The organism is Pseudomonas sp. LAMO17WK12:I1, from assembly GCF_900177315.1.
GTDB lineage: Bacteria > Pseudomonadota > Gammaproteobacteria > Pseudomonadales > Pseudomonadaceae > Aquipseudomonas > Aquipseudomonas marginalis.
In genome coordinates this window covers 1-55,645 of the sequence record NZ_FWZV01000005.1, presented here as the reverse complement: position 1 = coordinate 55,645, position 55,645 = coordinate 1, and the positions used below count along the sequence as shown (strand labels likewise).

Genomic DNA, 55,645 nt, shown 5'->3' with positions numbered 1-55,645 from the left:
CGGTTGTTGTGCCCGTTCAACCAGCCATTCCTGGTCAGCCTGCTCCACCGCCGCCGCCACCTCCTCAATGGAAGCTATTCGAACTGCGTTACACCTCCGGGCTTACCCCACTGGACTCTTTATCCGGTGCACCCAGTCAAGGCCTACGGCTGCGTGAAATCAAAACCCAATATCAGGCTGGCCACCTTGTCTGGTCAGTAATAGGTGACCTCTATGCGGAATAATACAATGCGTTTGTGGTGTTCAATCCTTATCTTCGGGCCCCCGCTTTGTTGGGCAAACGAAAACACACCATCCGGAGTAGACGTCGGCGAGCTGGCCATCATTCAAAGCCAGACGATTCTGTTAAACGCAAAGGCCGAGAAGGCCAAAGCCGAAAGATCCATCAACGGCGAAGACCAAACTGCGACGGCGCAGCCTTCGCCAATGATTTTTTCTCAAGGCAACCTCACGCCTCCGACTTCTGCCTCGGTCCGCAGCGCTGACTCACAGCCTGAGTTGCCTGTTGTAAAAGCCGTCTTCGGCTCAGCAAAGCGTCTACGCGCCACCCTTCTCTACAGCGGTGGGGTTGAGATTGACGCTGATGCCTCATCCAGGGAATTGCCTGGGGGTTATCGAGTGGCAATCCTCAACTTCGACAACGTGACGCTTGAGCGAAGCGGCAAGCGCTATCCCCTCGGTTTTTCAAATACTCCTCCAGTCGTCCCAGGCAACGCCAATAACCCCGCAGTCAGCAACACCGCGTCGGCCACTGTGCTGCCCGGCTTAATCCCTGGCCAACGCTGAGAGACCAATGCTATGACGATCCCGACCGAAAATCCCCAGGCAACGGAAGTAGGCTCCGACGAGTCTGCTGTGGAAATTCTGATTTCGCACAAAAAGTTGCTGACCGCTACTGGAGGACCGTTTGAACTGAAACCCGAGTTGCGTCAACTGTGTGCGCTGACCAGCGATGGGATTCTGTATGTGTCTGCCCAACATCAAACGGATGCCTATGTCATGGCATTCGAGGATCAGTTGGAACACGAAAATCATCCTTTCGAAGTCAAGGTCTGCTCCATGAGCACGATCAAGGCTCTGTACCAAGCGAATGAGGATGTAAATGGTAAAACCCTGTCCACCGATACAAAACGTCAAGCCCAGGTAGTACAACTACTGGGAGAGGCCCACCGGCGCAATGCGAGCGACGTTCATTTTGTCGTTGGCCACGACATCACTCGAGTTTTTTTTCGCATACACGGACTTTTGTGGGAGGCAGAGCAGCATCAGAGCCAGGTGGGCATGGAGCTCTGCTCATCCCTCTATAACAGCATGTGCGATGTAGCTAAGGACCACTATCAGCCGCAGGTGAGCCAGGACGCCAGGGTGAAACGAGCCTATGTCGAACAGCTTGGTCTGTTCGGCGCCCGGGTTGCCACCCGGCCGCTGGTTGACGGCCCCCTGATGGTTCTGCGTCTGCTGTACGACGACAAAACCAAAATGACATTTGAGGAGCTCGGTTTTCTTCCCCAGCAGATCGAGGCATTCAGCCGCATCCGTAGTTTGCCTTATGGGGTGAACCTGATTACTGGCCCCACAGGTTCCGGGAAGTCTAAGTCCCAACAAGTCAACCTGAACCTGCTGCATGAAGAATGTGGTGGCACCAAACACATTTTGACCATGGAAGATCCGCCTGAATATCCAATCATGGCCAACCAGTCGCCACTGGGCCCTGGTGAAACCTGGAACGCAGGTATCACCAATACCATGCGGCTGGACCCCGACGTTCTGATGTACGGGGAAATCCGGGATCTTGAATCAGCCCAAGCGGCGTTCCGTGGCGGAATGACCGGTCACTTGGTACTTTCGACACTGCACACCAACAATGCCGTAGCCGGCCTGCAGCGTCTGATCGACATGGGGGTGGATCGCTACCTGGTCACTGACCCGGCCTTGATGACCAGCGTCGTGAATCAGTCTTTGCTGCCTGAGCTATGCCACCACTGCCGCATACCTGCATCTGCACATCTGGACCAGCTCAGCGCTGCGCTGACGCGGCGCTTGCACGACCTGCTGGCCATCGAGCTGATTTACCTGAAAGGCCCCGGGTGCCCACACTGCAAAGGTTTAGGCGTCGTTAGCCGCACCGCAGTTGCTGAAACACTCCTCACCGACCTCAAATTTATGCAGGTTTTCAATAAGCACGGTGCGAGTGCAGCACGTCGCCACTGGGTCAAGGAAATGGGCGGCATCACCAAAACCGCCCACACCATCATGAAACTCAAGCAAGGCCTGGTAGATCCGCGCCACGCGGAAATGATGGTAGGCCCACTGGACTTTGATCGACAAACCTTGGAGCTCTCTCATGATGAGTGACGTCAGGGGGATGCTGAATCGTTGGGCAGAAGTCTTCTATGCCAAGCAGTTCGGCAAAAACGAGCGAATCCAATTCTACGAGAGCCTGATGGGCATCCTTGAGGATGGTGTGTCACTTGAGGACGCGCTACACACGGTCGCCAGAGCTTTCAGCGATAACGGTCAGAAATTGCACCCCGTATCTCTAGCCTGCAGAGACATCGCGCAATCGGTAAAAGACGGGAAATCCCTTAGCATATCCTGCGAAGGTTGGGTTCCCTACGACGAGAACTCACTGATCGCCTCCGGTGAAGACACGGGCAACCTGGTGCAGGCTTGTCGTGACTGCGTGAGGATCATTGAAGTACGCCAACGGATCAGCAAACTCGTAGCCTCGGCCACCGTGTTCCCATCCGTTGTGTGGAGCGTCATGGCGGCGCTGCTGTATGTGATCGCCGTGTGGATGGTGCCCTCCATGACACGTCGGTCTAACCCCGAAGCTTGGACGGGTGTACCGGCGTTTCTCTACGCCCTATCGAATTTCGTGACCCACTACGGTCTGGTGACCTTGATCGTAGTCGTCACCTTCATCTTCGTATCGATCATCACCCTGCCGGTGTTTTGCGGGCTGCAGATCACGGCCGCCAGCCCGTCATGGAAGCTGCAGTTGAACAAGTTGCTCCAGGTCTTGAGAGTCCGAGCAGAGCGCCTTCCCCCTTGGTCGGTCTACAAGGCACTTCACGGCTCCATCTTTTTGCTCAACATGGCCGTGATGTTGCGCTCCGGCATCAACCAGCTCGATGCACTCACCTCTCTTCAGCGCAATGCTTCTCCCTGGCTGAAGGAGCGGCTGACGGCCATTCATTACGGTGTCAGCGCCGGAAAAAACTTCGGTACTGCGCTGAAGCTTGCGGGTCATCAATTTCCAGACCCCATGGCCATGCACTTTCTGGAAGTACTTGCCATACGCAAAGGTTTCGCCGAGTCGATGGAACGGTTTTCCAACCGCTGGCTGGAGCAAACCCTCCAGCGAGTCGAGGCAATCGCCAAGTCGCTCATCGGAGTGTCCTCCATGGCCATGGGGGTCATGATGATTCTGGTGGTGATCGGGATCTTCCAGCTGGCCGGCACTGTGACTGAAACGCTTTAACCCAAACTCCAATGAGGTACTGAAAATGCCAAAAATTATTCGCCAAAACCAAAGAGGTTTCCTTTCCCTGGACGGAATGTTCTGGCTGATGCTGATTGCGGTGGCGCTCGGCTTCATCGTCTTTATGGGGTACAGAACGTTCGGCAGCTCGGACGTCACCATCGAACAGAGCAACCTCGGTACGCTGCTCAGCAATACCAAAAGACTGAAAAGTACTACGGGTTACGCCACTGCCGGCACCAACCTGGCGCCCTCCTTAATCAACCTCGAAGCTACCGGCGGCATGAGCATCAACGGCAATGCCCTGTCCAACCGCTGGAACGGTGCTGTGACCGTAGTGAGCAACGGCATGACCTTTACGATCACCGAATCCAACCTCCCGAAAAATGCCTGTATCACCCTCGCCTCAAATATGGCCAAGGACAAACAGACGACGACGGCAATCAACGGTGGTACTGCCATTGCTGGAGAAATCACTGCAGTGGCAGCGGCTACAAGTTGCTCATCGGACGCCAATACCATTGCCTGGACTTCGTATTAAGGAGCCCTGTGTGAGCGTGATCTCCGATGCTGAATTCGTCGACCTGTACCTAGGCGAGGGGTTTGCCGATGCCAAAGGTCTTCCTGGGCATGCGCGAAGAGTTGAAGCACCAGTCGAATGGCGTGCGGACCTCGAGCGCTTGCGGCTGCAATGTCAGGAAAAGCACGCTGCTACCCAGGATCCTGAATTCGCGTTGATTGAAGATGGCGTAGTCCTACGCGTAACCCAATTACTGGATTTGAACGGTAAACCAGTATTTGTCCTGAGCAAGTCATCGGTTCAGATCCGCCCATTGGACATGCTAGGCCTGCCAGATTATCTGCAGGATGCATTGATGAGCGACTCTGTACGCGGCTTGATCTTCATCTGCGGAGAAATGGGTACAGGAAAGACTTCAAGCGCGGCCTCGCTTGTAAAGGCCCGCCTTGAGGCCTGGGGTGGAATTTGCGTGGCTGTGGAGGATCCCCCAGAACCCTATCTGAATGGTCGACACGGTGAAGGGCGCTGTATTCAAGTTCCAGTTTCTCGCCGTATGGGAGGCTACGAGGAGGCGTTGATCTTGGCGCTGCGCACGAGAGCTGACTTGCTGTTTGTCGGCGAAATTCGCGACAGCTCGACCGCGGCTCAAGTCATTCAGGCATCAATAAATGGTCATCTCATTATTTGTACAGGCCATGCTGGCAGCGTCACTCAAGGCATTGAAAGAATCTCGGCCTTGGCCCAGCCCTTGCTGAATAACGCCCGAGAGTTGCTCTCCAAAGGCCTAGTCGCGGTCATTCACCAGTCTCTGTCTATGGGGACTGATGGGAGCCGTCGACTTACGTTGCAGAGTCTGCTTTTCACTGACCCTGACGGACCGGGCATTCGAGAAAAAGTCCATGCAGGGAAGATCACCCTACTCGAACAAGACATCGCTCACCAATCATCTAGGAGCCTCTGGAATGACCAGTAAAAACAAACAGCGGGGTTTCTTGAGTCTGGATATGGCAATCGGATTGATCGTGTTTTCCGTCGTCGTCACCTTGGCGACAATTTGGCAAATCAGGCAAATGGACGGTCAGGATTACCGCATTGCCGCAGATCAACAGAGAACCATCTCTGAAGCAGTGGCAAAATACATGAAGGACAATTTCAATGCCTTATTGAACAACGCTACAGCGACCGTACCAGCGCAAATAACCGTTCCGATGCTGATCAACACCAGCTATCTTCCAGCAGGTTTTAGCTCCACCAATACCTTCGGGCAGACCATTCTCGGCCTGGCCCGGAAGCCTAATCCCAACCAACTGGAGGTGATCGTCGTCACCACAGGTGGGCAAACAATCCCAGAAATGGGCATTCGTGTCATCGCTGAAAATCTAGGCGGACCTGGTGGTTTCATTTCTTCAACCAACCCTAACATCGTTCAGGGTGTACGCGGGGGATGGCAGGTAGCGCTAAGTAATTACTCTATCAACCCTGGTCCAGGTCATACCGCCAGCGCATTGTTCCTGATGGATGGCCAACTCGCCAATGACTACCTATATCGCAACGCGGTGCCGGGACATCCCGAGCTCAACACCATGAATACCGACCTCAGTTTAGGCGGCCACAATATCAACAATGCGGCTGCAATTACGGCCACCGGCAACGTGACCACAGGCGCTGACGTCAATGCTCGAAATGTGACAGCGACGAACACTGTATCCGCAGCAACTGCGAACGTCACTGGCGAGACCTACACAGGGGGCTGGTTCAGAACTCGAGGTGATACTGGCTGGTACAGCGAGAAATGGGGTGGAGGCATCTACCAGTCCGATTCTGACTGGGTGCGTGTCTATAACAACAAAGGGCTCTCTACAGGTGGGACAGTTGCTGCTGGACAGGTCACCTCGACCAGCACCATTAGTGCCAACGGCCGTCTCTCGACCAATGAATTTCTATCGATCGGTGGCCAAGCGACAGAGGGACAAGCGTGCAATGACAACAGGCTCATGGCAAAAAATGCGGCGGGCATCCCACTTTCGTGCCAATCCGGAGTGTGGACTATCACCGGGGCAAAATTCAAAAACTACATCTCCGGCGCCTGCCAAGGTTACGGCGGATGGAATCCAAACGTTTGTGCTATCGCTGACTCAACTTGGACTATATGTACTCTCTCTGGTGCTGCGGCCGTTGGTCAAGACGAGTCCGGTCAAGTGTATCGGGACGGAGCTGGGAATTGGTTTCTATACGCAGTCAGAGCCGGTTGGGCTGGGGTATTTTATTGGCAGTGCCTAAAATAGTGTTTGCACGAACACCTTTGCGTTTTGTTTTTTGATATTCACTCATATACGTTGAGTTCTGGTCGTAAAACCAATTTTCCTATGCTGCTGACAGGTACTTGCTTGATGGACCACCTTGAGAATGGCACTGAATATAATTATCATCAGCTGCAAGTATGGCTAAATTCAAGAAGCCGGATTTGCTCGAGCGCATTATGGGCTCCGGCCCTTAAGGGCTTAGAAGCTTTTGAGGTAGGAGATCACACCTATCGCCTTACCCCATTAGGATCAGGACGATATAGAGTTATATGCGTAAAAACTTCTGATATTATTTCAGCAGCCCAAAAAGTAAGAAAGACCACTTCCATTGCAGGTCGACGCCCTTTGACACTTACGGCAATAATTGTAACTACCTTTATTATATTGTATTACTCTTTACTTTTAGCTCGGCAAATACGAGCTTAACTTTCGAACTCTGAGGGTCTGACTATTGTCGTCAGACGACTATAGTCCGAAGCAGCAAAATCTGTTGTAGCCCGACCTCGTATTTTCCCAAGACGATCTGGTTGAGCTTCGGTGACAATTACGTCTGACACTCTTGAGGCTCAGTCATGTCGCTAAATTGGGCAGTTCTCACAATCCTGCTGATCGCTGTGGGCTTGTTCAATCAACAGCAAAAGCAATCCGAACAAATCACAGACTATGCGACCCTCGACTCTCTAAGTCGCAATTTGCTCGTCTATAGATCCGCAGCAGCTGAGTATGCGAAGGCAAACGCCGGGTATACAGGGACGCCGGCTGATGAAGCACTCAACCTGCCAGCATGGTTTTCAAAACCTCCAGGGGTTATGACCTACATATCTGCGGGACAAAGCTATACCTACTTTGCGGGTACAGCACCTCCAGGATTACCCGCAGCTTTGGTGGAGCGAACCCAGTCGATCACAGTAGGAGTGAACCGGGCAGGAGTGTTGATTTCGCCCAGGTCGGGACAAACAGACATCATTCTCCCCAACGTCATTCCTGAAGGCGCAGCCGTGGCAGTCAACTGACTTGATTCGCGTCTTTGTATCCGGTGCGAGGTTGCATATACCTCGGGCTCTCAACATAATGAACGCGACAAAGTTTCCACCCCGCTGGCTACTGGCGGTCATCAGTAGCGCCCGGTGATGCGGCTTGCCTCATTACCAACCCCAAAGCACGCATAGCTCCGGGAAGGGCGTGCGGACCTGGTTCAAGGCTCTCCCTGTGTCTCCCTGTTCAAGCCAGACACGCAGCCGTCTAACTCGTGAATTGCGAGTTCATAGGCACATAGAGCTTTGTCGAGGTTCGAAGCACCGTAGTCTAAGGGCCACACTGGTGTTGTGGCCCATTCTTTTTAGAGCTCACACAATGGGTAGCCTGATCATCTTGCAAAGGATGATCAGGCTACCCATTGGTAGCTGCTTTTCCCTGCCGGTGGCCCGCCGGCGAAACGCAGGGCTCCTTTTGTGCGCGGATGCGTGCCTTATGTTTGCTGGCCTCAGCCACGATAATCGGCCAGGTGTAGGAAGTGAGACGTTCTGATCACAGCCCAGGGATCGATGACGCCTCAATCTCTCACAGGTGGTATTTTTTTCTGAAAGACGTGTCTAACTACAACCGAGAGCGACTGTTTACCCAGCTGCTCTCGGTAGTTTCTCCTGCTGAGTTAAATCTGTTTTTGCCCTCGCCAAATTTCCCCTCCCCGCTTGACACATCAATGTCCCCCTTCGATGATATGAGCGTGTTTTGCTGACGTCGTCAGCATCATGCCCAGGTAGTCAGGATCTTTAAGACTGCGACACGATTTTCGTGTCTGATCCGCCCAAGACCGCTGAGCTTCTGGTAGCGCGGTCGGTCGACAATCGTCGATAGAAGCACCTAATGCAACTCACCTCGCGGGGAATCACTTCCCCGACAGGGCCTGTGCTTTCTCCGCATTTCAACCTGCAGGAGAAACACCATGTCCACACTCAGCTATAACGTTGGTTACACCCTCGGTACTGTCGCCCGTGAATTTCTTCGGGTGATGAAAAGCCCCAAGCACACAGCACCCGTAAGCCCTCTCATAGCCAAGCAATTGCTGCAGGCGGCTCCTCACCCATCCGGCCAGGTCCTTGAGACCATGCGCCAGGTTCCCGCAATCGTTCGCCTGAAAGGTGTCGATCTCAACTCTTGGTACGAAGCCAACACCCGTGTGGTGGCGGTGAAGAAACCGGCGCGTCAGCGCAAACCCAGAACGCCTGGAAAAACGGTCGAGGCAGCCGCTAAAGGGCTCCAACAGGGGTGTCTTAGCGACCTCATCGCTCCGATAGAGCACATGCTGGTCGACAGCCACAGTACTCAGGCGTCTCCAGTAGAAACCACTCCGGGCGTTGAGATGAAACTCGTTGAGCCCATCCCCATTCCTGACCGGTTCTCTGACTATCGCCGTGCCATGGAATGCGGCATAACCGATGAGCAGTTCCGCGCACTCGGCGACTGATCTCCGCCCCTCCACCCCGTCGGGAACCTTCCCAACGGGGGAGGTTCTTCTCAGCGAAAGACTTTTTTCACCAAAGACTTGACAACCTACAACGTCGTTTCCCATCCTATGTCCATGTATCGCTGACGTTGTCAGCAACATGCCCAAGTAGTCTGGATCCGCAAGGCTACGATGCGGTTTACCGCATTGATCCACTCCCAAGATCGCCATAGCTTCCGGTAGCGCGATCAGTCGACTCAGTCGATGGAAGCACCTTTCCCCCCCATGACGGGCCTACCCCGTCAGGGCAGGCCTCTCAATTTTTTGGAGGTCTGATGAAAACCGAACTGGCTCTCTACCAAGCGCTGATCTCGATCAACGTCCCGGAACAGAAAGCTAACGCTGTCATTGAAGCTTTGGAGACCGACATGCTCACGCTACTCGCAACTAAAGCGGATATCACAGCTCTTCGCGCTGAAATCTCTCAGCTTGAAGTAAGACTCACCATTCGCATGGGCGTCATGTTGTCAGCCACCACTGGTGTGCTGATTGCTGCCATGAAACTCCTGCACTAAGCAAAATCCTCAGCTCTACCACCCTCGCGGGGAATGCTTTCCCCCAAGGGCGAAGTGTTTCTCCGCTTTCTGTTATTTCGAAACTGGAGATTCATCATGAGCACTACTCAAACCAACGAAGCAAAATTCTTCGATCTGCACACCACTGGTATCGGTTACCTCAACCGTATCCGTGAAGTTAAACCTCGCGGCAAAGGTAAGCCATTTATGGCTGTCACCGTTGCGGCACTGCGCGGTTCTACAGATGAAGCCGAGTACTCCTACATCGACTGCAACATTGTCGGCGCTGAAGCTGAAAAGCTGATTCGTCGCAGCCAAGCGGCCGTTGAAGCAGGAAAGAAGGTCCTTGTGAGCTTCCGTATCGGTGATATCTGGACCGATGCTTTTACCTATGAGAAAGGCGATAAAAAGGGTCAACCTGGAGCTAGCCTCAAAGGACGACTTCTGTTTATCGGCTGGATCAAGGTAGACGGCCAAACCGTTTATGAAGCCAAGCCTCGTGAAGTTGAAACAGTTGCTGAACAAGGCGAAGCACAATCTGAAGCACCACTCGAAAGCGAAGAAGCAATCGAGCCAGTTGCGGAGGAACAACCAAATCTAACGCCTGCTAAACGGCAGCGTAGGGCATCTTGATTCACTCTGTTGAAAGGCACCCCTCGGGTGCCTTTCATCACTCTAACAACCCGAAGGGAACACCGCCCTTCTGGGTATGGTGATTCTCATACATTGGAGATTCACCATGATGAACACGTTATTTACACAAGCTCTTGAAATACACGTTGGTTATGCAAAAGCGGTGATCTATGAAAATAAGATTGATCAGATTTTCTATGTGATCGAGGCGAATGTCCTAGGCGCCGACGCATACCGCGCCGGCCTGCCCAACGTACCCGAGTTGTTCAAGACCGTTCCCTCGCTCAATCGAGCTTGGGATAAGGGAGTACACGCGGCCATTAATGGCAGAGTTTGTTCACGCTTGACTGAAGAAGAAGGGTTCCTGATAGCAGAAGAAGTGCAGCGACTCGCACTTGGGCCTGATACTGACGATGAGTGTCGACTGCTGCCTGACGGCCGTTCAGATGAAGTCTGGTTGGACGTGACACTTGAACGAAACGAAACGTCACCTGGCGTTTTCTCCCTCGACTTCCGAGTCAAAGAGATACACGTTTCTTGCCCAGGTGACGACGAGTACTGACACTTTAAACACCCCATACAAACCCAACGGGAAACCACCTCCCGGACGGGCCAGGTGGTTTTCACACCTGGAGCCGACCATGAAAAAACTTTCTCACCTAGTATCGCCTGATTTGCTCAAGCTACCGGTCGTACTGACCCCTAGGGCCTGGCAAGAAGCGGTGCATATTGAAAACCAACAGGATGTAAGTGCTATCAGTAACCGACTGGGTGATGTTGTCCTGGAGGCCTACCGAGAGCTGAATTTGCAACCTGACAGCGATCTGATCCATTTCGGCCTCTATCGCCTGCTGCCAGACGGCAACAGCTCAGATCGAGTCTGGTTGGACCTGAAACTTGACCGAATTGAATCGCCACCTGGAGTTTTCTACCTCTACATCTCACTTAAAGAAGAAATGCAAACTTCTTGTCCATAACCGCTTCGGCATTCACAGCACTATCCCAAGCCCGACATTTGTCGGGCTTTTTTTATTCTTAGCAGTGTGGAGCTGCACATGATCAACATTCCAGGCCAACTGGCCATCCGGACCATCAGCGGCCGCAATGGCGACTTCAACGTCGGACGGCTTTCAACTTCAATCGGTGAGTTCGTCATCAAAGACGCGCTCCTCGATCAGTACAGTGAAGGTAAATACCGAGGCGACTTCCTAATCACAGAAATACGCCCTTCGTACTACTCAACATCGGGTCGGCTGGTCGTCGAAATTCGTGCAAAGCTCGAAAGCATGAGCCTCGATGACGTGGATAACCTGACAGCGGAAGACGCTGCCACGCTCTCACCTAGTGAGCCGGACCCTATTGATGAAGAGCCCTCTTCAGCTCCGCCAAAACCTCTCCAGCAGCATAAAAAGCTGGCGTCGTCTAAGGCTGTAAACAGTACAGGCGAAACGCCTGCAGTTGAGGACGCTCCCTTTGGGATGTCTCCACCTAGCGGGACCAGCGGCTCAGAACAAGACGCCGATCTATTCGGCACGATCTGGCCTCTGGGCGATACAGTCAAGCTTGATACCACCGTTGACCGTCAGCGCTTACGCCAGCAATGCACTCGCCTAGGCGAGCTCGGCTATATGTTGGACTTCAAACTACAGGTCTGGACAATTTCCAGTTTCTGACTAAGCAAATCCACCCTTGAGGGGCTCCCTCTTGGGCGCTCCTTCCCATCCTTGGAGCATCACATGAACCCAATCTTCAACAACCTGACCACTGCTGTTTTGGACAATATCGAAGATCAACTCGCGAACAACGAGGTATCGACGAATGAGGAACTGTGGGACTTTTTCATAGAGGAGCTCGACATCACAGCTGAACAAGCCGATGCAGCCGTTGCCCTTCGCTCCCAATACCTGGGGCAAATATTTATGACAGGGCACAGCCCTCTTTTTCAAAACGATACGGTCTCGTTTGACCCGAACGACAAGACGTTCAAACCAGACAGTTCGCGGTTTCCCAAGCAATAACACTCGCTGCTAACACCCCCGAGGGGCTCTCCGCCCCTCCGGGCGGGTTCCCTCTTCACAATGGAGGTTCCCATGCCCAACCCTACCCCGCTCTTCCCAATCGAGGAGTGCAATGACCTATTCGTTGACGCTTGCGCGTGTGACGAGCAACGCAACCTAGTTTTTCTCTCTGCATGGGGTCGCGATACGGCACTGCAGGAGTTTCTGGCCAGGCTGACCCTCGGCGCTGCCGAGGATGGTTTGAGTCAGTTTCACATAGTTGTAGACGGCCGAAGTCTCCCTGTTTTTCCCAACATAGATCTGTTGGAAAAGCGCACCACGCGGCAAATGCGCGGGACATTGTTCGGTAGCTTGATTCACCTCTGGTTGTTCGACCGACGCTGCGTGCAGCCGGATCGAGCCAACCACTTCGCCTATGCCCTTCTTGCGAACGGGCAGTCACCTCATCAAAGGCTTTGGCCGTTGATCCAGGACACCTGCCCTTTACCGCTGCTGCCACATTGGCAGAAGCCGGTGATGGACTGGCTCACCCAAAACGACATGTTGCAGCTCTTGCCCGGAACGTCCGGCGCTGTCGCGGCCTGGCGTTTGTCGTTGCAACTCGACGTACTCGAACCTGCTTTGAGCGATCTCATTCGCCAAGGGCAACTCTCAACCCACGCTCAGTTTTGAGCTTTGATCCAGGAGCCTCACGATGGCCTTGATGTTCCCACGCTTGGCGCGCAACTTCGCTCGCAATGGATACTACCCTACAGACGAAACGACGCTAGAACTCACCCTGCAAGCGTTGGCACCATCTCCAACTGGCAAGATGCGGATCTTCGATCCTTGTGCAGGCGAAGGTGTTGCCCTTGCTGAAACAGCTCACGTCCTCGGCCGCAACCGCGTCGAGACCTACGCAGTCGAGTACGACCGGGAACGTGCCAACCACTGCAAGACACTGCTGGATCGCGTGCTGCATAGCGATCTAATGGACACTATGATCAGCCGCCAGGCCTTTGGCTTGCTGTGGCTCAACCCGCCCTACGGTGACCTGGTCGCTGACCATGCAGGTGCCTCACAATATCAAGGTAACGGCCGTCGACGCCTGGAGAAGATGTTCTATCAACGAACACTTCCTTTGCTGCAGTACGGTGGGGTCCTGGTGCTCATTGTTCCGCACTATGTGCTAGACGACGAGCTATGCAGTTGGCTATGCAATCACTTCACTGAACTGCGGATCTATAACGCCGCTGATCCAACATTCAAGCAGGTGGTGATCTTCGGTATTCGTATTCGACGCCAGGATCTAGCTCGACCACAAGAGGTCAAATACGTACGCGCACGCCTTCAGGCAATCGGCGCCGGCACATTGAGTGCGGAAGCGTTACCAACCAGTTGGACGTGGGAGCCCTACAGGGTCCTCCCAGCATCCACTGACCTGGAACACTTCTACCGTATCAGCCTTGAACCCGAACAGCTCAGCGAAGAGGTCAAAAGACTTCGTGGCATGTGGCCGGACTTCACACTGCACTTTGGGCAAAGCGGCGCGCAGCCAAGACCTCCCGTAAGGGAGCTCTCGCGTTGGCACTTAGCTTTGGCCTTAGCTGCCGGCGCGATTTCCGGCGTGGTGACATCCAAAACCGGTCGCGTATTGGCACTCAAGGGCGACACCTACAAAGATAAGGTCCGCAAGACCGAGTTCACTGAAGACCAGGACGGCAACGTCTCTGAGGTGAGGATCCTGACAGATCGTTTCGTGCCCATTATTCGGGCATGGGATATGACGCCAGACTCTACAAACCTCGGAAAGGTCATCACCATCAGCTCATCGGCGGATCCAGAGCCTGAGCCTGACGAACCAGTATCAGCGCCTACCCCCAATAACCAACCAAAGGTCATATTTGATCCTGGCCGCGTGTTACTTACCCAATCTGTGCAACACCTCATGGAGCGCGGATACCTCGACCCAACCCTTTACCTCCGACGACATTTCTCCGGCGACTGGGGTGAACTGCACGACGCAGACAGGAACAGCAACCAACGCGCCCTGACCACTAGGGAGCGGTTGTTCTCCAGCTACAACGTCGACGCTGGCGATGAAACACGGTTGTGGATCATCACCGAAGCTGACCGGAGTGCTACCACCGTGTTGCTGCCATCGGACTACTGACCTATCACATCAATCTGACCATTCATCAACCAACCCGCAGGGTATTCACCATACCCGTCGGGGTGTCGTGCATGCCCTGTTTCATTCCTATTGGAGAAACAATCATGAACGACATGTCCCAAGTCCCTGTAGCGTCCTTGGCCATCGGCCTGACCGAATTCATCGACGAGTTCGGTGATGAGTTGCTGGACTCTCTAAACCGCTCTAACCCACCGGTCTATGCCGGCAACGCCAACGAAGCTCGTCATCGGGTGATGAACGCACTGAAACGCCAACCTTTCCCCGCGCAAGCTGAGGTAGTTCAGGCTGTTGCCGCTCTACTGCTGGACCGCAATGAAGAGGCAGCCGTTATCAATGCAGAAATGGGCACTGGTAAAACCATGATGGCCATTGCCGTAGCGGCCGTCATGCACGGCGCCGGCTACCGCCGCACCATGGTCGTTTCGCCTCCTCATCTGGTCTACAAATGGCGGCGAGAGATCCTCGAAACCATCCCAGACGCACGCGTTTGGGTACTCAATGGACCCGATACCCTGGCCAAACTGCTCAAGCTGCGTGAGCAACAGGGAGATCCATACGATGGACGGCAAGAGTTCTTCATTCTCGGACGCGTGCGTATGCGCATGGGGTTTCACTGGCGGTCGGTATGTTGGCCACGTCGCGCCCGCGGCGGACACAACCTTGCAGGATGCCCAGACTGCGGACGTCTTTTGGAGGATCCAGAAGGCAACCTGATTACCATAGAAGAGTTTTACCGAGAGGAACGCCGTCGAAGCTGCCCTCATTGCCAAGGCCCGCTCTGGACGTTAATGCGCCCAGGCAAAGCTGAGAACGGAACTCGTCACGCGACCATCCTAAAATCGATGTGTCGGATTCCTACCATCGGACCAGTACGTGCGGAAAGATTGCTGAATGACTTCGGGGAAGACTTCCTCGCCTCGATGCTGGTCGACAACGTCAGCGAATTCATCAACCTAATGGACGCACAGGGCAACTTTATCTTCAGCGACCGCCAGGCCAAGCGCATGGAGCGAGCTATGGCCAACATTGAGTTCGGCTTTGGCGAAGGCGGTTACCAACCCACGGAGTTCATCAAACGCTACCTACCTGATGGATATTTTGACCTGCTGGTTGTAGACGAAGGGCATGAGTACAAGAACAGCGGTTCAGCCCAGGGCCAAGCCATGGGGGTACTGGCAGCGAAGACACGTAAGACCCTGCTCCTGACAGGCACCCTTATGGGCGGCTATGCCGACGACTTGTTCTATCTCCTGTTCCGCATCCTCACTCGTCGGATGATTGAGGATGGTTACCGACCAAACGCACGCGGCAGCATGGCACCTGCGGCCATGTCGTTCATGCGAGACCATGGCGTATTGAAGGATATCTACACCGAGCGAGACAACGTGTCTCACAAAACAGCCAAGGGAAAAAAGCTCTCGGTACGTTCGGTAAAAGCTCCGGGTTTTGGACCTAAAGGTATTCATCGTTTCGTGCTGCCGTTCACAGTCTTTCTGAAGCTCAAAGACATCGGCGGGAACATCCTGCCCGACTATCAAGAGGAGTTCATTGACATAGCCATGTCTGCAGAACAGGCCGAGGCCTATCAGCAGTTGGCAGGAAAACTGACACTGGAACTTCGCCAGGCGTTGGCTCGCCGAGACACTACCCTTCTGGGGGTCGTGCTCAACGTGCTTCTAGCTTGGCCTGACTGCTGTTTTCGACCGGAAGTGGTAAAACACCCTCGTTCCAGAGACACATTGGCATTTGTTTCTTCGATCTTTGGAGACGAGGAACTCATGCCAAAAGAACGGGCATTGCTGGATCTGTGCCTTTCGGAGAAATCCAAAAACCGCAAAGTTCTGGCTTATTCTGTGTACACCGGAACGCGGGACACCACCAGCAGGCTGAAGCGTTTGTTGGAACAGGCTGGATTAAAGGTTGCGGTTCTTCGCGCCTCGGTCGATACGGCCAGGCGCGAGGACTGGATCCTCGACCAGGTTGATCGCGGCGTCGACGTGCTGATCACTAATCCGGAGCTGGTAAAGACCGGCCTAGATCTGCTCGACTTCCCGACCATTGCGTTCTTACAGACAGGATACAACGTCTACACCCTGCAACAGGCAGCTCGACGCTCGTGGCGAATCGGGCAAAGAATGCCGGTACGGGTGGTTTTTTTTGGCTACGCAGGTAGCTCCCAGGTTACCTGCCTGCAACTAATGGCTAAGAAGATCGCTGTGTCACAGAGTACGTCGGGAGACGTTCCAGAGTCTGGTCTCGATACGTTAAACCAGGATGGTGATTCGGTAGAGATGGCGCTTGCTAGACAATTGATTGCTGTATGACCTCAAGGCCACCTCCGGGTGGCCTTTTTTTCAAGGTGATAATTGGTAGTGAACCGACATTCGGTCGGATCAAATTGACGTGGCATTGATCAAGCAGTTAACTGTCTATCCATACAGTTATTCATCAGGCCAGTTTTATGAGCGCAACCCTCATTGGTCCCATTGCCAGCGGTGGTGAATTATTGCCGCTGTACTCCTGTCAAGTTTCTGCAGGCTTCCCATCGCCGGCAGCGGACCACCTTGAAAAGCTAATATCGCTGGACGAGCTTTTTGAAATCCGCGCGCCGCATGTCTACTTGGCCAAGATCCTGGGCGACAGTATGCAAGGTGCCGGCATTTTCAGCGGTGACTTGGTAATCGTTGATCGAAGTAAAACGGCGCGTCATGGCGATATCGTTATTGCAGCTCTTAATACCGAGTCCGTTTGCAAGCGCCTTTACATGCGTGATGACCAGGTGGTGTTGATGGCCGAAAATCCAAAATTCCCCCCCAGGTACGTGATGGAAGGGGACGAGCTGGTGATATGGGGCGTGGTCAGTTACAGCGTGCGCGACCATGAGCATTCATCATGAGCCCCCCCAATCCAGCCTTGCCGGTTTTCGCGCTCGCGGACTGCAACAGTTTCTATGCCAGCTGCGAACGTGTTTTTCGGCCAGATCTGGCCAGCACGCCCATCGTGGTGTTGAGCAACAACGATGGTTGCGTCATTGCGCGCAGCTACGACGCCAAGCCCTTCGTTAAAATGGGTGCGCCCTATTTTCAAATCAAGGACACGCTGAGGCACCACGGAATTGTCGCCTTCAGCAGTAATTACGCGCTGTATGGTCAGCTATCAGAACGCGTAATGACCCTAATAGAATCAATGGTTTGTGCCAGTGAAGTGTATTCAATTGACGAAATTTTCTGTGACCTCACCGGCATGCCCGGCAACCTAACCGAGTTTGGGCGAAAGATCCGTGCCAAAGTCTTAAAACACACCGGTATCCCGGTTGGTGTGGGCATTGCCCACACCAAAACCCTGGCCAAACTGGCGAACCACACCGCAAAACGCCTTCAGGCACAGACTGGTGGAGTCGTGGATCTGTGCGATCCTTTTAAGCGCGATTGGGTGCTGCGCAACACGGCTGTCGAAGAGGTATGGGGCATAGGTCGACGCATGACGGCGCACATGAAGGCCCTGGGCATACACACGGCCATGGACCTGGCCAAGGCGGATCCCTTCTTGCTCGGCCGCAAATTCAGCGTTGTCCTGGAGAAAACAGTGCGCGAGTTGGCCGGCACGTCGTGCCTGGCCCTGGAAGAAGCGGTGCCGGCCAAGCAGGAGATCTGCTGCAGCAGAATGTTCGGCGTGCGTCTGGAGAAGATCGAGCCGATCAAAGAGGCGGTGGCCACATACGCGCAGCGTGCGTCGGAAAAGCTAAGAGCCCAGCATTCGCTGTGCAAGAAGATCCGCGTCAGCATCCGCACCGGCATGTTTAACCCTGACGAAGCCCGTTACGCTAACGGTGTGTTGGTGGAGCTGCCCTACCCCACCAACGACGTGCGTTTGATCACCAAGGCCGCCACGCAGGCAGTGGAACGCCTGTTCCGCTCTGGGTTCCGATACAGCAAGGCTGAGGTGTTGCTTATGGATCTGCGTCAACCAGGTGAGTTTACTGATGACCTATTTGCGCACACGCAGCCAGCAGCTGCGAACAAGGTGATGAGTGTCCTCGACGAGATCAACAACCGGTGGGGACGCGGCACGCTGCGCGCTGCCGCTGTGCCGGCGGCGCCGACCTGGGCGATGCGTCGGGAGTTGATGAGTCCGAGCTACACCACCAGGCTTGACCAGTTATGGACGGTAAACGCCAATTGAGGCGTCAGGATCCTGAAGGAGTTTCGGTATGTGCAGTCATTACGAAGCACCGGCACCGCATCGAGTGGCCGAGACATTCGATGTTGAACCTTTCAAGCAGGGCAAGTTGGAACTGTATCCAGGCTACACCGGCCCCTTCATTCGCCAGGTGGAGCACGTCGACGTCGATGCGGATTCGCCGGCGCCGGTGGAAGGGCTGGCAGGCTCGTTTGGACTGATTCCGTCCTGGAGCAAGGACACTAAAATCGCTCGGCACACCTACAATTGCCGATCGGAAACGGCCAGTCAAAAACCATCGTTTCGCACGGCTTGGCGTAAGGCCCAACATTGCATCATCCCTGCAGCAGCCATTTACGAGCCTGATTGGCGAACGGGTAAATCCATTGCTACGCGTATCACCCGCGCAGACGGCGAATTGTTGGGCATCGCGGGGCTATGGGAGCAATGGCGCGACCCCGGTACCGGGAAGATCCTGCACAGTTACACTATGTTGACCATCAATGCGGACGACCACCCCTTCATGCGCAACTATCACAAGCCCCAGGATGAAAAGCGCATGGTGGTGATTTTGCCCAAAGGGCTGTACGCCGATTGGTTGAAAGCCCCGGCCGTGGATAGCATGGAGTTTATGCGCCAGTACCCGGCTGACCGCATGGCCGTCGCCATGTAGTCCTGGGCGCAACCCACACATGACCAGACCTGATACAAATGAGAGTGGTTGAATGACCAAAGATGAACTGCGACAACAGCTGCAGCAGCAATTTGAGCAACATCTGCAGACGAATCCCGATGCTGTGACGCTTTATGCGGCAGAGCCAGAACCGGAAACACGACCTTGGAAAAAGAAACCCAGCCTGCTGGATCAAGCCTTTGCCCAGGACTTGGCCGAGATTGAAAAAGAGCTGCAGGCCAAAGTCTAATTTTCCGTGAACACCAGGTTCATCTAACAGGCCGGGCTATCCCCGGCCTTTTTGTTGACGCACTATGTCAGGATTGATGGTAAGTAAGCATTTAGGGTGAATCATGCCCAAGGCGATTGTTCTCGATGATGAGCAGCTTGAACACGCTGTCAGAGTCGCCAAAGTAAGCAGTCCCGAGAACGGTGGTCGTGATGCCGCGCTGCTGTTGACATGTTTTGGCCCCGGCATGACCGTGACGGAAAGACGATAAGAAAACGACCGTAAAACCCGCTGCCAAGCGCGCCGGATTGAGCAAGATCACAAGGTTTACGAATTCACGAAAAAATATCCAGTCACTAATAGAATGGAATCCACCCCATGCTCCGAAATGGCAAGCCGAGCCCCGCGCCGATCCCGCTGATCGAGCCGCTGACCGTGACCCTCCAGGGTGAAGTGCTGAAACGCCTAAACGAGTATCGCGAAGCGGTCTTTCAGCTGTCTGACCAAGGCTGGCCGGATGATGCGAAGAAGCAAAATAAACCAGATAAGCATCGCGCTATGTATCGTCCGCAGCGCAAAAGGGCCAGGCACGGGTTGCTGGATTTTCTCTGTGAGCAGGCCGACGCCCAGCAGCGCGCCAATCCGGGCTCCAAGCCTCAGCAGTAGGTAATCTGTTCAAGGAAAGCAGCATGGCAATGACTGACCCACTTCAAGCACTCGTAAGCCTTCAGGCTGAAATTCGTAAGGGCATGCCCACGCATCCTACCGAAAAATATCCTTCAGTACGGGTCGTGCTCGATGAGAGAAACGGGCGTGTTAGGTACACCTATGCCCGGATAGAGCACGGTCGGGTGAAAGCAATGGCAATGTTTGTGCGCACGGAAAATATCGACGGAATTGGATGCTTTCAGATTGGCTATGCCGTTCCAGATAAATACCGGGGTAGAGGTTGGGCAAAAGAGATCCTGGAGCAAGGATTAGACGAACTCAGCAATGGCCTAGCACGGCACGGTGTCGAAAAATTCTACGTTCAGGCGGTGGTAGGCACGTCAAACTTGGCATCCATCGGGGTTGCAACACAATTGCTGACTGACACCCCTGTCTGGACCATGGATAGCGTCTCTGGGGAACCTGCTCAGGCGTTTACCAGGCTCGTGGAGTGTTGAAAGAAAATGAGTGAGGCATTTATGGGGAAGGGAAGGGATCGGACGGCACGACTTCCGCAGCGAATAAAGAAGCAGCGTCCATTCGATTTATCGGCCATCCGCGAGGATTACCCTACCTTCTCGATATTGCTCGCACAGGCTGTTCGCACCCTAGCTGAACTACCTGACTTTTCAGATGACGAAAAAGTGGCTGTCATGTCCGATTTTGGCGGCGAGCATAAAGGGTCACGCTTCACCACCTATTCATTTTTGCTCATGGCTTACGACAAGGTCGGGCCATTTGAAGAACAGACCAGAGCCCTCAGAGAGAAATACGATCTGTTAGATCCATATAGTGAGTTTTCCTTCAAAGACCTGACCTACGGCCCTCGAAGTAGAGCTCTTGATGAGTTTCTTTGGATCGTTGACCACTTCATCCATGGCGCGGTAATCACAATCGCTATCGATAGGCAAATTGAGACAGTATTTGGCCCATCCAAGCAGGAAGCTCACACCTTTCTGGTGGATCAGCTAGCGGCCATGGGATTAGGTCAGTGGAAAGGACCTGTGGCTGAAAAAGTCCTTCGCGTATGTCATTCCATTGCCTTTTTTGTTGGTCTGACCACCAGAGAAAACCAACGATTGCTGTGGTATTGCGACAACGACGCGATTAATGAAATGACCAAAACCCGAAATTTTGGGGATACACAGAAAATTTTCCAGCAAGCGCTCGCCATGTATGCCAAGCACAGTTTCGACTTATTAGGTTTTGGTAAATCATTTGACGGCAAATCGCACTTAGACGATCTTTTGAGTATACCGGACCTAGCTGCAGGGGTAGTCCAGGATGTACTGAAAGCCCACGCCATCGGCGATGACAACATTCCGGGCGGGCAGGAGAAAATTTCCTTGGTGAAATGGTTGACGACTGAAAGCCAATTTCTTTCAAAAATCACAATCCAGATCAGCAAGCTCGAAAACGGAGAAATCGGATGCGGACTGGTGAACTTTGGGCCTGCAATCCAAGAGTAGCAGTGCTGGATGCTCGGATGGCCAAGGCCTATGGGTTGTTCGTAGAGACGGGCAAGCCGGCAGTGTTCTACCTCGAAACCAAGGGTTTGCTGAACCCTGGCAAGCTATAGGAAAACGATATGTCTCAACCTCAGCACCCAAAACTCCCTGGCGATTGCACATATCTTGGTAGCAAGGGGCGATTCGATCTCTATTTCTGCTCACAAGGGCTTCCAGCACCAATAGTGATCGCGCGCAGTAGCGTCAGGGATCAACAATGGCCGGTAGATCGTGGTTCGCGTTCGACGGTGTCGGAGCAAATCTTTATTTATGCCGTCGATCTGGCGCGTCAGCAAGGGCTACTGGAATTCGAGTAGGAAAGATCGCTGCACGCCACCGGTCCTTGATTGGGCCTTTGGCGGTACCAGGGCGCGGCTTCCGCGTCCGTGAGTAAGGAACTCTGTGATGCCTTTGATCCAGATTGAGCAAGACAGCCCCGACACCATCGCGCGAGCCCGTCAATGCGTTGCCAAGATGGTCGACGAGGTGCGTCGCTATCGACATGACTCCGCTCTTTGGTCGCCGTCGGCATCGAAGGTGACGGGCTATCTGACCGCGCTGGTTGAGCATGACTTGATTAGTTTCTCGATGACAGTGCAACTGACTCAGGAAAAGGATCAAGCCTTAAGCGATGCCCTCAAGGTTCCTAGCCAGTTACCGGAGGGCGGCGGTTTTCAGCAGGCAGTCAGTCCGCCGCCACGCTCCTGAATTGCAAGAAAACGGTCATGGTTGATGGGTTTGAAGATCTACTAGCAGAGGCGGGGTATCGCCTTATTGATCCAAACGGCAAGTGGCCGATAACTTGGGTCGTCGGGGACAGTTGGGTGGTTCTGAGCGAGTCTTGGGAGTGGACAGTCGGCCCTGATGAGCCTGCTACTGAGGAACAAATTCTTGAGCTACTGACACGCTCTGGCGGGACTTACGATTTGCAGGACTATTGAAAGGAAATCGTCGCTCAGCTGAACCCCAAGCCCCGCATCTGCGGGGCTGAGGTCGTAGAGGAACGCCGCTTTGACGTCTCCCCCGTACGATAAGGTCTACTTATGGATTTCAAGATTACTTATTGGACACGTCGGTGGTCAGCGAACACGACGCTCACGGTACAGAAGACCGAAGCTGGATGGCACATTTCCCACGTCGCGATCAATGGTGATGCTGATCGAGAGGGTGTGCCGTTCCTTGAGTCGAACTTACATCAAGACAACGTGCAATTCCCTCACGACGTCGGTGCGTTCCTGGGCTTCGTATGGGACCAATTGAACAGCGGCAAAATCGACGAACAACGAGCCCAGGAAATGATTCAAGAGATCGGCGACTGGATTACTGCATGCGAGACATCGCAGCCTGTTTGGAAGGTCTGGAACAGCTAGGAATATCCCGCCGAGCACCACATCCCGCTAAGCGGGCTAAGTCAGTAAAGACGTGGCGCGCTGGAATGTCCCGGTTCATGCAACCTAGGCCTCGATGACAAATAGCCTTACTTTTAGTCACGTTACAGAGTATACGTCCGGCCAAGTCATGCGCGCCGCAAGTTCTTCGACCTGCATGTAGCCAATAAAAGCCAGTTGACCTCGCAAGCTGTGTTGGGCAGACGCTTACGTTACAGAAACGATTTTTACTGAAAAGGAACCCTGTGCTGAAATGGGAAACCCTGGGCTGAAGGGTGGAATCAGCGGTCATAGACTATGGGCCCATACCAAAAAAGCCCCCGGAGGGCACTAACATGGCATTACCGACGATCCAGCACATTCCCCAACCTGCGCCGAAAGTTGAGCAAACCCCGGCGCCGGCTGTCGAGCGGCCGCTACTGAAACAAGCGCCGCGCAGGCCAATCATGATTGCGCTACCGATGGGTATGCAGATGGCGTTTATGCCGGCGCGTGAGTGACGCCGCGTTACCAATAACGCCCATAAGTTAAAAAGGGGTGTACACCGAGCCAGGGTGTGGCCCCTTTTTTATGACCCCGGTGACCACTCCACCCTGGACTGTTTTACGCAGTCACTGCCCCTCACTCGAAAAGGAGTTTCCCCATGACTGACACCGGCCTGGCAGGTTCGGAACACTACAGTTTCACCGATGACGGTGAAGTATCGCGACGCTTTGAGTTGGGCGGCGTGCCGTTGCGCCCAGGTCACTACGAGTTGATCGAAGGGCAATTGCATCTGATGCGCCAGGCTGCCGACGAAGGGATGGCCGCGCGCTACGTGTACCAGGTGGAAGGCGTGCTGCTGACCCTGCAAATGATGGAAGAAATCAGCTTGGCAGACGCCGAGGCGCTGCGCTGGCATATCCATGGGCAACTCCCCGCCGCCCTGGCGGCCATGGTCAGCGTTGCATGAGTGCACGTGAAAGTAACGCGGCCTGCTACCGCCAGAAGGAAGCCCCGGAGTTTTGGGGGGAGCGCTGGGACGGCCTGCAGCTGACCTGCCCCGGGCTAAGGCCGTGGTGAAGGTTGCCGACAAGGTGGGGATTATCCGCTTTAGCGTGGAGCTTTGACTACACGCCCTGGGCGCGCGCGGCTTTGTCCAGGGCTTCGGCGAGGATCTGAGCGGCCGTGCTGAGCGCGCTGTAACGACGGGCTAATTCCAGCTCTGGCATGCTCGAGGCGGTGCGCTGGTACTCGGCGAGCATCTGGCGAAAATCCTGCAGGGTTTGCAGCTCAAAAGGAGAGAGGTCCAGGGTGATCGACATCGGGCTACCTCGGCAGTGTTACGCATAACGGGAAAGGTACAGACGAAAAAAAACCGCCCTGAGTAGGCGGCTTTTCGTTGCAGGCGCTGGTGAGGCCAGTGCTTGCTTTACCTCAGTGGATACATTCGCGTGGGATTCATAATACTCAGGCTTGACGGGGTGTGCAAACGGAAATACTGCATAAAGTAATACGATATCGTGTTATCCGTCGCCTGGCGCACCGCCAAGGCTTTTCCCGGCTGTGCGCACGGGGAGCCACAGCCCAGGTAATTTAACGTTTTATAAAATTGCTCAGGGCCGTTATTCGCGGTGCACCAGATTGCCAGATAAATGCTGGCTTTTGGGCATTTCGCGCACGCAAAAGTACGCTACTATGCCCTCAGACGAGATCTCTACAGGTGAGGTATTCGCTATGTGTGGCCGGTGCAGAAACGGTTTCCTATGCCCTTCAAGACGGGTTGAGAGCCGTACCGGTGTTGCTGAGGGGTTCACACTCGGCCGCCTTAGTGGATACATTCGCGTGTACTCCCGAAGACAGCGGTAAGCCGGATAAGCTGTTGGAGGTTTGGCCCAACCTACGGAGGGCCAAAAGTATGTTTAAGTTTATTAAGCGTGCTTGGGGTCTCGTTCGGAACGGATTGGGAGCTTATCGCCTCTATGAACTTCTGCGGGACCATTGGAACGAACTGCTTTAAGGGTTTGGACTGAGGGAAAACCGCTCTGGCTTCGGCCCGGGCGGTTTTTTTTGGCAAAAAAAACGCCCGGTGCGGGTTTGGTAATGATACTGCGGGAGTTATCCGTATTTAGACGCCTTGAGCAAGGCGAAGCCCCACCGGAACACATCGATGGATAGCGTCTCTGAGGAACCAGCTCTGGCGTTAACCAGGCTCGTGAAGTGTTTAGGGAAAAGCCGATGAAATACAAAATATTAGCTTCGTTGATGGCTGTGAGCCTGAACACCGTAGCGGCTCAGAAAAGCTTTGAGCTGCAGAGTTGTGATGTAGAAAGCCAGCGTGCAGTGGTTGGTGAAACAGGCGGTAAGATCAGTGACACCAGACAAGCCCACATATCAGTGAGAGCAAACGTTCTGAGTGCTGATATCAGCACAACGCGAAAAGCGCGCAAGCTAACCCAGGTTGAAGCTGAACGTATGCTCAACCGTGTTGAAGCGATCCGGGACCAAACCAATCAATTCGTCGAGCAGCAGGGTTTCTTGAGCGCGGCAGAGAAAGCTAGCTTTGACCGCGAATTCGATGCTATTGCGATGCGGCTGTGTAAGTAGGAAAAGAAGCAATAACCACAGGTCAATTAGATAAATGACATCCTCCTGCTTGGAGTTAACTATGCGCGATGCGCTGCCCCCTCTAGAAAAAACATCGCACCAGTTGCTCTATCTCATTTACGGCGACCAGGCTGTCTACCGGCGCGAAGCTAAATTCAGCATGCTGACCGCCTTGGCCCAGCTCAAACGGGGCGAGTCGCTGTGCATCAGAGTTATGACTGATCGCCCGCAGGATTACGCCGGTTGGCCGGTTGACACAATCGCCCTGAGCAATCAGACCATGATCCAATGGCAAGGTGAAAACGGCTACCACCACCGACGTAAGGCCTGCGCGATCGCGGAAGGACTGAAACTGGCAGAAAAAACCCTATTCGTAGATACCGACACGCTGTTCCTGGACTCCCCCCACCGTATATTCGGACGGATTGATCAAGGACGGTATGTGATGGACCGCTTTGAATACGACTGGAGCTATGTCTGCGAACGTCCAGACTATGTAAAGCTCGGTCAGCGGCTAGAAGCTTACGGCATCTCGGACAGCAATAGTTTCAAGCTGTACAACAGTGGTCTGTGTGGTCTCAATGACAGTGATACGCCGCTGCTCGAAGAGTCGATTCGACTGATCGACGAGTGGACTCAAGGATCATTCGATATCCATACTATCGAGCAAATCGCCCTATCATTCGCGATGCGCAACAAGCCAATTCAGGAAGCGAAAAACTACGTCTACCACTACTTCGCTGAAAAGCGTTTCTTCCATGCTATGCAAAAGCACTTTTTCAGTCGACATGGTGAACAGTTTCACCCTGAACTGCCCGCCCTCTGCACTGAAGTGCCGCGCTGCAAACCTGTGCCGTCACCCTGGCAGCGCCTGCGGATAAAGTGGAAACTGCGTAATACACGCAAAGGCATGAAAAAAGTCTGCCGCGATCTACTTTACGGAAGCGCCGCACCTGACCACCCGTACTTCGAAGTGTGCCGTCATGAATGGTGGGAATCAGCCTCCCGGGAGATTTTGCGTTGGGACGAAGGCCAAAAGAAAAGATTTTTCGGCGCGGAATATGGTCGATGGCCGAAACACCTGCCCAAACCGAAACGCTCGACCGACGAACAGACCATAATCGCCTACCTGCGCGAGCGAATGGGGCATTAACGTCTTCTTGGAATTGCTGCTCCAAGACTCGCAGATGCTCCAGGCGGCCTTTGATGATCAAACAGTCTGGCCAACGCCGCCAGTTTGCGCCGGATCGTGGCCCCGGCCAGGCCTCAGGTTTCCAGTTGAGCGCGCCAGGCCAGCACGCGCGCGGGGGTGACTGCGGAACTCATCGGCGCCGGTGAGCCCGACAACCCCGCAGAAGTCATCCAGGTCGTGTTGATAAGCCCGTCGGGTGCGTGGGTTGTCGATATTGGCGCACCATTCCACCGCCGCCGGCACGCTGGCCAACTGCTGGAATTCAACGGCGCTTAGAGGGCGTTCGCCGATCGGCAACAGCACGGCGGTGGACTGGGGGGAGTGAGTTCTTTCATCTGATGCCCGGCCCTGCAGGTCGACCTGCCGCGTGCTCACTGGCGACCCATTCCCAGTATTTACGGTGGGAGCGGTCGTTTACAGATTCCGGCACCAGGTGCTGCCAGCGTTGCTTTTCCAGGTCTTGTCGCTCGTCGCCGCGCAGCTCCTCACCGAGCACGGCGCCCGCCGCTGCGAATATCCGGCGAGCCCGGTACCAGAAACCATCGGATGAGGTGCACTGATCCAGCGGCACAATCGGCACCTGGTGTGTGCGCCACAGCTGCCACAGCACTGCCAGGCCGATGCCCTGCCTCCGCTGCGCCCGTTCGATTTCGATCATGTTGATGTACACGCAATCGCCCAGCGGACTGATGCCGTAATCGACGTAGCCAACCGGGCTGCTAGCGACCTCGATGTTGTCCTGGTAGTCGGTACCGGGAAACACGAAGCTGCCCCAGGGGGATTCGCTGCGCAGGTTCAACAGCTGTACGCCGCCGGCTAACGCATCGAGGCGTACGATCTGACGGCGCTGGAAGAAGTTGCGTAGCGGGTCAAATAGGAGCATAGGCCTATCCTCGCGGGGGGCGGGTTTCAGATCCGGTTGATGTACTGGTTAGCCGGAACCGTTCCAAGGCCGTAACCTTCTACAACCAAATTCCAGTGCGTGGCCTGCTTTTTACCAGTGGGGGCATTGGAGCCGTAGACCTCACCAATGTTCAGAAGCTTATTGCCTCTATCCCACACGATGTAGTTTCCAATGCGGATGGTGTTTGCAGGATGACGCTGGACGATATGCATGACGCCGGAATAGTCGGTCATGGTGATATTGATCAATTGGCCACATTCAGTGCATGTCCACGTCTGGTTATCAAGATGGGTCGCGCCACTGTTGTTGTTATGACCATTTGGGCAGGAATAGTACGAATCGTAAGACGGAGAGATGTAAAACGTCATGGTGAGCCTTCCAGGGCTGATTGGGGTGACAACGTATTTTATCGCGACATTTTTTAGTAGCGTTTTGGAGTCTGGAGAGCAAGCTTTGAAAAAAAGATATTCACTGGGAAACCTATTTTCTGCTGCGCCAAATGAGCCCGTTTGAGAGGGTTGCCTCGTTTTCGCGCGAGGATGCCCATGAACCTACCACGCCCTACTCGAACCACTGCAATTCTCAGTGTCTGCCTAGTCATTCTGGCGGGCATATTGGGCTATGAGCATCATCAACTTTCCCAGCTCAGCAATAGCTTAGCCGCGACTGCCGACAAAGAGTCGCTGGATGCACTGCTGACTCGGCTGGGCAAAGTAGATGAGCGCCTGGACGCCGTTGATGGCAAGCACCTAGTGTCCAACGAAGACTTCCGCTCCGGCCAGCAGGCGCTGTCCAATAGGATCGACGCCGCTCAGGCCTACGCAAAGCAAGCAACAGAAGCGACACAGGAGTTGTCTCGCAACTCCGCATCTTCAGGCGAATTGGTAGTGCTGAAGGCAAGTCTGGAGACCATCGACAACCGCCTTCAAGAGCTGAGTAAATCCCAGGTCAAACAACCGCCCGTGGCGCTCCCCAAAACGAAACCAGTACCTCGCAAATCACCACTTATCAAAAAACCCGTCACCAGTGTCACCGCACCTCAGCCCCCACCATTCACTGTGATAGGGATCGAGTATCGAGGCGGTGAACGTTTTCTTTCGGTGGCTCCTACTGGCAGTACCCACCTAAGCCAAATCTATCTGATCCGGCCGGGTGACGCTGTGGCAGGCACTGCCTGGCGCCTCAACGCCCTAGACGGTAAATCCGCACGCTTCGACGTCGCGGGAACCCCACAAATCGTAACTGTCGCGCAATAGGACCGTCCTATGTCTGCCATCCACAATTCCCCCAAATCAGCCCCGCCAATTCTCAACCTCCAAAGCATTGCAGGCTTAGTGACGCTTCTATTTACCTGCAGCTGTTTTGCGGCCCCCCCACCAGCGACTTCCGTCACAAGCATGCAAAACAGTGACATCCAGAATTCAGTCCAAAGCACTAACAAAGGGGAGATTGCCCGAGAGTGGGGCCTAACCACTCAAGAGTGGAGTCGATACCAAACCTTGATGGAGGGTCCCCGTGGAGTGTACTCGCCCGGCCTAGATCCGTTGACAGCGCTTGGCATCGAGGCCAAATCGAATGAAGAGCGTAAACATTACGCGGAACTGCAGGTGCGGGCTGAGAGGCAGCGAGTTGACAAGGAGTTGGCTTACCAACTGGCCTATGACCAGGCGTTTGCCCGTCTATACCCCAATGAAAAAGTCATCCAGATCTCATCTAACCCTTCCTCCATAGGCTCCACTGCGCAGACAGCACTAAAAAGCAATGGTCGGCTTGCGATCTTTGTTCAAGATAACTGCACAGCGTGCATCACACGCCTTAAGGACTTGCAAGCCAAAAAGCAGGCCTTTGATCTTTATTTCGTCGGCAGCCAGGGTGATGACGAGAAGATCCGCCGGTGGGCCATTCTGGCGGGTGTGGAACCGGACAACGTACGCAGCCGGCAAATAACGCTAAATCACGACGAAGGACGTTGGCTTGGCCTTGGGCTCGGTGGCGAGCTGCCCGCTGTGGTGCGCGAGGTGAATGGACAATGGCAACGACAATAGTCCATGGAACGCTGGCCGCTGCCATTTTGTTCGGCACATCATTAGCCATGGGTGCCGAAATACCTCCACCGGCATATCAATTGATCGCGCTACCTGCGGGTGTTCCGTCCGAAGTGCTCTACGCCGTAGCCCTGCAGGAGAGCGGAACCCCACTTCGCGGCCAAGTGGTGCCTTGGCCTTGGACGTTAAACGTTGCGGGTGCTGGTTACCGCTTTGCGACACGCAACGATGCGTGTAGGGCGTTGATGATCGCCCTTCAGACGGCAGGTCCTAGCCGCGTCGACGTCGGTCTTGGGCAAACCAACATAGGTGCCAACGGCCACCGCTATCGCTACCCCTGTGAAGGACTCGATCCGTACAAAAACCTTACGGTAACCGCGCAGATTCTAGCGGAACAGAAGGCCAAGGGCGGAGATTGGATCACAGCCGCTGGCCGTTACCACCGCCCGGCCGGAGGCGAGCCCGCGGCCCGTTATCGTCGCGCATTTGTCAAACATCTCAGCCGTGTCACCGGCATTAACCTGATGGCGAACAATCCATGAATAGACTTTTCAGTTTCGTGCTTTTGCTGTCCTTGGCAACGCCAATTATGGTGAATGCCAGCTCGCTAATTGTGGTTGAGGACCGAGGTGGGGTTTCAGCCCTGCCGTACTATCAAGATTTAGCGCCGGAGCCCACCGAGCAATCCGCTCCATTGGAAAACATGGGAGTGCGGGGGCAAGGATCATTTCCCGTGCACTCAGACCAACTGACTCCCGGCCAAGCGCAAGGCCGGGTGATCAATGCGCCTGGCCTACAACCTCTATTCCTGGTTGGCGACGATGAAATGTCCAAGGCATGGCTGACGCAGCGTCATGAGCAACTGCGGCATTTGCAGGCAGTAGGCCTGGTAGTAAACGTGGCCAGTGCCGAACGATTTGCCGAGGTTCGACGCTGGGCAGGCGACCTGCAGGTGGTACCGGCCCCCTCAAATGACCTTGCGCAGCGCCTTGGCATCAAGCACTACCCACTACTCATTACTGCGACCGCCATTGAGCAGTAGGACACAGGGATGCCATCACCTCTGACGATCACCTTGGTGATCAGGCAGCCAAAAGATCCTCGAGCTTGCCAATTGATGTTGGAACAAATGACCTATGTTGCCAGGCTTTATGGCGGCAGTGTGACGTCGACAGAACAGGGTGACGCCATAGCAATGCGCTTGCTGCTAGCCGATCAAATATCAGCGCCTGAGCTAAGACACTCCAAGGAAGTCAACAATGGCTAGTCCTTTTACTATCGAGTCATTGCTTCGCCCCGCCGTCGAGCTTTACACCGTCTGGGTTTGCGCTGCCGCTGCGCTACTTTGTGTTTTCGCGCCTTGGGCGGTTGCTCTGACCCCCTTATTTGGAGCAGTTGCTGCCACAGGCTTTTTTGGCCTCGGCGTTATTCGCTTCAAGCAAGCAATGGTGGTGTTACGTTACCGGCGCAATATTCGGCGCCTGCCCCACTACACCATGACGAGCACAGACATTCCGGTCAGCAATGAGCGGCTGTTCATCGGTAAGGGGTTTCGCTGGACACAGAAACATACCCAGAGGTTGATGGACACTTACCTTCCCAAGTACGCCGAATATGTCGAGCCAACCTCGACCTACGCTTTAGCGCGGCGAATTGAAGAGCGTCTGGAGTTTGCGCCTTTCCCGCTCAAACTGCTGACCAAGGTCACCTCCTGGAACGTAGCTCTCAACCCAGCGCGCCCACTCCCACCAGTAGGTGGTCTACCGCGACTACATGGCATAGAACCGAACGAAGCTGACGTCAGCTTGCCTTTGGGTGAGCGGGTTGGGCACTCCCTGGTACTCGGGACTACGCGGGTAGGCAAGACCCGCCTGGCAGAGCTGTTCATCACCCAGGACATCAGACGGACCCGACGGAGACCCCGGCGCCGCGTTCAGATGGGTCGCCGCGTACAACCAGTCCATCGAAGCCAGCGCAATGAAGAAATGAACCTGGACCGCGAAGTGGTAATTGTCTTCGATCCTAAAGGCGATGCAGACCTCCTAAAGCGCATGTATATCGAATGCAAGCGCGCAGGCCGACTGGATGAGTTCTACGTATTCCATCTGGGCTGGCCGGATCACTCCGCACGCTATAACGCCGTGGGCCGATTTGGTCGGATTTCGGAGGTAGCAACCCGAATTGCTGGCCAACTATCGGGGGAAGGCAATTCAGCAGCCTTCCGCGAATTCGCCTGGCGTTTCGTCAACATCATCGCGCGCGCCCTAGTTGCCCTGGGACGTCGGCCGGACTACGAGCAGATCCTCAAGCATGTGACCAACATTGATGCGCTGTTCATCGAGTATGCACAGAAGTACTTTGCTGAAAATGATCCCAAGGCCTGGCAAGCGATCGTGGAGCTTGAAGGCAAGATCGATCGTAAGAACCTCAGCTTCGCCATGAAGGATCGACCGCTGCGCGTGGTGGCCCTGGACATGTACCTCATTCAACAACGTATCTCAGATCCCGTAATGGAGGGCCTGCGATCAGCGGTACGTTATGACAAAACCTATTTCGACAAGATCGTGGCCAGCCTGCTGCCACTGCTTGAAAAACTGACCACGGGACGAATTGCGGAGCTGCTATCTCCCGACTACATGGATCTTGAGGATCCACGCCCAATTTTTGACTGGATGCAGATAATCCGCAAACGGGCGGTAGTCTACGTGGGCCTGGACGCTTTATCCGATACAGAGGTGGCTGCGGCCGTTGGCAACTCGATGTTCAGCGACCTAGTGTCGGTTGCGGGCCACATTTACAAATTCGGCATTGATGACGGCTTGCCCGGGGCCAAAGCTGGCAAGGTAGCGATCAACGTACACGCGGACGAATTCAACGAATTAATGGGCGATGAATTCATTCCGATGATCAACAAAGGCGGCGGCGCCGGCATGCAGGTTACGGCCTACACCCAGACCTTGAGCGATATCGAGGCCAAGATTGGTAACCGCGCGAAAGCTGGCCAAGTCATCGGTAACTTCAACAATCTGTTCATGTTGCGTGTCCGTGAAACCGCAACTGCAGAGCTGTTGACCAACCAGTTGCCTAAGGTTCAGGTGTTCACCAGCACGCCGGCAAGCAGTGCTAACGATGCCATCAATGGCAAAGCCGCCTTCACCTCCAACACCCACGACCAGATCCAAAGCGTCAGTGTGCCGATGATCGAACCGGCGCACGTGGTTGCACTGCCCAAGGGACAATGCTTCGCCCTGATTGAAGGCGGCAACCTTTGGAAGATTCGTATGCCCCTGCCGGCAAACGATCCTGATGAAGTCATGCCCAAAGACCTGCAGGCCCTGGCCGAGGAAATGCGGAAAGGTGCAGGAGAAAATAATGGCTGGTGGCAGGCGCCGGGGTATCAATCATTGGGCGAATCGCTACCAGATGACCTATTAGACGATTTCCGCAAATTGGCCGCAGACGAGAAAGTCGCATAAGCCTGGAGGAGCATGGCTATGGCCGATATCGCGGAAAAAGCCCAACAGCAGCAAGAAGGCCCAAAAACCTTTCTGGGCATGCTGTTCTCGGCCCCTTTTCATTTTTTAGGGGTGATGTTTGGCTCCCTGCTAGGCGCCATTATCGTTGAATGGCTGTGCATGTACGTGTTTTGGCCAGATGCCGGCTGGAAACACGCTCAGCACATGTTCGAGCACGAGTTGAGTTGGCTGTCACAGGATCTGCTGCATAGCGTTGTCATCAAAGAACCCGGGCGTACGGCGACATGGCTGGCACAGACAGTTTACGACTGGCTGATGGTGAAAAGCGGTCTGCAGGAGAACATAAACGAGCTGACACAGTACACGCGCTCCACATCGCAGCAGCAAGCTGGCACTTTCAATCTGCGCTATGAGCTCGGTCGGGTGATGATCCACTTCCAGGACTACGGCTTAGCTGCGATGTACACCGTGCTGACGTTCTGCGTCCGAATGGTCATTCTGACGTTGACGATTCCATTGTTCGTACTGGCAGCATTCACAGGACTCGTCGATGGCCTGGTGCGACGCGACCTACGAAAATTCGGCTCCGGTCGCGAGTCAAGTTACCTGTATCACAAAGCTCGAGGGACGATCATTCCGCTGACTATCGTGCCTTGGACGATCTACCTGGCCATCCCCGTCAGTATCAGTCCACTTTTGATCCTGCTGCCTTGCGCTGTGCTGTTGGGCGTGTCCGTCAACATCACTGTCTCAAGCTTCAAAAAATACCTCTAGGAGCTGTCCATGCAGTGGACTCAAGAACAGCAGCCAATCATCCATTCAACGGCTGACAAGCTACTGGTCCAGGCATTCGCCGGTACCGGCAAAACTACTACGCTGGTCGGCTACGCCACTCATCATGCCTCGGTGAAAATGCTGTACCTCTGCTACAACAAATCCGTCGAGCTCGCAGCTAGGGGACGCTTCCCTCGCAATGTGGTTTGCAAAACAGCACATGGCCTTGCTTATGCGGTTTATGGGAGCCAGTACGCAGCCAAGCAGACCAAAAACTTACGCCTGACTGACATCGCCAGGGCCATCAACACCCAAGACTGGGAGCTGGTTCGGGACGTCCTCACTACGCTGAACAACTTCATGGCCAGCGCCGATGACGAGCTAGCCCATTGGCATTTCCCCAGGTTCCAAGGTCAACGAATGCTCACGAGCGCACAGGAACGATTTCTCAACAATGCCCTGGGCGTAGCCAAATCCATCTGGAATCGGATGATAGATCTACAAGACACTGGCATTTCGATTACACACGACGGTTACCTGAAGCTGTATCAGCTAAGCAAGCCCAACCTTAGCGAACGATTTAACGCCATCCTTCTAGATGAGGGACAGGACGTTAACCCGGTTATTGCCGACCTAGTAAAAATTCAAAAGATCCGAAAAGTGACGGTCGGCGATCCACATCAGCAAATCTATCGCTTCCGCGGTGCAGAGGATGCGCTCAACAGCGAATGGATGGTCGGTGCTGAATGTCATTACCTAACCCAGAGCTTTCGCTTCGGTCCAGCGGTCGCACATGTGGCCAACATTATTCTCTTCTACAAGGGGGAGACCCGAAAACTGCAGGGGTTGGGTTCCAACACTCTTGTTAAACGGGCGTTGCCAGAAGATCTACCGCACCGGACTTTTATCCATCGCACCGTGACAGGCGTTATTGAGAACGCTCTATTTTTGGTAGCGAGCAACCCTAAAATCTTCTGGGTTGGCGGTATCGACAGCTACTCGCTTCGCGACCTGGAAGATTTGTACCTGTTCAGCCGTAACCGCAATCAGGAGGTGCAGAACCGTAAGCTTTTGCGGGACTATCGGGACTTTTCACAGTTCGTGGAAATTGCCGAGGTAAGCCAGGACAACGAGATGCTGCGCTCGATCAAAATTATTGCGGCCTACCCAGATCTGCCTCAGCGGATCCATACACTGCGCGCTCGATCAGTCGATAACGAATTGGATGCCACAATCACACTAACCACAGGGCATAAGGCCAAGGGGCTGGAATGGGACTTCGTCAGCCTGTATGACGATTTCAGCGCTGACCCGCTCTCGCCCGATATTGATCAGGGACGTCGAGATGACGAGTTGAATTTGCTCTACGTGGCGGTTACGCGAGCAATGAAGATCTTGGCGCTGAACTCAATGGTGTTGTCCATCATGCAGCAGTATGTGGATGCGCGGTCATCTTTAAAGAGTTCGAGCTAAAGAACTAACTGAGCCCCGCGGCTGGAATCGCAATATCTTGAGGAGGTCGCCATGATTCGTCAGGCGTTTGAGTATCACACCGAGTTCTCCCCGCTTCAGTACATCGTTCTGACCAAAAAACTCTTGATGTTCAAGTCGGTAGAGCCCACGGCTGAACCCGACATTCAGAGCTTTCTAAATGATCCGGAGCGTCAGCAACGCCTCGCTCTATTAGGCAGCGAAGGCTGGGAACTGATCAACGTCCAGCCGGTGTTCAGAGGTGAGATAAAGATCGGCAATCACAACGCTCAAAGCTGGGCCTATGGCATTGCATTGCCTACTGGTTACCTCCTGTTCTTTAAGCGCCAGATCCAAAGCGTATAGCTGGAAGATGGCTGCCTGAAGAAATCAATCAAGACCTGAATATGGTTTTCTTGCGGCGCGCGCCTTGATGAAAACGGCAAGCTGATGGCACCAGGAATTACCAGAGCCCAGCCGTGATCCAGTTCCCGCGCAGCACTGCACTCACTCACCGATTTGCTTTGCCAGCCCTCATCGGACTTTTTGGATGCTGCCTGCATGTCTCCAGTGCAGCAGCTGCCTCCGCATCCGAACAGGCCAATCTGGATGTGATGATCCGTCAGTTGAATGCCCTTGAGGACACTGCACGCCGGAGCGCTCAAGTGTCCGACGAACCGGGCAAGCGCTTCTTCTTCGACTACCAGCGTCTGGCTGGCGATATCGCTCGTATCCGACACGGACTGGAGGATTACCTCACTCCAAGCCGAGCCCAGCCTCGGGACACCGTGGAGTTGTCGGGCCAATACACAAAGCAAGGACGCAAGCCATGAGCATGAGCGGCGCTCAAGCGTCTGCCTTCCAGGCGGCTGCAGGGTTCCCTGCTTCGTCAAGCAACCTGTTCTTCGTGGGCTTTGCGGTGGCCATCATCTTTTTGTGGGGGGCGTGGGCTCTCTGGAGCTGCTACCGAGGATGGGCCACCGGAAACCTTGACCGCACGATCGCTTCCACCTCGGTTGTTCGCATCTTGCTGCTTTGCATGATTTTGACCACGTTTGTTCTCAGTTGACTTTATCGGAGATTCATCATGACCTCGCGCCTACGGCCACGCCGCTTGCTGATCGGCATTCTTACGCTTCCACAGTTGGCCATGGCGGCACTGCCCCAGTCTCAACCCCCCACTCGCGGTGAAGGCTCCAACTTGATGCAGACGATGCAGAACTACGCCTTCGACGGATTTTCTCTGCTCGGTCTCATTGTCTGTGCCGTCATTTTCATTGGGGTCGCCTGGCACGCCTTTGGCACCTACCACGAAATCCAGCACGGCAAAAAGAAATGGATGGACCTCGGTGCAACAGCCGCTGTGGGTGTCGCCATCCTGGGTGTCGCCATTTTCCTGGTCACCAAGGCTACCAATATTCTTTAACGAGCCTTAGGCCATGACAGAACTCTCTGACGATGGAACCCTGATATTCCTTCCAGTGCGGCTGAACAATCAGCCTGTCATCATGGGCGGTCTAACCGCTGATGAGATGTGGGCAACACTGGGGATCAGTATCGCAGCCGGGCTGATCCTCGGCATTGCGGTGGCGATACTTACCCAGATATGGGCGCTGATCATCGCCGCAGCCATGCTTTGTGCGGTTCTCGGGCTCACGCTTGCCAGCCGTTTCTTGCGCCGCTGGAAGCGCGGTCGACCTGACACATGGCTGTACCGCCAGATGCAGTTGAGCATCGCACGATATTTTCCGACCTGGAACAAAGTCCACCTAATCACACGTACTGGTGCATGGACCTGCCGAAGAACGGGGGTTCAATGACTTATCGTAAAAAAGTTGATGCACAACTAGCACATATCAACAGCCTGCGCCTGGTGATAGGTCTGCTAATCATCCTAGGGATCTACATGGCCTATGGCTGGCAGAGCGCACCGCGCGACTTGACCATCCATGTGCCGCCAGACCTTCGTTCGGGTAGTACACGTCAGTGGTGGGATATTCCTCCAGAGTCTGTGTATGCATTCGGACTGTACATATTCCAGCAGATGAACCGCTGGCCTGTGGACGGTGAAGTCGACTACCAGGACAACATCACCCGTCTGGGTAGTTACCTGACGCCTAGCTGCAAAGCTTATCTGCAGAAGGATTTCGAGCTACGTCGCAACAGCGGCGAGCTGCGTAAACGTGAACGTGGTGTTTTTGAGATTCCGGGAAGAGGTATCGACGATAAGTCAGAGCAACATATCGAGCAGAACAGCATCAACGACTGGACCGTCAACCTGGATATCACTGCCGATGAGCATTACGGTGGCGAGCGAGTGAAAAGAGCACTGGCCCGCTACCCTCTGCACATCATTCGCTCGGATATCGATCCCGAAAAGAACCCCTTCGGCCTGGCTTGGGACTGCTACAGCGGTAACCCTCAACGCATTGAAGTCTCTGTCGAGCAAAATAAGACAGGAGGCAAATGATGCGGCGCTACTTGCTGATTATCGGATTGCTCACACTCAACCTCTTCGGGATGGCCAACGCGGTTGAAATCCTTCGTTGGGACCGAATTCCGTTGGCACTTCCCTTGATCGTCGGCCAGGAACGCATTGTCTTTGTCGACCAGAATGTTCGAGTGGGTGTGCCTCGTAACCTGGTCGACAAGCTGCGCGTACAGAGCACCGGCGGCGCCCTCTATTTGTTGGCTAAAGAGCCCATTGAACCAAGCCGCTTGCAGCTGCAGAACATGAGCTCCGGCGAGATTATGCTCGTGGATATCATCGCAACCACCGGGCAACCAAATCAGGATGCATTCGAGCCGGCAAAAATTGTTGCTGGCGAGAGCCCTTCAACACGATACGGGCAAGTCAACTCCAAACCTACGAGCAGCCATGCTTTGGCTCCCACGGTACAAGCCACCACACAGGAAGTAGAGGAAGCCACACCGGCGCCGCGCCGAGAAACGCCATTGCCAGTGGTCCTCACACGATATGCCGCCCAGATGTTGTACGCCCCTCTGCGCACTGTGGAACCGGTGGAAGGCATTGCCCAGGTGAATTTCAAGCGAGGTGTAGACCTCACCACGCTCCTGCCGACGTTAACGGTCGAAGCGTCTGCTCTGGGATCGTGGCGACTGGACGATTACTGGGTGACGGCGGTGAAGCTGCGCAACACGAGCGCTCAGCACCTTAGCTTGGACCCTCGGGATCTGATGGGCGATTTTGTAAGCGCTACCTTCCAGCATCCGTACCTGGGCGCCAAGGGTGATGCCAGCGATACCACAACGGTCTATCTGGTGACCCTTGGCCATGGTTTAGCCGAATCGTTGTTACCGGCGGCCGTCAGCCAGATCGATCCGAAGGGAGGTCGTCGTGAAGAGTAATCCACTTGTTAAATACCTGATCATACCGTTCGCGATCCTGGCGATATACGTAGTGGTCAAATCATTCAATCGCGGAAGTCCCGATCAACAGGTTCATGCACCGGACACGGTTGTACTTAGCACGGAAGAGGCTAAAAAGCTTGGGGTTGACGGAGATACACCCAGCGACACATTGCGCACTATTGTTGCGGAAAGCCGACAGCTCAAGGACCAGGTCTCCAATGCACTGAAGACCAATGATGAGCTCAAACAACAGAACATAGAGCTGCAAAAGCGCCTGCAGTCCATCGACCTCAACGTCGACAGCAAACTGCAAAGCGTTCAGCAAACGTTGAAGCAAGAGTCTCAACAACAGAGCCAAACAATCCTGGACACGCTGCAGCAGCAATACAACACCCTGAGCAGCAAATCAGGCAGTGGCAATCAGTCTGGATCTGATTTGCCAATCGGCTTCGGCGTTCAGACAGGGGATGGTCAAACGTTCAAAGACGCCCCCGGGCCGGACGTTGTATGGATAGAGCCGCAGGATGCGACTCCCGTTGACATCAACGGCAAACCTATCGCTGCCGGCTCAAATCAAACAGCCAGTGGGTTCAACTTCCCGACTTCCTTTGGCGAGTCCATGGACCGGGGTCAAAATGCGCTTCGCACGGGTGCCCAAACCGTCACCAACGAAATTTCGCCGCAGGAGGCGCGCAAACAAGTGCGCAAAGTCTACACACTGCCGCAGAACTCGACATTGATGGGCTCAGTGGCCATGTCCGCGCTGATCGGCCGGGTTCCTATAGACGGCACGGTCAATGACCCCTACCCGTTCAAGGTCCTAATCGGACCAGACAATCTCACGGCTAACGGGATCGACCTGCCCGACGTCGCCGGCGCGGTGGCCAGTGGAACAGCATCAGGTGATTGGACCCTATCCTGCGTACGAGGACAGATCAAAAGTCTGACCTTTGTTTTCAATGATGGCACTGTTCGCACGTTGCCACAGCCGCAGGAAGAAGCGAACGGCGATCAAAACAGTAACAACCAGAACAATGGCAACCAGACAACTATCCAGGGTGGACTGGGGTGGATAAGCGATGCCTATGGCATTCCCTGCATCAGTGGTGATCGTAAAAGCAACGCCTCGCAATACATCGGATCCCAGGTACTCATCACTGCGGCCGGCGCCGGTGCGGCCTCCCTGATTAAATCAGATGGCAACAGCAGCTCGTTTATAAACCCGCAGTCCGGAACCATCGGTTCTGTCGGCGGTTCAGGCAGTGAGGCCATGGGCAAAATCATTGGCCAGGGCGTCAATGATGTCTCCAGTTGGGTAAACAAACTCTACGGGCAAGCCTTCGCTGCGGTGTACGTGCAGCCAGGCGCCAAGATCGCCGTACACCTGGACCAACAGCTGACCATCGACTACGAACTCAATGGCCGAAAGGTCGACTATCGCTCAGGAGCCCGTCATGCCTCGACTGCGCTTGACTAACCACGCCTTGAAAATTGGCACCTACCTGGTGATCGCACTGCTCGGATCTGGCTGCGCCACCAGCAAGGACGAACTGCTCCCCCACGGCGACAGCAATATGATGGACGTGTGGAATCAGGGATCCAGTGGTTCAAGCAGCGCGAGTAGCCGCCAATTGCTCGATGCCCGCCAAGACCTGCGTAGACCGTTGCAAACAAATCAGGCGGAACTGGACGAAAATGCAAAATTTACGCGCACTGCTCAAAACGAGATCTACAGCCAGTTTAAGCGCCTGCCCAATCCGGACCTGGTGATGTACGTGTTTCCTCACCTGGCGGGCTCTGATCCAGCTCCAATCCCAGGCTACACCACGGTATTTCCGCTGTATCAGCGCGTTCAGTACGCCATGCCCGGTGAACGCACGGAGGCATATTGATGGGCCTTTTTGAACGACTCAAAGCACGGCGGACATCTGACCGCGTCGAACCTGACCTCTCAGCCAGTGGGACCGATGCGCAGCCATCAGCAACCGTGACTTTTGAGGCTGCGACTGAGCGTTATCACGAGCGCCTCGCAGCCATGGGCATTCCATCACCGAGCGATTGGCGTAATCCCCAGAAAAAGCCAGCTACAACTGCTGACGTCGACCGCTTGTATGACGTCAACCCGTCGTTCGTGGACCTTCTGCCCTGGGTAGACTACCTACCGGGGGAAAAAGCGATGCTGCTGGAAGACGGCGTCTCTCGCGCTGCTTTTTTCGAGCTGATTCCAATTGGCACTGAAGGTCGAGATCCCGAATGGTTGCGCAAAGCCCGGGATGCTCTGGAAAACGCGCTGCAGGATTCGTTTGACGAACTTGAAACCTCCCCATGGGTCGTTCAGTTGTACGCCCAGGATGAAACCAGTTGGGATGACTACCTGCAGCAGTTGCACGATTACATTCAGCCTCGCGCGCAGGAGAGTGCCTTCACCGAGCTTTATTTGCAGTTGATGAAGCAGCACCTGGAAGCTATTTCCAAGCCTGGGGGGCTGTTTGAAGATACCAAGGTCAGCCAATTGCCTTGGAGGGGCCAGCAACGGCGAGTCCGTCTAGTGGTGTACCGACGCACCCAGGGCGCGCAGGCGGACGTTCGCGGTCAAGCCCCTGGCCCTTACCTGAAAATCATCTGCGATCGCTTGGTGGGGGGCTTGGCGAACGCCGGCATAAAAACCCATCGTATGGATGGCCACGCTATCCGCCACTGGTTAATTCATTGGTTCAACCCACGCCCAGATCATCTTGGCCCAGCCGATGCTGATATTCGACGCTTCTATGAACTGGTATGCAAACAGGCCCCTTCCTCGGAGGAAGGTGATTTACCGCTAGCCAGCGGTACAGACTTTTCGCAAAACCTGTGTTACCGCGAACCGCTGTCGGACATCGAAAAAGGCCTGTGGTATTTCGACGGTCTTCCCCACCGCGTGGTGATGCTCGATCGTCTGCGCGAAGCTCCAAAGACTGGACATCTAACAGGCGAAACCCGCAAGGGCGGCGATGCACTTAATGCGCTGTTCGACAAAATGCCAGAGGACACCACTCTCTGTATCACCCTCGTCATCACACCGCAGGACATCCTCGAAGGGCATCTGGAACAGCTCTCACGCAAGGCCGTCGGAGATACCCAAGCGTCGATCCTGACGCGCGAGGATGTCGCCACAGCCCGCCAATTGCTTGGCCGTAAGCACAAGCTTTACCGAGGTAGCGTAGCGTTTTACTTGCGAGGGAAAGACGACGCGCAGTTACAGGAACGCAGTTTGCAACTCAGCAGTGCATTACTGGGCGCTGGCATGGAGCCCGTGGAACCTCGGGATGAAGTTGCACCGCTCAACTCATACCTAAGATGGCTGCCTGGCAACTTCGACCCCAACGCGCGAAGGGCATTGGAATGGTACGCGCAACTGATGTTCGCTCAGCATATTGCGAACCTGGCTCCTGTTTGGGGAAGGTCGACCGGAACCGGACATCCAGGTATCACACTGTTTAACCGTGGGGGAGCACCAATTACCTTCGATCCACTGAACAAGCTGGACCGTCAGATGAACGCGCACCTTTTCATCTTCGGTCCGACAGGGTCGGGAAAATCGGCTACCGCGACGAACATCCTCAGTCAGGTAATTGCCATCTATCGGCCTCGCCTGTTCATCGTGGAAGCCGGCAATAGCTTTGGCTTGCTCGGTGATTTCGCCAGGAAGCTGGATCTGACAGTTAACCGCGTTCGGCTGGCCCCCGGCTCAGGCGTCAGCCTGGCGCCCTTCGCGGATGCAGTGAAACTTATCGAACCAGATCAAAACGTGAAAGTTCTGCAAGCTGATGATCTTGAAGCCTCTGATCAACACCTGGCCAGCCAGACCGAGGATGAACAACGCGACATCCTGGGTGAAATGGAGATTACAGCCAGGCTGATGATCACTGGCGGGGAAGAAAAAGAAGATGCGCGCCTTACCCGAGCAGATCGAAGCGCCATCCGCCAATGCATTCTCAATGCAGCACAGAAATGTGTAGCGGAACAACGCATTGTGCTTCCCGAAGACATCCGTGAGGCACTGCGAGAGATGGGGCAAGAGCCGGGTACCCCAGCTGCTCGAAGCTCACGTTTCCAGGAAATGGCGGAAGCATTGTCAATGTTCTGCATGGGCACTGAAGGCGAGATGTTCAACCGCCCTGGTACGCCGTGGCCTGAAGCTGACATCACCATTGTGGACCTGGCCACGTATGCCCGAGAAGGCTACAGCGCACAGATGGCCATCGCCTATATCTCATTGCTAAACAGCGTCAACAACATCGCAGAGCGGGATCAATTCAAAGGCCGCCCGCTGATCTTCTTCACCGACGAAGGCCACATTCAGTTGAAGGTGCCACTGCTGTCGCCCTACTCCGTCAAGATCACCAAGATGTGGCGAAAGCTCGGCGCCTGGTTCTGGATGGCGACCCAGAACGTCGACGATGTTCCACCCGAGGCATCGGCTCTGCTGAATATGATCGAGTGGTGGATGTGCTTGAACATGCCGCCGGATGAAGTGGAAAAGATCGCCCGTTTTCGTGAACTGACCCCAGCACAGAAGTCGATGATGCTGTCAGCGCGCAAAGAAAGCGGGAAATTCACCGAAGGCGTGGTGCTATCCAAAAGCATGGAAATGTTGTTCCGGGCGGTGCCCCCCAGTTTATACCTGGCCCTGGCCATGACAGAGCCAGAGGAGAAAAAACAACGCTTCGACATCATGCAAGCCAAAGGCTGCAACGAACTTGATGCCGCCATTGAGGTCGCAGCGGCGCTGGACCGTCATCGCGGTATCGAACCGAAAATCATCAATTTCCCCGAGCAAGCCACGGCCTTGGAGCGCCAAGCATGAGAGCACTAGATTCCCTGACACAAAACCTGATTGAAAGTCTGGTTCACCTACTTGAACAGCCAGGAGAGGACGCCCTTCAGACCCTGGAAGTGTGTGCCCCAGTTTTGATAGAGCAACTGCAAGAGGTCGTGATACGAGCGGTAGATCGTCGTGACGTTGAGTCCCAACTTCAAACAGTATTGGCCAACTGGCTCAAGCATCATCCTCAACCCGATGATGCTGAGACCGAGCTACTTGAAGCTCTGCGTAAACAAGCACTTCTCTCCTCGAAGCCAGTTGAGGCTCTGGCATGAAACGCCCAAGTTTTAGAAAGGTAATTCTAGGGAGTCTAATGTCAGGCCTATCGTTGGCCTGCATTGTCTTTATTCGAAACGAGATGAAAACACCCAATCACACAGGCCCTTGGGTATACGGCTCGCCTGATGCTCGTTGGACTGTGACAGAGTATGCGGATCTGGAGTGTCCCTACTGCAAGACGTATACGCCGGCTTTGAAGGAATGGGTTCAGCAGCAGAAGGACGTAAATCTGAGGTGGCACCATCTGCCTCTGGATTTTCACGGCCCAGTTGCAATCCATGAGGCTAGGCTCGTTGAATGCGCAGCAACGATGGGCGGCGAGGATGTTTTCTGGCAAGCCATCGACCAAACCTTCGCACGTACCCGCAGCAACGGTCAGGGCATCAGCGGACAATTGGATGTCAATGGCATCAGTAACCAGGACCTAGAAGACTGCGCGACTAACAACACCGGAATTGCTCAGTACATCAGCCGACAAGCTGAGGACGCAATAAAAGCAGGGATCACGGCAACACCTACTATACTAATTAAAGACAACACAACAGGAAGATCAATAAAAATTGAAGGCCCTGCAGACAGCGTATTAATACTTTCTGCGATTGATCGTCTAGCGCAAGTTGCAAAAAAAGGTGTCGATGGCATAAGGTAATTGCAGTTCACTTAAACTTAAATACTCATATCCTGCTGCATCTCGCTGAGACCATGAGAATGAAAGAAAGCCCCATTCTGCCTACCTATGCGGGCAAGACAACCGTTTATATAGATCAAAACGTACTGACGATGGTTGTCAAAGGCAATGATCTTGCATTCTTTACATCATTAATTGACAGATTTCAGGTCATCTACTCGGACGAAACGCTACGTGAGATCAAGCGCAGCGGCCAGCCTGAGAAATTCCTGGCAGCCCTAGACTCTCTGAACGCTATGCACTTCAGGTATCAGTTCAATGATAGCTTCGAGCCTACCGGAGAAATGATTCTTCATGAGGTTCCTGCCGTCCAAGCCTATGGTAATTATCTTCAGATGGAGCCGGTCTACGACATCATGTTGGCGGCAGCACATCAAACCACGCTTAAGATGTACGGGGGCCGCAGCGCATCAACTTTCACCAAAATAGCCTCTGAGCAGATAGACGCGTTTGATGGACTCATCAAGAGTCTGTCTGCCCCTCTTGCCCAGCTCGACTACACCCATCCTCATCTGCGTGCGCCCATCGAGCAATATCTCCTAACTCTACAGTCCCAGTACGAACAAGTTTCAGCAATGTCCGCCGCAGAGATGACGAAACATATCAGCGATGAAACAGATCAATCGGGAGTCCAAAAATATCGCTCCTCAGTTGGAATGGGCCCGAAGGAACTCAACAATGTAAAGCCTCCCAACGTTATTGAGAAAATATGGAAAATTTACCAGGACCTTGATGGTTACCGAGATCAGGGCTACTCAATCGAAAATTTCCTCGGCATCGCCGCCAATCCCCTATACGGCCGAGACATGCAAGTACACGAAAAAGTTACGGCCATTTATAATTTGCTGAACATGATTGGCTACAAGTCCGACAGCAAGCTCAAGCTTGAGTACAGATATGTCGCCGCTATCAGCGATGCTGCCCATGCAGCCATCGGATCTCGTGCTCACATCCTACTCAGCGCAGACGAGGCTTTTGTGGATAAGGTCAGGGCGATTTACGAGTTTCTGGGTGTGAACACCGAAGTGGGGCTTGTGTGTTTAGTGGACGGGGAAGTCAAAATAAAGATCGAGTAGCCGGTTGCATCGACGCACCACCACCGAAGATAGGGCCGTACGCATTGCATTGAGTCAAGCTGATCTCAGGCTTGATAGACCTAAGGGCTGGATAACACCATATCTAGCTGCGAGATCGGGCACTCCAAAATACTTCTCAACCCAAATTCCTATTTCCTACTGCGTCCATCGCCATCTTCCGGTTTCCTGTACTTGAAATCACTTCAGGTATGGGTTCATGTCCGATATCCACAGCAAACTCTGCCAGATGCGGCACCGCCTCATGTCACTGGCCCTACTTTTTGTAACTCTCACAGCCCAGGCAGAGACATGGGTCATTACCAATCAAGCCCATCCAGTGACGGCGCCGCCTGGTACTCGCATCATTCTTCTGGATGAACAGCAACGTCTGGAAGAACAACTGTCTCAAGCGCTGCCTGCTGATCCGCGTCAGGCTGAAGCAGCCGTCCAACGCTACTTGGCAAGTCCTACAGGCCAGCGTCTGCAGCACGACCTCGCTCAAGCACAGCAGGGTGTCACTGATGCCTGGAGCCTGGGTGTCAATAAGCTCCCGGCCGTAGTTGTTGACCGTCGATACGTTGTATACGGCGAGCCGGACGTCGCTAAAGCCGTCACGCTGATCGACAGAGCGCGGAGCCAGTCACGATGAAGCGCTCACGTTTTCCGATCAAGCCATTGTCGCTGGCCATCACTTTCAGTTTGTCATTCAGCGCATCGGCTGCAATTACATCGGCATCCATCATTGCGTCGACACTGTCGCCGACGTGCCTAGAGTACAAGGTAGTAGGTATCTGCTACTGGCTGCTCTGTACGCCTTTCGGCTGCAAAGTCAAAACCTCGACCAAAGTTCGTCACTATGTGCCAGACGCGGTGGTGTCTGCATATTCGAACACTGGGATGAATCCATGGATAGAGATGTCGCCTATGGGCACACCTAATCCGATGGCTCAGGCAGGTAACGACGGCACCACCAATCACGTCGCTGAAAACAACATTATCAAGTTCAAGGAAGCCGATGTTATCGGCCACCCTGGAGGTGCGACTTTCAGTCAATTTGCTAGCGCTTCAGGCTATATCTGCAAAGGCGCGACATTACCGCTCGTTCCCTACTTCCTGAGCACCCTCGATCCGATAGCCTGGCGATACGGTGTACCCGAGTCCGTTTACCCCGAAGCACTGATCCCAGGGATGCGCGAAGTCGGCAGCCTATTCACAGCGAGTAGCTGGGGGAACGTCTATCCACGTAGTGGCTTTCTCAACCAGACCGATGACTATAAGACCGGCGCCGTCATTGCACAACGCGCTGGCGACGTGGTCACCCGCCCAGGCCAAGTACATGTCTACTTGCCAATGCTCGCCCTTCCCTATCCCGGCTACTGGCCTGCAGGGCCGCTACGCGAAGGTGACGCATCCACTGGCAAGTGGCAAGAGCTGACCCCAGTCCTCAACCCGACTTGCGCAACCTTTCCCACCATCCTCCCCAACATCGTCCCTAACATCGATGCGCAGGATGGCGGCTACGCCTGGGCGCTCTGGCGCCCATATTCGTGCTGCCAGCGTCGTGGTCAGACCTTCCTCGGCAGTACGGACTTCCAATGACACAGCGATCGGAGCACAACATGAAACTCACCACCTTGGCGATAGGGCTCATCTGCAGCCTCTGCAGCGCAATAGCGCTGTCTGCAGATCCAATCAACATTTCATCATCCGGCAGTGTCATTGGTGACGACGTGCTCTACAACATCGGTGGGGGTAGCGCAGTGGCCATGGGCAGCGCTGGCAACATGGACAGTATTTCTGTAGGTGGAGGTTGGAACAACAATCTGATCTGCGGAAACATGAGCCTTAGTAACACATTACAAAATCAGTTGAACGGGGCCACTTCTGGATTCCAGAACATCATGACCTCGGTAGTACAGAACGCCACTAGCGCCGTGGCTTCGTTGCCGGCATTGATTCTTCAACGTGCGAACCCGGCGCTATACAACCTCATCACCAACGGCATCCTGCAGGCCCGACTCGACTTTGATCGATCCAAAGGCACTTGCCGCGCCATTGGAGAAAAAATGGCCGATATCGCCGGCAACCAGATGGGCTGGGGCAAGCTCGCTGAGGGTCAGGCCATGAGCCAGGCGCTGACATCCAACACGGACGCGGTATCTGCGGTGGAGCAAGTCGAAAAAAAAGGTGGCAACGACGGCGTCACTTGGGTTGGGGGTGATCGAGCAGGAGGTTCCGGTCAGAAGCCTATTCGTATCGTAGGTGACGTCACCAAAGCGGGCTACAACCTGCTGAACAAGCGAGCCGCAAGCGACACTTCATCGATTAGTAAAGACAACTGCAACAATGGCATGGTGTGCAACGTTTGGTCATCACCCCAAGAGGCCACGACCTTCGCCAATCGTGTGCTGGGAGAACAACAACAGCAGACCTGTGACAGTTGTCCTAAAACGGTTACAGCTGCTGGCGTCGGTCTGACGCCGTTGATCCAGGAAACCTACGACACCAAGCTGAAAGCCTTGCAGGAACTGCTGAACGGTGGAAAAACCCTCTCCATCGAAAACCTGGAAGCCGCGAGTAGCAACTCTCTGCCCATTACCCGGGGCGTTGTAGCAGCGCTCAAGGACGAGCGTGATCAGGACGTACTTGCTCGCAGGCTTGCCTCAGAAGTCGCGCTTTCTGACGTTTTGGAGAAAGCCTTAACCCTGCAGCGAACGTTGATGGCGGGCAGTCGCGAGCCGAACGTCGCGGCTAATGACCTCGCCCTCCAGGCAGTCGGTCAGCAGAGTTCCTCGCTGCAGCAGGAAATTGGCAATCTGAAAATGGAACTGGATATGCGTCAGCAGCTCGCTAAAAACTCGCCCCTCACAATCATTGAGCGCGGTAAAGCGCGGGCCGAAGACTCTCGGGGCGTGTTTCAGGGGGCACCTGAAACGGATCGATTGGAGCAGTTGCAGTCGCCCGCCAAGAACAAACAGTGAGGAGTAGGCCATGACCGATAAACGAAGGCCTAGCAATGCCTCCAACCCCTTGGTGGTTCGTCGAGCGGGCAGGGCCATCCTAATCGCGCTTGCCGTGTTGCTCGCCACCACCGCAGTCGCGGTCTTCATCAGCAGCGTATTGATGAGCGTGTTCGACAGCGCCGAGCAATGGCAAGCCTGGCGCACTGACAATTACTGGCTGCTTCTCTGTTGGCGTTTGATGCTTTATATGGCAATTACCTACGCCTGGCTGAAGCTCAAGTATCGACTGCCACAATCAGATCGCACTAAGCATCGCAGAAGCATCTTAAAGATTGAAGTAATGCTGATGATACTGGTGTTAATGATTGAACTGAGCAAAGCTGTATCCCTAGCAGGAGGCGTCCAATGACGCTCTATACCAATGATTATTTGGAGTACTACCTAACACTGGCCGGATGGATTATCAACAACGGTATTTGGTCGATGATTTCAGATACCGGATTATTTGCACTGCCATTCTGCATCATTGTTATCAAAGAGTGGCTGAAAGTTCGTGGAGAAGGTGCTGATGAGGGTAACAAAGGCGTCCTCTCACTAGCCCGAATCGAAACCAACATCTACGTCGGTTACGTCGTCGTGGCGCTTTGCGGCGTCCCAGCAGTAAATGTTAGTTTTGACACGTTGGCATTTGATCAAAGTAGATCTCAGCAGTGTCAGTACAACTTACCTAAACCCGCGGACACTGGTTGGAACACAACATTCAGTACTCTGGCAGGCAAGAGTGCAGAAATGCCCATGTGGTGGGCCTTTATGCATGCGTTATCAAAGGGATTGACCAGCGGCGCTGTCGCGGCCATACCCTGCGGAACTGATCTCCGGCAAATGCGGATGGAAGTGGATAACACCAAAATAAACAACCCATTGCTGGCTCAGGAAATAGGAGATTTTACGCACGACTGTTATGGTCCTTCCCGAGCTAGGTTATTTATGCGTCAACCCGACTTGGGAACTAAGGCGAATGATCCAAAGTTTTTGGAGGATCTCAGCTGGATCGGCTCCCACTTTCTTCTGAACACTTCTGGCTATTACGATACGGATTACTCTAAAACACCCAGGAGTTCCTGGCCCTACAGCGCTACCCGCGACGTAGGCTTGCCACAAGTGAGTGGAGGCGGTGGGTATCCGACTTGCAAACAATGGTGGTCCGATAGCGGTGTGGGCTTACGGGATCGCATCAAGGATCAAGTATCACCAGATCTCATGACCAAAATGCTTGGTTGGGCGAAGTGGATGTCCCAGGACGAAGTGACCGACTCACTTGTTAGGCAACTGGTCTCGCCGTCGAATCAGGTGAAAGGGGATGTTTATACAGACTACGGGGGGCAAATCAACGGAACCGTTTGGAATGGAGCAGCCCGGGCAGCGGGGACTTTCGGAGTTGCATTAGGATCTATGGCCTATTTCCCAGCTATGGACATGGTTCGCCAGGCGCTACCGATGGTCATGGCGTTCTTAAAAATGGCGATGGTAATTTGCATTCCGTTGGTACTGATTGTCGGTGCTTACCAACTTAAAGTGGCCATGACTATGTCCGTAGTGTTTTTTGCTCTGATCTTCGTGGACTTCTGGTTTCAACTGGCAAGATGGGTCGATACCACGATACTGGACGCTTTATATGGAGCCGGCTCCCCGCATTTATCATTTGATCCTGTGATGGGTTTGAATACTGCTACCCAGGACGCAATCTTGAACTTCGTGATGGGATCGATGTTCATCATCCTGCCGGTATTTTGGATAGGCGCGCTGGGATGGGCAGGGGTTAGTGCGGGAAATGCGCTGGAAGGTCTTAGCAGCGGAACAAAAGATGTAAAACAAGCAGGATCACAAGGCAGCAAAGAACTGAGGAATGTGCTTTGAAAGGATGAGTAGTGCCTACGTCAGGGCGCTACTCATCGGCATCCCCAAAAGTATGGCAATTTCCGTACATGTCATAATAACCCCACCCATCGGGACCATCTCGCCAGCCGACTGCAAATCCCTCTTTCCGACCTCCCTCATGACGTGGGGAAATTGCCCCATTCATCAGGGCAAGAAAAATAATACCAATAGTCAAGACTGCAATGAAGGCGTTAGCCAGCCATGTCCAAAAAAACACGGCCAATGCGATCAGAGCCAGACGCTTAACCCAGCGCATTGTGCGGTTATGACTGCACCAAACGAGGCGCACAACCTGGCCCAGGCCATAGCCCAAACGACTTGCTACTCCCTGGGATGTCTGTGTGGTCATGGCCCGTCTCCTTCATGCCCATTCTAGAGGCGATTTGACATTACTTATAATACCGATTTTTCTCTGCCGCAAGATCAGGAGACAAACGGCCGTTACACTCGGCACCAAACGCCCGCCCGTTTTCACTGCAAAAATGGCCCAAAGGGTAAAAGGTTTTGTAGAAGCGAATGGAATGGTTCACAAGGGTAAAAGCCCTACCCGAAAGGGCCGCTTTTAGCGGGTAAAAGGACCAATCTTAAGGAATCTCTCGCGGGATATAAATTTCAACTAACTCTTCTTCTGTAAAACTGCTGAGCAAAGAAAAGTAATTAGCTCTGGAATCAACCGTCAAAGGTTGGATAGGACCTAGCCCAATAAGAGTTGAAACCGCCTCGTCAGGCGTCATTTCGCTAGTAAGTGGAGCTCTCCGCCCGGAGTAATAAACCTTGTCTGACGCAACGGCAACATCCAGTAAGTCACGTACTTCGCCGTAACGAGGGTAACGCGCGGCGGTTAAAAATACCCCATCGAAAACGACAAACACGCTATCAACGTGAGGAATAATATATTTAGCTAAAGCGACAACCAGAGGAAGGTTGTTATTATACCTTGCTTCATCGTCGTCAAGATCATTTTCTACGCTCGCAAAAAGAATGATCTCATCACACTTATTGTCACGTATCAAATCACAAAGTGCCCAAACATTATCTGAGGTTGATTTCGTAGCGTAGCGAAGTGAAACCATCATTTTTTCCTCACCGGGTCGATCTGCGGCACCGTGCCCTTAAACCGAAACGACGATTATTTTGCATTCCTTTCTCCGTCACCACCATAGAAAGATGGCTTTTCGCCAAAAGAAATACCTGAGACCACCAGTAAACCTTTCCTCTTGCTCGCCCCCCCGTTGATAGGAGAAAAGCCTGCCCCATGATTCATTAATGGAGCCGACGATGTTCTCAATCTTCCGCCGCAGCAAAAAGCTACCTGCTGCCGCCTCTTCTCCGAAAGGCTACCTGAAACCAGCCCAGGCACAGGACTTGCTCGCAACTCCGCGCCGACAAAAACTTCTGGAGAACATTTGGCAACGCGCATCGTTATCCCGCTCTCAGTTTGCAGAACTCTATCGGCTTCCACTTGAGCGCTACGCAGAGTTGGTCCAGCAGCTCCCTGCTTCGCAAAACCACCACCATGCACACCCTGGCGGCATGCTGGATCACGGGCTTGAAATCGTCGCCTATGCGTTGAAGATCCGACAGACCTATCTACTCCCTATAGGCGCACCACCGGAATCTCAATCAGCACAGGCTGAAGCGTGGACTGCCGCAGCAGCTTATGGCGCTCTGATACATGACCTTGGAAAGATTGCCGTCGACGTGCATATCGAACTGGAGGGAGGTAAGACCTGGCACCCATGGCATGGTCCAATCAACCGTCCTTACCGCTTTCGTTACGTGAAAGGACGCAGCTACCAACTACATGGTGCCGCAGCTGCACTGATCTACGCCCAGATCCTCTCCCCGGAGATTCTGGACTGGCTCAGTGACTTCCCAGAAGTGTGGTCGCAGTTAGTCTTTGTATTGGCCGGTCAATACGAACACGCAGGAATTCTGGGAGAGATAGTAGTCAAGGCCGACCAGGCGTCCGTAGCCCAGGAACTGGGCGGAAACCCATCCCGCGCATTGTCCGCGCCCAAGCAGTCTTTGCAGCGGCAATTGGCAGAAGGGTTGCGCTACTTGGTCCGGGAAACATTCAAATTGAATCAACCCGATGGTCCGTCAGATGGATGGCTGACACAGGATGCTCTTTGGCTGGTTAGCAAACCTATTGCAGATCAATTGCGGGCCTACTTGCTGACTCAGGGCGTTGAGGGCGTGCCCAGCTCGAATGCGCCCTTCTTCAACATGCTGCAGGATCAGGGGGTTATCCAGACCAATACCCAGGACAAGGCGATCTGGAGGGCCACGATCGACAATGGTCGCGGCTGGCGAAACACCTTCACTCTGTTGAAGCTTTCGCCGGCACTGATCTGGAATGACCCCACCGATCGGCCAACTGCATACGCGGGAACCCTTGAGGTAGAAGCGGGCAATTCGGTAGAAGAGTCTTCGGCGGAAAGCAGCATCTCTAAGCGACCAGAGACCTTGCCCCAGGACGTTGGATTTAAAGGGGCGCATACAGATTCAGCACCGGCAGAAACAATACCATTTGCCCTCCCGCAGCCTTCTCCCAGCAATCCAGCTGAATTTGACGAACTACTGGCCCTCCTTGGTAATATCAAAGAGCCACCAGCGAACAATGATAACCATAATGTCTCAGCGGCACACACCGCCCCCCTTCAATTGGATGATTCTCAGCCTTGCATCAGCGCCAATGAATGGGTCTCGCCACTCGCAACTGCAATAGAAGTAACATCGATGCCAAGGAATAACACCGATTTCGGTAAGGGATTTGTTGAATGGCTTAAAAAAGGCATCGCATCCCGAAGCATCATAATAAATGACGCCAAAGCACAGGTTCATACGGTGGCGGGGACTGCCATGCTGGTAACGCCTGGAATATTCAAGCGTTATGTCCTGGAGTTCCCTCACATTGAACTGCAGGCGAAAGCACAGCAGGTAAATGCTTGGCAGATGGTTCAGAGGAGTTTTGAGAAGCTGAAACTCCATAAAAAAACTGAAAAACACCTGAATATCTGGACATGCAATGTTGTTGGGCCTCGAAAATCTAAGCAGCTCAAGGGGTACTTACTTATTGACCCGCTTACGATTTTCTCTGAAGTCCCCTTCGACAACTTAAGCCTGTCTCTGAAATCAGAAATGTTGGAATCGCCAGAATGACCACGCCTTTAAAGTTAACGGAGGAGTACATATTTGCTCACGACCTTCGCGATGCTAGTGCGAAGATCTATCGTGCATCGACCAAAGCATTACTTAAACATTTCCGAACAACTCCGATTGAGGAGATTGATCATCGCGCGGTACTGGCATGGAGAAAGAAGATTCTTGAGAATGGATTATCCAAACGAAGCTGGAACACCTATTCGAATCATCTACGTACTGTATGGGGCTATGCAATTGAGCACGGCCTGATGACCCACACCACGATCAATCCATTCAGAAAAACAAGCGTTATTCCACCCAAGCGAGCCAGTAAGACAATCAATGGAGAAGCAATACAACGAGCTCGCAACTGGCTCACATCTCTTGTTGGGCAAGAGCGCTGTACTCAAGAGCGTACCCAGATAACACCAGCTTGGTTCTGGCTAGCCGTTTTCGAGATGTTTTATTACACCGGTATTCGATTAAATGCCCTGCTATGCCTTCGCTACAAGGATATCGACTGGGACAACAAGATGATCCTAGTTCGCGGTGAAACAGAGAAAACCCATCGCGAGTTCTTCCTACCCATCATGGAGGGACTTGCTCCACACCTTTGCAGAATCCTGGGAGAAGCGGAGAAGATAGGTTTTTCACCGGACGATCAGCTGTTTAACGTCAACCGATTTTCGAGGCACTATCACGGTAAGGAAATGAACATCGATCAGGTTGAGTCGATCTACCGCAAGCTCACCGATAAAATCGGCGTGCGGATGACCCCTCACCGCTTTAGGCACACCCTCGCCACGGACTTGATGAAACAACCAGAGCGGAACATTCATCTCACCAAAAGTCTGCTGAACCACTCAAATATTGCAACGACGATGAACTACATCGAAGTCGACTACGACCACATGCGTGCTGTCCTGCACGAGAGAAGTCTGGCTCAGGGTGCTTTAAGCCGAGTTAGAAGGGTTGATTCAAGCGGTACACCACCGACTTCAGCCATTACAGCCCCTTCCGCTCAAATAAGATTGCCTTCGCGAAAAAATGCCGATCCAAAGCCCACAACGTTGCAGCCACCACAACAACAGGCGGCTATCGAAGAGGTCATAATTGATAGACCTAGCAGATCGAGTGGCCCAAGTGCGCTTAGGAAGGCTCTTGAGTTCGCATCGGCACAACTACATAGCGGCTCAATGGAATCTGCCACAGATTCGCCATCAGATCAGATAGATCAGAATCTGTTGTTAACGCTAATGGCAAGCGGGCTAGGCGTCGGCACATTCCGGAAACGCACCCAATCTGAGCGATCGATGGGAAGCACATCGTTCTCCCGGGCGTCTCCATAGCACGACACCTAGGTCAAGCCGCACCGCAGTAGCGAGCTCTGGACAACCAGAGGCTTTCGCGTGCCTGTCAAATAATTAGCGGACAAAATCAACCGGGATAGCAGATTCGAGGTATCTATCTGATCCACAGACGAAAAAAGGCGCCATAAAGGCGCCTTTTTTCTTGAATAATGGTCGGGGTAAGGGGATTCGAACTCCTGACATCCTGCTCCCAAAGCAGGCGCGCTACCGGACTGCGCTATACCCCGGAATGTGCAACGGAAAACCGATGCACATTGACATCATTACGAAGCGAAACTAATGTTCGCCTCAGACGGCTGCATGTCTACGGCGATATCTAAGTGCTGTAACACTTTCCAAAACCGTAAAACCGCCTTGATCAGAGCTTCAACCTCTGATCCTAAGATTTGATTCCAGCGTTAACTGGTCTCAAAAATGGTGGGTCGTGTGGGATTCGAACCTACGACCAATTGGTTAAAAGCCAACTGCTCTACCAACTGAGCTAACGACCCAAATATGGTCGGGGTAGGGGGATTCGAACTCCCGACATCCTGCTCCCAAAGCAGGCGCGCTACCGGACTGCGCTATACCCCGGTTTGAAATTGGCTCCGTGACCAGGACTCGAACCTGGGACCCAATGATTAACAGTCATTTGCTCTACCGACTGAGCTATCACGGAACTACA

General features: G+C 53.9%; 64 protein-coding genes, 4 tRNA genes and 1 pseudogene (1 of these 69 cut by a window edge). 59 read left to right on the top strand and 10 right to left on the bottom strand.

The features are described 5' to 3' along the window. The 30 genes from pilO2 to B9N88_RS10315 form a co-directional block, all read left to right on the top strand. On the top strand, positions 1–224 hold the final stretch of the coding sequence (gene pilO2, locus B9N88_RS10460; RefSeq protein WP_027606782.1) for a type 4b pilus protein PilO2. It extends 1,108 nt beyond the left edge of the window; 224 of the gene's 1,332 nt are visible here — the last part of the coding sequence; its start codon lies beyond the left edge, outside the window; it ends in the stop codon at positions 222–224. 4 nt (positions 225–228) lie between these two features. Continuing rightward, a complete protein-coding gene (pilP, locus tag B9N88_RS10455; RefSeq protein ID WP_256221287.1) occupies positions 229–786 on the top strand; it encodes a type IV pilus biogenesis protein PilP in 558 nt (185 codons plus the stop codon). Positions 787–798: 12 nt separating this feature from the next. After that, positions 799–2,355, top strand: a complete 1,557-nt coding sequence (locus tag B9N88_RS10450; RefSeq protein WP_027606784.1) for a GspE/PulE family protein — start codon at positions 799–801, stop codon at positions 2,353–2,355. Then, the gene (locus B9N88_RS10445; protein WP_027606785.1) at positions 2,345–3,484 is read left to right on the top strand and encodes a type II secretion system F family protein; all 1,140 of its coding nucleotides are present in this window, start codon (positions 2,345–2,347) and stop codon (positions 3,482–3,484) included. Before B9N88_RS10450 ends, B9N88_RS10445 begins: the two co-directional genes overlap by 11 nt. 25 nt (positions 3,485–3,509) lie before the next feature. Then, positions 3,510–4,025, top strand: a complete 516-nt coding sequence (locus B9N88_RS10440; RefSeq protein WP_027606786.1) for a type 4 pilus major pilin — start codon at positions 3,510–3,512, stop codon at positions 4,023–4,025. A 10-nt stretch (positions 4,026–4,035) separates the two neighbouring features. Beyond that, complete coding sequence (locus tag B9N88_RS10435) at positions 4,036–4,977, top strand: ATPase, T2SS/T4P/T4SS family (RefSeq protein WP_027606787.1); 942 nt, start codon at positions 4,036–4,038, stop codon at positions 4,975–4,977. Next, complete coding sequence (pilV, locus tag B9N88_RS10430; RefSeq protein ID WP_027606788.1) at positions 4,967–6,289, top strand: shufflon system plasmid conjugative transfer pilus tip adhesin PilV; 1,323 nt, start codon at positions 4,967–4,969, stop codon at positions 6,287–6,289. The genes B9N88_RS10435 and pilV overlap by 11 nt, the downstream gene beginning before the upstream one ends. Before the next feature lie 590 nt (positions 6,290–6,879). After that, positions 6,880–7,320: a type IV pilus biogenesis protein PilM gene (pilM, locus tag B9N88_RS10425; RefSeq protein ID WP_027606789.1), complete on the top strand. Its 441-nt coding sequence runs from the start codon at positions 6,880–6,882 to the stop codon at positions 7,318–7,320. Positions 7,321–8,252: 932 nt separating this feature from the next. After that, a complete protein-coding gene (locus tag B9N88_RS32665; protein WP_051429380.1) occupies positions 8,253–8,774 on the top strand; it encodes a hypothetical protein in 522 nt (173 codons plus the stop codon). 314 nt (positions 8,775–9,088) lie between these two features. Continuing rightward, the gene (locus B9N88_RS10415; protein ID WP_027606790.1) at positions 9,089–9,328 is read left to right on the top strand and encodes a hypothetical protein; all 240 of its coding nucleotides are present in this window, start codon (positions 9,089–9,091) and stop codon (positions 9,326–9,328) included. A gap of 96 nt (positions 9,329–9,424) precedes the next feature. Next, the gene (locus B9N88_RS10410) at positions 9,425–9,961 is read left to right on the top strand and encodes an STY4534 family ICE replication protein (protein WP_081744455.1); all 537 of its coding nucleotides are present in this window, start codon (positions 9,425–9,427) and stop codon (positions 9,959–9,961) included. A 106-nt stretch (positions 9,962–10,067) separates the two neighbouring features. Further along, positions 10,068–10,523: a hypothetical protein gene (locus tag B9N88_RS10405; protein ID WP_027606792.1), complete on the top strand. Its 456-nt coding sequence runs from the start codon at positions 10,068–10,070 to the stop codon at positions 10,521–10,523. Between the two features lie 79 nt (positions 10,524–10,602). After that, positions 10,603–10,938 (top strand): hypothetical protein, encoded by a 336-nt coding sequence (locus B9N88_RS10400; RefSeq protein WP_027606793.1) that lies wholly within the window; start codon positions 10,603–10,605, stop codon positions 10,936–10,938. Positions 10,939–11,016: 78 nt separating this feature from the next. After that, positions 11,017–11,634, top strand: coding sequence for a DUF3275 family protein (locus tag B9N88_RS10395; protein WP_027606794.1), 618 nt, complete (start codon positions 11,017–11,019; stop codon positions 11,632–11,634). Positions 11,635–11,697: 63 nt separating this feature from the next. After that, complete coding sequence (locus B9N88_RS10390; RefSeq protein WP_027606795.1) at positions 11,698–11,979, top strand: hypothetical protein; 282 nt, start codon at positions 11,698–11,700, stop codon at positions 11,977–11,979. A gap of 72 nt (positions 11,980–12,051) precedes the next feature. Continuing rightward, the gene (locus B9N88_RS10385) at positions 12,052–12,651 is read left to right on the top strand and encodes a hypothetical protein (protein ID WP_027606796.1); all 600 of its coding nucleotides are present in this window, start codon (positions 12,052–12,054) and stop codon (positions 12,649–12,651) included. Positions 12,652–12,673: 22 nt separating this feature from the next. Further along, positions 12,674–14,131, top strand: coding sequence for a DUF6094 domain-containing protein (locus B9N88_RS10380; protein WP_027606797.1), 1,458 nt, complete (start codon positions 12,674–12,676; stop codon positions 14,129–14,131). Positions 14,132–14,235: 104 nt separating this feature from the next. Continuing rightward, entirely contained in the window at positions 14,236–16,476 is a 2,241-nt protein-coding gene (locus B9N88_RS10375) for a DEAD/DEAH box helicase family protein (protein ID WP_027606798.1), read from the top strand. 137 nt (positions 16,477–16,613) lie between these two features. Further along, on the top strand, positions 16,614–17,048 hold the full coding sequence (locus B9N88_RS10370) for a LexA family protein (RefSeq protein WP_027606799.1): 435 nt from the start codon (positions 16,614–16,616) through the stop codon (positions 17,046–17,048). Further along, positions 17,045–18,334 carry a translesion error-prone DNA polymerase V subunit UmuC gene (umuC, locus tag B9N88_RS10365; protein WP_027606800.1) on the top strand — a complete coding sequence of 430 codons (1,290 nt, stop codon included), beginning with the start codon at positions 17,045–17,047 and terminating at the stop codon, positions 18,332–18,334. The genes B9N88_RS10370 and umuC overlap by 4 nt, the downstream gene beginning before the upstream one ends. Positions 18,335–18,362: 28 nt before the next feature. Next, positions 18,363–19,004 (top strand): SOS response-associated peptidase, encoded by a 642-nt coding sequence (locus B9N88_RS10360; RefSeq protein WP_027606801.1) that lies wholly within the window; start codon positions 18,363–18,365, stop codon positions 19,002–19,004. Positions 19,005–19,056: 52 nt separating this feature from the next. Beyond that, a complete protein-coding gene (locus B9N88_RS10355) occupies positions 19,057–19,254 on the top strand; it encodes a hypothetical protein (RefSeq protein WP_027606802.1) in 198 nt (65 codons plus the stop codon). 103 nt (positions 19,255–19,357) lie between these two features. Continuing rightward, complete coding sequence (locus tag B9N88_RS10350) at positions 19,358–19,504, top strand: hypothetical protein (protein ID WP_256221288.1); 147 nt, start codon at positions 19,358–19,360, stop codon at positions 19,502–19,504. A gap of 107 nt (positions 19,505–19,611) precedes the next feature. Continuing rightward, a complete protein-coding gene (locus tag B9N88_RS10345) occupies positions 19,612–19,899 on the top strand; it encodes a hypothetical protein (protein WP_027606803.1) in 288 nt (95 codons plus the stop codon). A 23-nt stretch (positions 19,900–19,922) separates the two neighbouring features. Further along, on the top strand, positions 19,923–20,399 hold the full coding sequence (locus B9N88_RS10340) for a GNAT family N-acetyltransferase (protein ID WP_027606804.1): 477 nt from the start codon (positions 19,923–19,925) through the stop codon (positions 20,397–20,399). Between the two features lie 6 nt (positions 20,400–20,405). Further along, complete coding sequence (locus tag B9N88_RS10335; protein WP_256221289.1) at positions 20,406–21,410, top strand: hypothetical protein; 1,005 nt, start codon at positions 20,406–20,408, stop codon at positions 21,408–21,410. A 444-nt stretch (positions 21,411–21,854) separates the two neighbouring features. After that, complete coding sequence (locus tag B9N88_RS10330; RefSeq protein WP_027606806.1) at positions 21,855–22,157, top strand: hypothetical protein; 303 nt, start codon at positions 21,855–21,857, stop codon at positions 22,155–22,157. A gap of 335 nt (positions 22,158–22,492) precedes the next feature. Beyond that, a complete protein-coding gene (locus B9N88_RS10320) occupies positions 22,493–22,819 on the top strand; it encodes a hypothetical protein (protein ID WP_027606807.1) in 327 nt (108 codons plus the stop codon). Between the two features lie 353 nt (positions 22,820–23,172). After that, positions 23,173–23,337 carry a hypothetical protein gene (locus B9N88_RS32570; protein WP_155954382.1) on the top strand — a complete coding sequence of 55 codons (165 nt, stop codon included), beginning with the start codon at positions 23,173–23,175 and terminating at the stop codon, positions 23,335–23,337. Positions 23,338–23,480: 143 nt separating this feature from the next. Further along, positions 23,481–23,789: a hypothetical protein gene (locus tag B9N88_RS10315; protein ID WP_027606808.1), complete on the top strand. Its 309-nt coding sequence runs from the start codon at positions 23,481–23,483 to the stop codon at positions 23,787–23,789. A gap of 157 nt (positions 23,790–23,946) precedes the next feature. Here B9N88_RS10315 and B9N88_RS10310 read toward each other — a convergent pair whose 3' ends face one another. Beyond that, the gene (locus B9N88_RS10310; protein ID WP_027606809.1) at positions 23,947–24,141 is read right to left on the bottom strand and encodes a hypothetical protein; all 195 of its coding nucleotides are present in this window, start codon (positions 24,139–24,141) and stop codon (positions 23,947–23,949) included. A gap of 913 nt (positions 24,142–25,054) precedes the next feature. Between B9N88_RS10310 and B9N88_RS10305 the strand changes: the two genes are divergently transcribed. Beyond that, on the top strand, positions 25,055–25,423 hold the full coding sequence (locus tag B9N88_RS10305; RefSeq protein WP_027606810.1) for a hypothetical protein: 369 nt from the start codon (positions 25,055–25,057) through the stop codon (positions 25,421–25,423). A 61-nt stretch (positions 25,424–25,484) separates the two neighbouring features. Then, on the top strand, positions 25,485–26,576 hold the full coding sequence (locus B9N88_RS10300; protein WP_027606811.1) for a hypothetical protein: 1,092 nt from the start codon (positions 25,485–25,487) through the stop codon (positions 26,574–26,576). A gap of 53 nt (positions 26,577–26,629) precedes the next feature. Here the strand turns inward: B9N88_RS10300 and B9N88_RS10295 are convergent. The 3 genes and pseudogenes from B9N88_RS10295 to B9N88_RS10285 form a co-directional block, all read right to left on the bottom strand. Further along, positions 26,630–26,918 (bottom strand): annotated as a pseudogene (locus B9N88_RS10295) (site-specific integrase); the annotation flags it as partial. 28 nt (positions 26,919–26,946) lie between these two features. Further along, the gene (locus tag B9N88_RS10290; RefSeq protein ID WP_027606812.1) at positions 26,947–27,498 is read right to left on the bottom strand and encodes an N-acetyltransferase; all 552 of its coding nucleotides are present in this window, start codon (positions 27,496–27,498) and stop codon (positions 26,947–26,949) included. 26 nt (positions 27,499–27,524) lie between these two features. Then, on the bottom strand, positions 27,525–27,887 hold the full coding sequence (locus tag B9N88_RS10285; protein WP_027606813.1) for a hypothetical protein: 363 nt from the start codon (positions 27,885–27,887) through the stop codon (positions 27,525–27,527). A gap of 177 nt (positions 27,888–28,064) precedes the next feature. Between B9N88_RS10285 and B9N88_RS10280 the strand changes: the two genes are divergently transcribed. From B9N88_RS10280 to B9N88_RS10155, 25 genes are all read left to right on the top strand, one after another. Beyond that, complete coding sequence (locus B9N88_RS10280) at positions 28,065–28,775, top strand: hypothetical protein (RefSeq protein WP_027606814.1); 711 nt, start codon at positions 28,065–28,067, stop codon at positions 28,773–28,775. 9 nt (positions 28,776–28,784) lie between these two features. Then, positions 28,785–29,564, top strand: a complete 780-nt coding sequence (locus B9N88_RS10275; protein WP_051429382.1) for a TIGR03759 family integrating conjugative element protein — start codon at positions 28,785–28,787, stop codon at positions 29,562–29,564. Then, complete coding sequence (locus B9N88_RS10270) at positions 29,549–30,106, top strand: lysozyme family protein (protein WP_027606816.1); 558 nt, start codon at positions 29,549–29,551, stop codon at positions 30,104–30,106. The genes B9N88_RS10275 and B9N88_RS10270 overlap by 16 nt, the downstream gene beginning before the upstream one ends. After that, the gene (locus tag B9N88_RS10265) at positions 30,103–30,606 is read left to right on the top strand and encodes an integrating conjugative element protein (protein ID WP_043293672.1); all 504 of its coding nucleotides are present in this window, start codon (positions 30,103–30,105) and stop codon (positions 30,604–30,606) included. The genes B9N88_RS10270 and B9N88_RS10265 overlap by 4 nt, the downstream gene beginning before the upstream one ends. Positions 30,607–30,823: 217 nt before the next feature. Continuing rightward, on the top strand, positions 30,824–33,040 hold the full coding sequence (gene traD, locus B9N88_RS10255) for a type IV conjugative transfer system coupling protein TraD (protein WP_027606819.1): 2,217 nt from the start codon (positions 30,824–30,826) through the stop codon (positions 33,038–33,040). Positions 33,041–33,058: 18 nt separating this feature from the next. Further along, the gene (locus tag B9N88_RS10250) at positions 33,059–33,814 is read left to right on the top strand and encodes a TIGR03747 family integrating conjugative element membrane protein (protein WP_027606820.1); all 756 of its coding nucleotides are present in this window, start codon (positions 33,059–33,061) and stop codon (positions 33,812–33,814) included. A gap of 9 nt (positions 33,815–33,823) precedes the next feature. Further along, positions 33,824–35,287, top strand: coding sequence for a UvrD-helicase domain-containing protein (locus tag B9N88_RS10245; RefSeq protein WP_027606821.1), 1,464 nt, complete (start codon positions 33,824–33,826; stop codon positions 35,285–35,287). Between the two features lie 51 nt (positions 35,288–35,338). Further along, the gene (locus tag B9N88_RS10240) at positions 35,339–35,650 is read left to right on the top strand and encodes a hypothetical protein (RefSeq protein WP_043293674.1); all 312 of its coding nucleotides are present in this window, start codon (positions 35,339–35,341) and stop codon (positions 35,648–35,650) included. Between the two features lie 158 nt (positions 35,651–35,808). Next, positions 35,809–36,117, top strand: a complete 309-nt coding sequence (locus B9N88_RS10235; protein ID WP_256221296.1) for an integrative conjugative element protein, RAQPRD family — start codon at positions 35,809–35,811, stop codon at positions 36,115–36,117. Beyond that, complete coding sequence (locus tag B9N88_RS10230) at positions 36,114–36,353, top strand: TIGR03758 family integrating conjugative element protein (protein ID WP_027606824.1); 240 nt, start codon at positions 36,114–36,116, stop codon at positions 36,351–36,353. The genes B9N88_RS10235 and B9N88_RS10230 overlap by 4 nt, the downstream gene beginning before the upstream one ends. 18 nt (positions 36,354–36,371) lie before the next feature. Further along, the gene (locus B9N88_RS10225; protein WP_027606825.1) at positions 36,372–36,710 is read left to right on the top strand and encodes a TIGR03745 family integrating conjugative element membrane protein; all 339 of its coding nucleotides are present in this window, start codon (positions 36,372–36,374) and stop codon (positions 36,708–36,710) included. A gap of 13 nt (positions 36,711–36,723) precedes the next feature. After that, entirely contained in the window at positions 36,724–37,104 is a 381-nt protein-coding gene (locus tag B9N88_RS10220; protein ID WP_027606826.1) for a TIGR03750 family conjugal transfer protein, read from the top strand. Continuing rightward, positions 37,101–37,754, top strand: a complete 654-nt coding sequence (locus B9N88_RS10215; protein WP_027606827.1) for a PFL_4703 family integrating conjugative element protein — start codon at positions 37,101–37,103, stop codon at positions 37,752–37,754. Before B9N88_RS10220 ends, B9N88_RS10215 begins: the two co-directional genes overlap by 4 nt. Then, the gene (locus B9N88_RS10210) at positions 37,754–38,653 is read left to right on the top strand and encodes a TIGR03749 family integrating conjugative element protein (RefSeq protein WP_043293678.1); all 900 of its coding nucleotides are present in this window, start codon (positions 37,754–37,756) and stop codon (positions 38,651–38,653) included. Before B9N88_RS10215 ends, B9N88_RS10210 begins: the two co-directional genes overlap by 1 nt. Continuing rightward, a complete protein-coding gene (locus B9N88_RS10205) occupies positions 38,643–40,133 on the top strand; it encodes a TIGR03752 family integrating conjugative element protein (protein WP_027606829.1) in 1,491 nt (496 codons plus the stop codon). The genes B9N88_RS10210 and B9N88_RS10205 overlap by 11 nt, the downstream gene beginning before the upstream one ends. Then, positions 40,111–40,548, top strand: a complete 438-nt coding sequence (locus tag B9N88_RS10200; protein WP_027606961.1) for a TIGR03751 family conjugal transfer lipoprotein — start codon at positions 40,111–40,113, stop codon at positions 40,546–40,548. The genes B9N88_RS10205 and B9N88_RS10200 overlap by 23 nt, the downstream gene beginning before the upstream one ends. Beyond that, positions 40,548–43,502: a conjugative transfer ATPase gene (locus tag B9N88_RS10195; protein ID WP_027606830.1), complete on the top strand. Its 2,955-nt coding sequence runs from the start codon at positions 40,548–40,550 to the stop codon at positions 43,500–43,502. The genes B9N88_RS10200 and B9N88_RS10195 overlap by 1 nt, the downstream gene beginning before the upstream one ends. Beyond that, positions 43,499–43,795, top strand: coding sequence for a hypothetical protein (locus B9N88_RS10190; protein WP_027606831.1), 297 nt, complete (start codon positions 43,499–43,501; stop codon positions 43,793–43,795). The genes B9N88_RS10195 and B9N88_RS10190 overlap by 4 nt, the downstream gene beginning before the upstream one ends. Beyond that, the gene (locus B9N88_RS10185) at positions 43,792–44,448 is read left to right on the top strand and encodes a DsbA family protein (RefSeq protein WP_043293680.1); all 657 of its coding nucleotides are present in this window, start codon (positions 43,792–43,794) and stop codon (positions 44,446–44,448) included. The genes B9N88_RS10190 and B9N88_RS10185 overlap by 4 nt, the downstream gene beginning before the upstream one ends. A gap of 59 nt (positions 44,449–44,507) precedes the next feature. Next, the gene (locus B9N88_RS32895) at positions 44,508–45,563 is read left to right on the top strand and encodes a hypothetical protein (protein ID WP_256221291.1); all 1,056 of its coding nucleotides are present in this window, start codon (positions 44,508–44,510) and stop codon (positions 45,561–45,563) included. Between the two features lie 217 nt (positions 45,564–45,780). Next, entirely contained in the window at positions 45,781–46,212 is a 432-nt protein-coding gene (locus tag B9N88_RS10175) for a TIGR03757 family integrating conjugative element protein (protein ID WP_081744456.1), read from the top strand. Further along, positions 46,209–47,162, top strand: coding sequence for a TIGR03756 family integrating conjugative element protein (locus tag B9N88_RS10170; RefSeq protein WP_027606834.1), 954 nt, complete (start codon positions 46,209–46,211; stop codon positions 47,160–47,162). Before B9N88_RS10175 ends, B9N88_RS10170 begins: the two co-directional genes overlap by 4 nt. Before the next feature lie 20 nt (positions 47,163–47,182). Further along, complete coding sequence (locus B9N88_RS10165; RefSeq protein ID WP_027606835.1) at positions 47,183–48,544, top strand: integrating conjugative element protein; 1,362 nt, start codon at positions 47,183–47,185, stop codon at positions 48,542–48,544. A 10-nt stretch (positions 48,545–48,554) separates the two neighbouring features. After that, positions 48,555–48,935, top strand: a complete 381-nt coding sequence (locus B9N88_RS10160; RefSeq protein ID WP_027606836.1) for a hypothetical protein — start codon at positions 48,555–48,557, stop codon at positions 48,933–48,935. Further along, complete coding sequence (locus B9N88_RS10155) at positions 48,932–50,443, top strand: conjugal transfer protein TraG N-terminal domain-containing protein (protein ID WP_027606837.1); 1,512 nt, start codon at positions 48,932–48,934, stop codon at positions 50,441–50,443. Before B9N88_RS10160 ends, B9N88_RS10155 begins: the two co-directional genes overlap by 4 nt. A gap of 28 nt (positions 50,444–50,471) precedes the next feature. Here the strand turns inward: B9N88_RS10155 and B9N88_RS10150 are convergent, their stop codons facing one another. Both B9N88_RS10150 and B9N88_RS10145 read right to left on the bottom strand, forming a co-directional pair. Beyond that, positions 50,472–50,813, bottom strand: coding sequence for a hypothetical protein (locus B9N88_RS10150; RefSeq protein WP_027606838.1), 342 nt, complete (start codon positions 50,811–50,813; stop codon positions 50,472–50,474). Between the two features lie 235 nt (positions 50,814–51,048). Continuing rightward, positions 51,049–51,537, bottom strand: a complete 489-nt coding sequence (locus B9N88_RS10145; RefSeq protein WP_033899063.1) for a hypothetical protein — start codon at positions 51,535–51,537, stop codon at positions 51,049–51,051. Positions 51,538–51,742: 205 nt separating this feature from the next. Here B9N88_RS10145 and mobH point away from each other — a divergent pair, with 205 nt between their 5' ends. Both mobH and xerC read left to right on the top strand, forming a co-directional pair. Beyond that, positions 51,743–53,629 carry a MobH family relaxase gene (gene mobH, locus B9N88_RS10140; RefSeq protein WP_043293682.1) on the top strand — a complete coding sequence of 629 codons (1,887 nt, stop codon included), beginning with the start codon at positions 51,743–51,745 and terminating at the stop codon, positions 53,627–53,629. After that, positions 53,626–54,960 (top strand): site-specific integrase, encoded by a 1,335-nt coding sequence (xerC, locus tag B9N88_RS10135; protein ID WP_027606840.1) that lies wholly within the window; start codon positions 53,626–53,628, stop codon positions 54,958–54,960. The genes mobH and xerC overlap by 4 nt, the downstream gene beginning before the upstream one ends. Before the next feature lie 171 nt (positions 54,961–55,131). Here the strand turns inward: xerC and B9N88_RS10130 are convergent. From B9N88_RS10130 to B9N88_RS10115, 4 genes are all read right to left on the bottom strand, one after another. Next, a tRNA-Pro gene (locus tag B9N88_RS10130) sits at positions 55,132–55,208 on the bottom strand. A gap of 188 nt (positions 55,209–55,396) precedes the next feature. Further along, positions 55,397–55,472 (bottom strand) — tRNA-Lys (locus tag B9N88_RS10125). 5 nt (positions 55,473–55,477) lie between these two features. Continuing rightward, positions 55,478–55,554: transfer RNA gene (locus B9N88_RS10120), tRNA-Pro, on the bottom strand. 9 nt (positions 55,555–55,563) lie between these two features. Beyond that, positions 55,564–55,639, bottom strand: a tRNA-Asn gene (locus tag B9N88_RS10115). Positions 55,640–55,645: the final 6 nt, after the last annotated feature.

Bases quoted from the DNA above. Each gene is read 5' to 3' on its own strand.
- B9N88_RS10370 (WP_027606799.1), top strand. From the start codon at position 16,614: ATGAGCGCAACCCTCATTGGTCCCATTGCCAGCGGTGGTGAATTATTG.
- B9N88_RS10335 (WP_256221289.1), top strand. From the start codon at position 20,406: ATGAGTGAGGCATTTATGGGGAAGGGAAGGGATCGGACGGCACGACTT.
- B9N88_RS10175 (WP_081744456.1), top strand. From the start codon at position 45,781: ATGTCCGATATCCACAGCAAACTCTGCCAGATGCGGCACCGCCTCATG.
- xerC (WP_027606840.1), top strand. From the start codon at position 53,626: ATGACCACGCCTTTAAAGTTAACGGAGGAGTACATATTTGCTCACGAC.
- B9N88_RS10165 (WP_027606835.1), top strand. From the start codon at position 47,183: ATGAAACTCACCACCTTGGCGATAGGGCTCATCTGCAGCCTCTGCAGC.
- B9N88_RS10310 (WP_027606809.1), bottom strand. From the start codon at position 24,141: ATGTCGATCACCCTGGACCTCTCTCCTTTTGAGCTGCAAACCCTGCAG.
- B9N88_RS10170 (WP_027606834.1), top strand. From the start codon at position 46,209: ATGAAGCGCTCACGTTTTCCGATCAAGCCATTGTCGCTGGCCATCACT.
- B9N88_RS10200 (WP_027606961.1), top strand. From the start codon at position 40,111: ATGCCTCGACTGCGCTTGACTAACCACGCCTTGAAAATTGGCACCTAC.
- B9N88_RS10400 (WP_027606793.1), top strand. From the start codon at position 10,603: ATGAAAAAACTTTCTCACCTAGTATCGCCTGATTTGCTCAAGCTACCG.
- B9N88_RS10340 (WP_027606804.1), top strand. From the start codon at position 19,923: ATGGCAATGACTGACCCACTTCAAGCACTCGTAAGCCTTCAGGCTGAA.
- B9N88_RS10390 (WP_027606795.1), top strand. From the start codon at position 11,698: ATGAACCCAATCTTCAACAACCTGACCACTGCTGTTTTGGACAATATC.
- mobH (WP_043293682.1), top strand. From the start codon at position 51,743: ATGTTCTCAATCTTCCGCCGCAGCAAAAAGCTACCTGCTGCCGCCTCT.
- pilV (WP_027606788.1), top strand. From the start codon at position 4,967: ATGACCAGTAAAAACAAACAGCGGGGTTTCTTGAGTCTGGATATGGCA.
- B9N88_RS10380 (WP_027606797.1), top strand. From the start codon at position 12,674: ATGGCCTTGATGTTCCCACGCTTGGCGCGCAACTTCGCTCGCAATGGA.
- B9N88_RS10375 (WP_027606798.1), top strand. From the start codon at position 14,236: ATGAACGACATGTCCCAAGTCCCTGTAGCGTCCTTGGCCATCGGCCTG.
- B9N88_RS10320 (WP_027606807.1), top strand. From the start codon at position 22,493: ATGGATTTCAAGATTACTTATTGGACACGTCGGTGGTCAGCGAACACG.
- B9N88_RS10280 (WP_027606814.1), top strand. From the start codon at position 28,065: ATGAACCTACCACGCCCTACTCGAACCACTGCAATTCTCAGTGTCTGC.
- B9N88_RS10385 (WP_027606796.1), top strand. From the start codon at position 12,052: ATGCCCAACCCTACCCCGCTCTTCCCAATCGAGGAGTGCAATGACCTA.
- pilM (WP_027606789.1), top strand. From the start codon at position 6,880: ATGTCGCTAAATTGGGCAGTTCTCACAATCCTGCTGATCGCTGTGGGC.
- B9N88_RS10275 (WP_051429382.1), top strand. From the start codon at position 28,785: ATGTCTGCCATCCACAATTCCCCCAAATCAGCCCCGCCAATTCTCAAC.
- B9N88_RS10250 (WP_027606820.1), top strand. From the start codon at position 33,059: ATGGCCGATATCGCGGAAAAAGCCCAACAGCAGCAAGAAGGCCCAAAA.
- B9N88_RS10405 (WP_027606792.1), top strand. From the start codon at position 10,068: ATGATGAACACGTTATTTACACAAGCTCTTGAAATACACGTTGGTTAT.
- B9N88_RS10360 (WP_027606801.1), top strand. From the start codon at position 18,363: ATGTGCAGTCATTACGAAGCACCGGCACCGCATCGAGTGGCCGAGACA.
- B9N88_RS32895 (WP_256221291.1), top strand. From the start codon at position 44,508: ATGAAAGAAAGCCCCATTCTGCCTACCTATGCGGGCAAGACAACCGTT.
- B9N88_RS10190 (WP_027606831.1), top strand. From the start codon at position 43,499: ATGAGAGCACTAGATTCCCTGACACAAAACCTGATTGAAAGTCTGGTT.
- B9N88_RS10150 (WP_027606838.1), bottom strand. From the start codon at position 50,813: ATGACCACACAGACATCCCAGGGAGTAGCAAGTCGTTTGGGCTATGGC.
- traD (WP_027606819.1), top strand. From the start codon at position 30,824: ATGGCTAGTCCTTTTACTATCGAGTCATTGCTTCGCCCCGCCGTCGAG.
- B9N88_RS10395 (WP_027606794.1), top strand. From the start codon at position 11,017: ATGATCAACATTCCAGGCCAACTGGCCATCCGGACCATCAGCGGCCGC.
- B9N88_RS10315 (WP_027606808.1), top strand. From the start codon at position 23,481: ATGACTGACACCGGCCTGGCAGGTTCGGAACACTACAGTTTCACCGAT.
- B9N88_RS10410 (WP_081744455.1), top strand. From the start codon at position 9,425: ATGAGCACTACTCAAACCAACGAAGCAAAATTCTTCGATCTGCACACC.
- B9N88_RS32665 (WP_051429380.1), top strand. From the start codon at position 8,253: ATGTCCACACTCAGCTATAACGTTGGTTACACCCTCGGTACTGTCGCC.
- B9N88_RS10185 (WP_043293680.1), top strand. From the start codon at position 43,792: ATGAAACGCCCAAGTTTTAGAAAGGTAATTCTAGGGAGTCTAATGTCA.
- B9N88_RS10345 (WP_027606803.1), top strand. From the start codon at position 19,612: ATGCTCCGAAATGGCAAGCCGAGCCCCGCGCCGATCCCGCTGATCGAG.
- B9N88_RS10215 (WP_027606827.1), top strand. From the start codon at position 37,101: ATGACTTATCGTAAAAAAGTTGATGCACAACTAGCACATATCAACAGC.
- B9N88_RS10230 (WP_027606824.1), top strand. From the start codon at position 36,114: ATGAGCATGAGCGGCGCTCAAGCGTCTGCCTTCCAGGCGGCTGCAGGG.
- B9N88_RS10270 (WP_027606816.1), top strand. From the start codon at position 29,549: ATGGCAACGACAATAGTCCATGGAACGCTGGCCGCTGCCATTTTGTTC.
- pilP (WP_256221287.1), top strand. From the start codon at position 229: ATGCGTTTGTGGTGTTCAATCCTTATCTTCGGGCCCCCGCTTTGTTGG.
- B9N88_RS10145 (WP_033899063.1), bottom strand. From the start codon at position 51,537: ATGGTTTCACTTCGCTACGCTACGAAATCAACCTCAGATAATGTTTGG.
- B9N88_RS10355 (WP_027606802.1), top strand. From the start codon at position 19,057: ATGACCAAAGATGAACTGCGACAACAGCTGCAGCAGCAATTTGAGCAA.
- B9N88_RS10350 (WP_256221288.1), top strand. From the start codon at position 19,358: ATGCCCAAGGCGATTGTTCTCGATGATGAGCAGCTTGAACACGCTGTC.
- umuC (WP_027606800.1), top strand. From the start codon at position 17,045: ATGAGCCCCCCCAATCCAGCCTTGCCGGTTTTCGCGCTCGCGGACTGC.
- B9N88_RS10285 (WP_027606813.1), bottom strand. From the start codon at position 27,887: ATGACGTTTTACATCTCTCCGTCTTACGATTCGTACTATTCCTGCCCA.
- B9N88_RS10440 (WP_027606786.1), top strand. From the start codon at position 3,510: ATGCCAAAAATTATTCGCCAAAACCAAAGAGGTTTCCTTTCCCTGGAC.
- B9N88_RS10450 (WP_027606784.1), top strand. From the start codon at position 799: ATGACGATCCCGACCGAAAATCCCCAGGCAACGGAAGTAGGCTCCGAC.
- B9N88_RS10265 (WP_043293672.1), top strand. From the start codon at position 30,103: ATGAATAGACTTTTCAGTTTCGTGCTTTTGCTGTCCTTGGCAACGCCA.
- B9N88_RS10330 (WP_027606806.1), top strand. From the start codon at position 21,855: ATGCCTTTGATCCAGATTGAGCAAGACAGCCCCGACACCATCGCGCGA.
- B9N88_RS10155 (WP_027606837.1), top strand. From the start codon at position 48,932: ATGACGCTCTATACCAATGATTATTTGGAGTACTACCTAACACTGGCC.
- B9N88_RS10445 (WP_027606785.1), top strand. From the start codon at position 2,345: ATGATGAGTGACGTCAGGGGGATGCTGAATCGTTGGGCAGAAGTCTTC.
- B9N88_RS10240 (WP_043293674.1), top strand. From the start codon at position 35,339: ATGATTCGTCAGGCGTTTGAGTATCACACCGAGTTCTCCCCGCTTCAG.
- B9N88_RS10415 (WP_027606790.1), top strand. From the start codon at position 9,089: ATGAAAACCGAACTGGCTCTCTACCAAGCGCTGATCTCGATCAACGTC.
- B9N88_RS10245 (WP_027606821.1), top strand. From the start codon at position 33,824: ATGCAGTGGACTCAAGAACAGCAGCCAATCATCCATTCAACGGCTGAC.
- B9N88_RS10160 (WP_027606836.1), top strand. From the start codon at position 48,555: ATGACCGATAAACGAAGGCCTAGCAATGCCTCCAACCCCTTGGTGGTT.
- B9N88_RS10300 (WP_027606811.1), top strand. From the start codon at position 25,485: ATGCGCGATGCGCTGCCCCCTCTAGAAAAAACATCGCACCAGTTGCTC.
- B9N88_RS10210 (WP_043293678.1), top strand. From the start codon at position 37,754: ATGCGGCGCTACTTGCTGATTATCGGATTGCTCACACTCAACCTCTTC.
- B9N88_RS10195 (WP_027606830.1), top strand. From the start codon at position 40,548: ATGGGCCTTTTTGAACGACTCAAAGCACGGCGGACATCTGACCGCGTC.
- B9N88_RS10225 (WP_027606825.1), top strand. From the start codon at position 36,372: ATGACCTCGCGCCTACGGCCACGCCGCTTGCTGATCGGCATTCTTACG.
- B9N88_RS10290 (WP_027606812.1), bottom strand. From the start codon at position 27,498: ATGCTCCTATTTGACCCGCTACGCAACTTCTTCCAGCGCCGTCAGATC.
- B9N88_RS10305 (WP_027606810.1), top strand. From the start codon at position 25,055: ATGAAATACAAAATATTAGCTTCGTTGATGGCTGTGAGCCTGAACACC.
- B9N88_RS10220 (WP_027606826.1), top strand. From the start codon at position 36,724: ATGACAGAACTCTCTGACGATGGAACCCTGATATTCCTTCCAGTGCGG.
- B9N88_RS32570 (WP_155954382.1), top strand. From the start codon at position 23,173: ATGGCATTACCGACGATCCAGCACATTCCCCAACCTGCGCCGAAAGTT.